Genomic DNA, 55,296 nt, shown 5'->3' on the forward strand with positions numbered 1-55,296 from the left:
AGTGCGGCCACCTCGGCGGCAAGGTGCTCATCCCCACCCAGCAGCACGTCCGCACCCTGAACGCGGCCCGTCTGGCCGCCGACGTCGCCGGCACCCCGTCGGTGGTCATCGCCCGTACCGACGCCGAGGCAGCCACCCTGATCACCTCCGACGTCGACGAGCGCGACCAGGAATTCATCACCGGTGAACGTACCGCTGAAGGCTTCTACAAGGTCCGCAACGGCATCGAACCCTGCATCGCCCGCGCCAAGGCCTACGCCCCGTACTCCGACCTCATCTGGATGGAAACGGGCACCCCGGACCTCGAGTTGGCCCGCAAGTTCGCCGAGGCCGTCAAGGCCGAGTTCCCTGATCAGATGCTCTCCTACAACTGCTCGCCGTCGTTCAACTGGCGCAAGCACCTGGACGACGCCACCATCGCCAAGTTCCAGCGTGAACTCGGCGCCATGGGCTTCACGTTCCAGTTCATCACCCTGGCCGGCTTCCACGCCCTGAACTACTCGATGTTCGACCTCGCCCACGGCTACGCCCGTGAAGGCATGAGCGCCTACGTCGAGCTCCAGGAGAAGGAATTCGCCTCCGAATCCCGCGGCTACACCGCAACCAAGCACCAGCGCGAAGTCGGCACCGGCTACTTCGACGACATCGCCACTGCGCTCAACCCGAACGCATCCACCCTCGCACTGGTCGGATCGACCGAAGAGGGCCAGTTCCACTAAATCTTTCCCAAGTAAGTAGCAGTAAGTGTCGTTTTGAAGGCTCAAAACGACACTTACTGCTACCCAGATGGGCCTTGCACCAGGAGACAGAAATGAACACCTTCACAGACAGCTTCACGATCAACGGAATCACACTCACTGCGCAGCCCATTTGCCGGCAGAATGAGGTTCTTACTCCGGATGCGTTGGAGTTTGTCGCAAAACTTCACCGGGCCACCGCGGCGAGGCGGCAGGAACTGCTGCAGGCACGCAGGACGCGGCGGGCGGAGATCGCTTCCGGGCAGGACCCGCGGTTCCTCCGCGAAACCGAGGAGATCCGCAACGATCCGTCCTGGCGCGTCGCTCCCCCGGCCCCGGGGCTGGAGGACCGCCGCGTGGAAATCACCGGTCCGGTGGACAAGAAGATGACCATCAACGCCCTGAACTCCGGGGCCAAGGTGTGGCTCGCTGACATGGAGGACTCCTCCACCCCTACGTGGCGGAATGTCATCAAGGGCCAGCTGAACCTCACCGATGCCCTGGAGCGGCGCATCGACTTCACCTCCCCCGAGGGCAAGGAGTACAAGCTCCGCCCCGCAGGTGACCTGCCCACCATCGTGGTCCGCCCCCGCGGCTGGCACCTGCCCGAGAAGCACATGCTGATCGACGGCGAACCGATCGCCGGCGGCATCGTGGACTTCGGCCTGTTCTTCTTCCACAACGCCCGCCGCCTCCTGGCCCAGGGCAAAGGCCCGTACTTCTACCTGCCGAAAATCGAGAACCACCTCGAAGCCCGTCTGTGGAACGACATCTTCATCCTGGCCCAGGACCTGCTCGGCATTCCGCAGGGCACCATCCGCGCCACTGTGCTGATCGAAACCATCACCGCGGCCTTCGAAATGGAGGAGATCCTCTACGAACTGCGGGACCACGCCGCCGGACTCAACGCCGGCCGCTGGGACTACATCTTCTCCCTCATCAAGAACTTCCGCACCCGCGGCCCGCGCTTCGTCCTGCCGGACCGCAGCCAGGTGACCATGACCCAGCCCTTCATGCGGGCCTACACCGAACAGCTGGTCCGTGCCTGCCACAAGCGCGGCGCCATGGCCATCGGCGGCATGGCCGCAGCTGTCCCCAACCGCAAGGACGAAGCCGCCAACACCAACGCCCTGGAGAAGGTCCGTGCGGACAAGACCCGTGAGGCCAACGACGGCTTCGACGGCTCGTGGGTGGCCCACCCGGACCTGGTGCCGGTGTGCCGCGAAGTTTTCGACAGCATCCTGGGCAGCAAGCCCAACCAGCTGGACCGCAGCCGCGAGGACGTGGTCCCGGACGACCGCGCCCTCATCAACGTTGCCGCCACCACCGGCACCATCACCGAGCAGGGCATCCGCAACAACATCGAAGTGGGCATCCGCTACATCGAATCCTGGCTCCGCGGCAACGGCGCAGTGGCCATCCACAACCTCATGGAAGACGCCGCCACCGCGGAAATCTCCCGCTCCCAGCTCTGGCAGTGGATGTTCTCCAGCGCCATCACGGACCGGGGAGAAATCGTCACCCACCACTGGATCGAGGAACTCCTGGACGAGGAATTCGCGCGGCTGGAACGCTTCGACGGCGACCGTTTCGAAGACGCCCGCGACATCTTCGAGGAGGTCACCATGGCCCAGGACTTCCCGTCCTTCCTCACCCTGCCCGCCTATGCGCGGTACCTGACCGAGGCCCGCGAGAAGGCCACGGTCGAGGAACTCGCCGCCGCATAAACCAGAATTCCGTTCGCCGGGCCGGCACGCCCTTCGCAACAGGCACCTCCGAAATCCGGAGGGCCGGCCCGGCGACGGAACATCCCCACCCCCGGACGCTCTCTCACTTAATGTAGGAAATCCCCGATCGCTCTCTCACTTTCCCCAGGAAAGTGAGAGAGCGTTTCTCGTTAAGGTGCGTTAAGTGAGAGAGCGTCCCAAGGCGGGGAAGGATGTACGACGGCGGCGCCTGGCTCAGCGGCCCTTTGGCACCCGCCGCACGGAGAGGGCAGTGCTGGCAAAGAACGTCAGCACGGATGCCAGGATCACCAGCAGTGCCGGGGTCCAGGAGCCCGAGACGTCGTGGATGTAGCCCACCAGCGGCGGGGCGGCTGCTCCGATTGCGTAGCCGGCGCCCTGCACCACGGCGGACATGCGTCCTGCCGACGCCTGGTCCCTGGCCAGCCGGATGATGGCGATGAAGATGACGGTGATGCCGCCGCCCTGGGCGATACCGCCGGCAGTGGACCACAGCCACCACGCCCCGGGAGCGAGCAGCAGCCCGGCGGGCACAGTAATCCACAGGACACCCAAGGTGACCGCCAGGGACGCCATGCTCATGTATTTGGCGGCAAACGGCACTCCAAGACCGCCCACAATGGCGAGGATCTGGAAGATGGAGGAAGCCGCCCCGGCTTCGGTTGCGGACATTCCCAGCTCGTCGTTGAGGTAACTGGGCAGCCAGGCTGTCACCCCGTAATAGGAAAACGCCTGCCCGGCGAAGCCCGCCGTCAGCCCCGCAGTGATCCAGCGCGAGCCCCGGACCGGCGCCAGGCTGGTGTCCGCCGTGCTTTCGGGCGAGACCAGGAATGCGCTTCGCGGACCCACCGCGAAAATCCAGAACGCCACCGCTGCCACCGCCAGGGCCGCCACCGATCCCAGCGCGAACCTCCACCCCGCCACGCTGGCCAGTGGTGCCGTGATCACCGACGTCAGGAACGAGCCGATGTTCAGGGCTGCCGTGTAGCTGCCCATCGCGGTCCCCTGCCGGGCCGGCGCAAAGTCACGGCGGATAATCAGGGGCACCGCAATGTTGCCCACTGTAATGGCCAGGCCGATCACCACCGTGCCGGCCATCACCAGGACCGGCCCTCCCGAGGAACGAACCAGGACGCCGGCCAGCACTCCAAGGATGGTCAGCGTCACTGCGAACTCGGCGCCGAACTTCCTGGCTGCCAATGATGCCAGGGGTGCGGCAAGGGAGAAGCAGAGGACAGGGATGCTGGTCAGCAGCCCCAACAGCACCGGCGAGAAGTTAAGCTCGGCCTGCATCAGGTCCACCACCGGGGCAACGGCTATGAACGGGCCCCGAAGATTAAGTGCCAGCAGGCCAATGCAGGCCAGCAGGATCCAGCTGTAGGGAATCCGGGCAAGGATTCGGCCGCTCACAGGGCCAGGGACCGGTCTGGGGGTGGTTTCATCACTCCCATTGCTATCACGCCCGGCGGTTCAGCGGTTCCAGGCGTCCCCGCAGGACCCGCGGGCTTACGATGAACTTCACGCCAGAGATCCGGGACGAAGGACAACGCCATGCAGCACCGCCTCGCCATCCTTGATGATTACCAGAATGTGGCCCATGGTTTTGCAGACTGGGCAGCCCTGGAAGCGGAGGGGGTAAGCGTTGTCACCTACCGTGAACCTTTCGCCTCATCCGAGTCCCTGGTGGCCGCGCTGGCGGATGCCACCATAGTGGTTGCCATGCGCGAGCGGACTGCTTTTCCACGCGAAGTGCTCGAGAAACTTCCCGGCCTCCAGCTCCTGGTGACCACCGGGATGGCGAATGCCTCCATTGATGTTGCCGCCGCTGCCGAGCAGGGCATCACCGTCTGCGGCACTCCGGGTTCGCCCACCGCCGCTCCCGAGCTGACGTGGGCACTCCTGCTGGCCATCGCCAGGAACCTGACGGCCGAGGAGAACTCCCTGCGCGCCGGCACGTGGCAGACCTCGGTGGGATTCGAGCTGGCAGGAAAAACCCTCGGTGTTGTGGGGCTTGGCAAGATCGGGCGCCGCATTGCGGCCTATGGGCAGGCGTTCGGGATGGAGGTGCTGGCCTGGAGCCAGAACCTGACGGCCGGGGCGGCGGAGGAGGCCGGCGCGCGGCTGGTGTCCAAGGAGGAGCTGTTCCGCCAGTCAGACGTCGCCACACTCCACCTTCGGCTCTCCGCACGTTCGGAAAACATCGTGGGCGAACCGGAGCTGCGCCTGCTGGGACCCGAAGGCATCCTGGTCAACACCGCCCGGGGCCCGCTGGTCAACCAGGACGCACTGCTGAAGGCCCTCAGCGAGGGCTGGATCCGGGGTGCGGCGCTGGACGTGTTCGACCAGGAACCGCTGCAGGCCGGGCATCCGCTCCTCGCCGCGCCCAATACGGTGCTCTCGCCGCACCTCGGCTACGTCACGCGGGAAAGCTACCGCCAGTTCTACGGCGGGGCATTCGAGGACGTCACCGCCTGGCTGGCCGGCGCGCCCGTCCGGACCATCGCACCGTAGCCGGTCTTCAGCCGGCCATGGCGTTTCCGGCAAGGGTTGCCTCGATAACCGCCGGAGAAAGGACATGCTGGGTCACCAGCTGGCTGGCGCCGAGGATGGCGGCCTTGTCCCCCGCGTGGGACAGCCCGATCCGGAGCTGCGATGTGGCAAGGGGCAGCGAGCGCCGGTAGACAACCTCCCGGACGCCGGCCACGAGGTGCTCACCCGAGTCTCCGATGCTTCCTCCGATCACGATGACCGACGGGTTCAGGAGGTTCACCACGGTGGCGAGCACATCGCCCACGTCCCGGCCTGCCTGGCGCAAGGCCTGGATTGCTTGCTGGTTTCCCTGGGCCACCAGGCTGACCACGTCCGCCCCCTTCGCCGCTTCCAGGCCCTCACTGCTCAAGGCTGCGGCAATGGCGGGGCCTGAGGCGAGGGCTTCGAGGCAGCCATGGTTTCCGCAGCGGCACAGGACGTCGTCCCCGCGGGGGACGCGGACGTGGCCGAGGTCTCCGGCCGTGCCGTTGGCGCCGCGCTGCAGCTCGCCGCTGCTGATGATGCCCGCGCCGATGCCGGTGGCCACTTTCACGAAGATGAAATTGTCCTGGTCCGGCCAGTGTGCGGTTCGTTCGCCCAGCGCCATGATGTTGACGTCGTTGTCCACCAGCACGGGGACTGGCAGCGAGCGCTGGACAAACCGGACCACATCGAACCCGTCCCAGCCGGGCATGATGGGCGGTTTTACGGGGCGGCCGGTATCATGCTCCACGGGTCCGGGCAGCCCGATCCCCACACCCGCCAGGTCCGCCACGCCCCGCGATGCCGACGCCAGTAATTTCGCCGCCTCGCGGACCACCAGCCCCAGGACCTTCTCCGGCCCGTCCGCCACCTGCTGGTCCACCCGCCGTTCAGCAAGCACAGATCCGCCCAGGTCCGTCACGGCGAGCGCCACGTGCGTGGCTCCGACGTCCACCGCAAGCACCACCCGGGCGGCCGGGTTGAAGGCAAAGCGCGACGGCGGCCTCCCGCCGCTGGAGGTTGCCTCACCTGCCGGGCCAACAAGTCCGGAAGAGATCAGGGCGTCAATCCGGGCGGCAACGGTTGACCTGGCCAGGCCTGTGGTGCCGGCCAGCTCGGCGCGGGTGCGGGCCCTGCCGTCCCGCAGCAGCTGGAAGATGTCGCCTGCGCGTCCCGGCAACGCCTGGGCTTCGGCGGGAGCCTGCCGGCCGGTGGTCTTGTTCATAGGACATGGATAGCAGATCTACTTATTTATGTCACGGCAGCAGCTTTTGCTTGACGTTCGGTAAAAGTACTCCTAGCTTTGCAGGTAGACCTGCATCACACTTGCCGGCACGGCCAAGCAACCAGGAGACACCTTGTCCTACTCAATTCAGCTCTACACCCTGCGCGACGCCATCCAGGCGGATCTGGAGGGAACCATCCGCAGGGTCGCGGACATCGGCTTTACCCAGGTGGAGCCCTACAACTTCGTGGCCACCGCAAAGGAACTGGGGGCCGCCCTGAAAGAGAATGGACTGACGGCACCGTCCGGCCACGCACCGCTGCTCAGCCAGGACCAGGACCAGATCTTCGCGGCGGCCAAAAGCCTGGGCATCACCACGGTGATCGACCCGTTCATCCCCGCCGACCGCTGGCAGACGGCAGAGGACATCCAGGCCACGGCAGCGGCATTGAATGAAGCCGCCAAGAAGGGTGCCGAATACGGCATCCGGGTTGGCTACCACAACCACCAATGGGAGCTGGAGTCCACCATCGAGGGCCGGACCGCCCTGGAGTACTTCGCTGGCCTGCTCGATCCGGAACTGGTCCTTGAAGTGGACACCTACTGGGTGGCTGTCGGCGGGCAGGACCCCGTGGACATCCTCGCCAAGCTCGGCGACCGGGTGAAGCTGATCCACATCAAGGACGGGCCCCTCACTACGGACACCAAGGCGCAGCAGCCTGCAGGCAAGGGCCGGGTCCCGGTCCTGGACGTGATCGCCGCCGCCACTTCCCTGGAGGTGGGCGTGGTGGAATTCGATGACTACGCCGGGGACATCTTCGAGGGCATCGCGGAGAGCCTTGCATTCCTCAATGCCGCCGCAAAGACCGAAGGAGCCCAGGCATGAGCATCCCCTCCACGGCCAAGGGCCCGGTTGGCGTCGGCGTCATCGGCGCGGGCAACATCAGCAAGCAGTACCTGGACAACCTCACCACGTTCCCTGACCTCAAGGTCCACGTCATCGCGGACCTCTTCGAGGAGGCCGCCGAGGCCCGGGCCAAGGAATACGGAATCGCCGAGTGGGGCGGGGTGGAGAAGGCACTGCACCATCCCGACGTCGAAATCATCGTCAACCTGACCATCCCCGCAGCGCACGTCGAGGTGGCCACCGCAGCCGTCAACGCCGGCAAGCACGTCTGGACGGAAAAGCCGTTCTCCCTGGACCGGGAGTCCGGGCTGGGCCTGCTCAAGACGGCGGACTCCGCAGGCATCCGCCTGGGCTGCGCCCCCGATACGTTCCTCGGCGCCGGCCTCCAGACCGCGCTGCGCCTCATCCAGCGCGGCGACATCGGCACCCCGCTGACGGCCATGACCACGTTCCAGACGCCCGGACCGGAGTCCTGGCACCCCAACCCGGCTTTCCTGTTCCAGTACGGTGCGGGCCCGCTGTTCGACATGGGCCCGTACTACCTCACCACCCTGGTGCAGGCTTTCGGCTCCATCCGCAAGGTGGCCGCCGTCGGTTCTAAATCCAAAGAAGTCCGCGTGATCGGTTCCGGCCCCAAGGCCGGCGAGGAATTCACGGTGGAAGTCCCCACCCACGTCTCAGCGATGGCCCAGTTCGAGAGCGGAGCATCCTCCCACAGCGTCTTCTCCTTCGAATCCCCCCGCCAGCGGATGGGCTTCGTGGAGATCACCGGGACGGAGGCCACCCTTTCCCTGCCAGATCCCAACAACTTCGACGGCGACGTCAGGCTCTGGCGCGCGGGCGACGAGGATTGGACCACCATCCCGGCCACGGGGCCTGCGAACGGCCGCGGCATGGGCGTCCTGGACATGGCGCGCTCGCTCCGCGCCGGCGTCCCGCACCGGGCAACCGGCGACCTGGCGTACCACGTGCTGGATGCGATGGTCTCCATCTCGGAGTCCATGGATTCAGGAACGTTCGTGGACGTGGCAAGCTCCGCTCCGGCGTCGGCACCCCTCCCCGAAGACTGGGCACCGGAAACCCTGACCCTGGGAGACTCCGCATGAGCCCGGACGCAGGCACCACCGCGCCGCTGGGCGTGGCCATGATCGGCTACGCGTTTATGGGCAAGGCACACTCCAACGCCTGGCGGAACGTGGCCAGCTACTTCGACGTCCCCGCGTTCGAGCAGAAGGTCCTGGTGGGCCGGGATGCCGAAGCCGTTGCGGAGGCCGCCGCCAAGTACGGGTGGGCAGAAACCGCCACGGACTGGCTGACTGTCCTGGACCGGGACGACATCCACATCATCGATGTCTGCGCACCCGGCTGGATGCACGCGGAAATCGCCATCGCCGCCCTGGATGCCGGCAAGCATGTGCTGCTGGAAAAGCCGCTGGCCAACACCTTGGCCGAGGCCGAAGCCATGACCGCTGCCGCCGGCGCCGCCAGGACCCGGGGCGTGCAGTCGATGGTCGGCTTCAACTACCGCAGGGTCCCGGCCCTCGCACTGGCGAAAGAACTCATCGCCGAGGGCAGGATCGGAACGGTCCGGCACGTCCGCGCCGCCTACCTGCAGGACTGGCTCGCGGATGACCAGGCGCCCATGACCTGGCGGCTGAAGAAGGAAACCGCGGGCTCCGGCGCGCTGGGCGACATCGCCTCCCACGCCATCGACCAGGTCCTGTTCCTGCTCGGTGACCACGTCACCGAAGTTTCGGGCCGGATGCACACCTTCGTGAACCGCCGCCCCGGCACGGGCGGTCCCGCAGGCGGGCTGGAGGACGTAACGGTCGACGACGCCGCCTGGGCAACGCTGTCCCTCGCCTCCGGGGCAATCGCCTCAGTGGAGGCATCCCGGGTGGCCACCGGCCGGAAGAACTCCCTCCAGCTCGAGGTTTTCGGCGACAAGGGAGCCCTCCGGTTCGACCTGGAAAACCTCAACGAACTCCAGTTCCTGGACGCCACCGCACCCGCCCGGGAGCAAGGGTTCCGTCGGATCGTTGTCACGGAGCCGGAGCACCCCTACTTGGATGCGTGGTGGCCGCAGGGCCACATCATCGGCTGGGAGCACACCTTCACGCACGAGGTCCGCGACTTCCTGCTGGCCGTCAGCTCCGGGACCGCGCCGTCGCCGTCGTTCGAGGACGGACTGGCAGTACAGCGCATCCTGGACGCGGTGGAGCAGTCCGCCGCGTCCAACAGCACCCTGGTCCAACTCTCCCCCGCCGCGACGCCGGCAGCCGGCACAGCCGGTACCACCGAAGGAGCCTGACATGCCCCGCCCGTTTACCCTGTTCACCGGCCAGTGGGCCGACCTGCCGCTCGAGGAAGTTGCCAGACTCGCCTCCGGCTGGGGCTACGACGGCCTGGAAATCGCCGTCTCCGGCGACCACCTGGACGCCTGGCGCTGGGACGAACCCGGCTACGTCGAGTCCAAGCTCGCCCTGCTGGAGAAGTACAACCTCAAAGTCGGGGCCATCTCCAACCACCTCAAGGGCCAGGCCGTCTGCGATGACCCCATCGACTTCCGCCACCAGGCCATCGTGGGGCCCAAGGTCTGGGGCGACGGCGACCCCGAAGGCGTCCGCCAGCGCGCCGCCGAGGAAATGCAGCACACCGCCCGGCTCGCCAAGGCACTCGGCGTGGACACTGTCGTCGGCTTCACCGGCTCCTCCATCTGGCAGTACGTCGCCATGTTCCCGCCCGTCCCCGAAAAGGTCATCGACGCCGGCTACCAGGACTTCGCCGACCGCTGGAACCCCATCCTGGACGTCTTCGACGAATGCGGCGTCCGGTTCGCCCACGAGGTCCACCCCTCCGAAATCGCCTACGACTACTGGACCACCGTCCGCACCCTCGAAGCGATCGGCCACCGCGAAGCGTTCGGCCTGAACTGGGACCCGTCGCACATGATGTGGCAGGGCATCGATCCCGTCTCCTTCATCTGGGACTTCAAGGACCGGATCTACCACGTGGACTGCAAGGACACCAAGGTCCGCCAGACAGGACGGAACACCGTCATGGGCTCCCACCTCCCCTGGGGCGACCCCCGCCGCGGCTGGGACTTCGTCTCCGCCGGACGCGGCGACGTCCCCTGGGAAGCGTCCTTCCGCGCGCTGTCCGCGATCGGCTACGACGGCCCCATCTCGGTCGAATGGGAAGACGCCGGCATGGACCGCCTCCACGGCGCCCCCGAAGCCCTCGCGGCGCTGAAGAAGTTCGACTTCCCGCCGTCGAACACCTCCTTCGACGCCGCCTTCAAGCAGTAATTCCAAGAGCCAGCAGGGACGTAAAATCCCTGCATGACCTCTTCCATCCGAAAGGCAGCAGCGGACGACGCCGGCGCGCTGGCTGCGCTGGCGGCTGTCACCTTTCCGCTGGCGTGCCCACCGTCGGCGTCACCTGATGACATCGCAGCGCACCTTGCGAACACGCTCAGTGAACGCCACTTTCAGGACTACCTGGCCGATCCGGACACCACCATTCTGGTGATCGACAGCGGCGGGCTGCGTGGCTACAGCCTGCTGGTGAACCGGCCGGCCGAAGACCCGGACGTCCTTTCGGCGCTGGGAATCGTTCCGTCAGTGGAGCTGAGCAAGTGCTACGTGCACCCGGAACACCACGGGCTCGGGGCCGCCGCCGAACTGATGCACGCCAGCCTCCAGGCGGCGGCGGAAGCCGGCGGCCGGGGCGTCTGGCTGGGAGTCAACAGCCAAAACGCCCGGGCCATCCGGTTTTATGAGAAGTCCGGGTTCCGCAAGGTGGGAACCAAGTCGTTCCGGCTGGGCAGCGCGGTTGAACACGACTTCGTGCTTGAGCGGGAGGTTCCCTGACTGGTCCGCACTGCTCCTCTCAGGCGCCCTGGGCCGGATAGACCTGGGGCGGGTAGGCCAGGGGCGGACGTGGCTCGGCGAGGAGTTTAAGGCCGGGCGGCAGCCCATCAATGCTGCCGCCCGTTCCGTGGGCCCTGATGGTGATTCGGGAGGTGTCCAGCAGGACGTTGGCGGCCTGGAAGTCGCCCAGGGCCTCCGGCAGGATGGGCGCGAGGTGCACCACTCCGCGGGTGAACACGGGGTCGAACCGGAGGAGCGCGCGGATCAGCTGCACCGGCGCCGCAGCAGCCCAGGCCTGCGGCGAGCATGCGGTTGGGTACGGCACAGGCGCTTGGAACTCGCCGCGGTCAAAGCCGCAGAAGAGTTCGGGCAGCCTGCCATCGAAATATTCGGCGGCGTCGAAGAGACCGGTGGCCAGCTGCCGGGCCTCCTCCACGAACCCGTACCGCATCAGCCCGGTGGCAACCAGGGCGGAATCATGGGGCCACACTGAACCGTTGTGGTAACTGACGGGGTTGTAGGCACCCATGTCGGAACCCAGGGTGCGGATCCCCCAGCCGGTAAACATCTGCGGCGACATCAGGTGCTCCACCACTGATGCCGCCTTATCCTCGTCCACGATGCCCATCCACAGGCAGTGGCCCATATTGGAAGTGCAGGCATCCACCGGGCGCTTGTCCTTATCCAAAGCCACGGCGAAATAGCCTTTGTCCGGCAGCCAGAACTTCTCGTTGAAAGCAGCCTTCAACTCCGCGGCGCGCGCCTCCCAGTGCTGTTCCAGGGCGCGGTCGCCGCTCCAGTGGGCCAGCAGGGACCGGCCCACGTAGGCGCCGTAGACGTAGGCCTGGACTTCGCAGAGGGCAATGGGCGCCTCAGCCATGGTGCCATCAGCGAAGTTGATGCCGTCCCAGGAGTCTTTCCACCCCTGGTTGACGAGCCCGTGGTCATTGGGCCGGATGTACTCCACGAACCCATCACCATCGCGGTCGCCGTAATGCTCGATCCACTCCAGTGCACGGTCCACATGGGGAAGCAATGGTTCAACGATGTCCCGTGAGAGGCCCCATCTGCTGAGTTCCCCCACGAGGGCCGCGAACAGCGGGGTTGCATCCGCGGTTCCGTAATAGGCTGTGCCCCCCAACGCCAGGCCTGCGGTGACGCCCAGCCGGACTTCGTGGGGGATGCGCCCCGGTTCCTCCTCTGAATCCTGGTCCACCTTCGTCCCCTGGAGACCGGCCAAAGTCTGCAGCGTCCCTGCCGCCAACGTGGGATCAACCATGAGGCTCATGTAGGAGGCCAGGATGGAGTCACGCCCGAACAGAGCCATGAACCAGGGTGCGCCGGCCGCCACAGCTGCACGCTCGGGGTGGTGCGGATCAAAAATGCGGAGTGAACCCAGGTCGCTCTGGCTGCGGTTCAGGACATTCTGCAGGTTGGCGTCCGCAACGGTGATCACCGGGACCTTCTGCTCCCAGTTGCGGTGCCGGCGGACGCCTTCCCGGTGGTGTGGGAGCCCGTCCTCGGAGAAGGCTCCGGCCGGAGCCTCGCCGTTGATGAGGGGAACCACGATGACGCTGGTGGCCCACTTGCCGCGGGCCGGGACAGTCACATGGAAGCGGAGCCCGTCTGTAGTTACGTCGGCACCGCGGGCGCGGACAGCCGTGCCGCGCCGCTGCCCGTTGCGGGCGCTTTCGATCACAAGCTGGCCGTCGCGGACGGTGCGGACAGAGTCCGGTTGCCGGGAGCTCCGCCCCACCTTGACATCAAAGAGGTCGGACTGGTCTGCGTCCACAAAAAGCTCGACCTCGCACTCCACAGGCTCCGCCGAGTAGTTTTCCAGCGTGATGTCATCCTGCAGGCCAGGGCCGACGTGGCGGTGCTGCCGCACCACCAGGGGGCCATCGAACTGGCGTCGGGACCCTTTTGCCCTGCCGACGAACACAGCTTCGAAGGGTTTGGGCCGCTGCGCGCCCAAAGGCTCGCGGAGGGAGCCATTGATTCTCAGGATCCAGTGGGACACAATGCGCGTGTCCTGGAAAAAGGCTCCGTAGGTACCGCTGTCAGCGCTGATGTCCCCCGTCCCGGAAGAAATGCAAAATGAGGACCCCTCCACCACCGTGACCGAACCTGACTCTGAGGCAGCGGCTTCGGTGTCGGCGTTCCATGCAGTCATGAAGGGGCTCCTTCGGTTAGGGGCGGGCTCCTGCCGGGGATCCGAAGACCGCCCGCCCCTTAAAGATTCTGGTGCAAGCCGGCGGCATGCGGAACCCCTGCGGGCATCTTGCCCCCAAGGAGATCCCCGAACAGCCGCAAGTAATCGTTCACCATGCGTTCTTCACTGAACCGTTGCTCCACCGTCCGCCGGCACAGCGCGCGGTCCAGACCTGCTGCCTTATGGACAACGCCGGCCAGCTGGTCGGTGGACCCCAGGAATCCGGTCCGCCCGTGATCGATGATTTCGGGCGCTGAGCCTGCTGGGGTGCCGATGACCGGCGTGCCGGTGGCCAGTGCCTCGATCATGACCAGGCCGAATGGTTCGGGCCACTGAATCGGGTTCAGGAACGCGATTGCCTCCCCCATCAGCCGGTACTTCGCCGCGTCATCCATTTCCCCCACAAAGTCTTCGTTCGGCCCCAGGATGGGTTCGATGACGTCGCGGAAATAGGTGACCTCATCCTGCTCGCGCACTTTGACCGCGATCCTCAGCGGTATTCCTGCCTCCCGGGCGATCCTGACGGCCTCCAACAGCCCCTTGTCCCGGGAAGCCCTCCCTACGAAGCACAGGTACCCCCCGCTGCCGGACCCTACAGGCACCGAGGCGATATCCATCCCATGATGGATCACCCGGGTCACGGGCACGTCCGGAGCGTGCGAAGCCTGGTCACGGGAAATCGCAATCACCGCGGCCTTGCGGGCAATGGCACCGTAGATGTCAGCCGCGCCGGCGTCGAGCCTGCAATGGATCGTCGTGACCACAGGGACCCCCTCTGGCCTGTGCAGGTACAAGGGTCCGGCCAGTGTGTGGTCATGGATGATGTCCACACCACCCATTCCCGCATAGGCGCGGGCTACCTGGCTGAGTTCGGAGAGTGTCCGGTTCAGCTGGTGCGGGACCGAGGTCCTCATGCCAGGGGCCAGGGGCACCGGGCAGGAGCTGTCCGACGGCGCCGCCAGCAACACCTCGTGTCCGGCAGCGGCAAAGCCCCTGGCCAGGCTGTCCACAACCCGCTCCGTTCCGCCGTACGTAGATGGTGGAACCGGTATCCAGGGTCCGGCAACGAGTCCTATCCGCATCCCTGACCTCCAGGAAAAATGACAGGCCGGGCTCCCCAGTGGGCCGGGCGCCTCCGCGGAACCTGGCCAGGCCCGCGGCGCTGTTGGAGTGCTACACCCCGAGGGCGTCTGCATAACCCACAATCTGACTATTGCCCACGAACTGTTCGGGGACAAGGCCTACTGAGAGGTATCTAACACGGGGCCAAGGAATGACCGCAGCCTCGGCGGGGTTGTTGGGACCATGAAGATTGAAATCTGGTCCGACGTCGCGTGCCCGTGGTGCTACATCGGCAAGCGCCGCTTTGAAGCCGCCCTGGCAGCGTTTCCGCACCGGGATGCGGTGGAGGTGACCTGGCGGAGCTACCAGCTCGACCCCGCCCTTCCTGGGCACTACGACGGAACTGAACTGGACTACCTCAGCACCCGCAAGGGCATGCCGCCGCAGCAGGTTTCACAGATGTTCGATCATGTAGCCCGGGAGGCCAGCGGGGAAGGGCTGAACTACCGCTTCGATTCCGTGGTTGTGGCCAACAGCTTCACGGCACACCGCCTGATCCACCTCGCTGCCGCGCACGACAAGCAGGACGCCGCCAAGGAGCGCCTGCTCAGTGACCACTTCGAGCATGGCAAGGACATCGGCAACCGCGAGTACCTGACGTCACTGGCGGTGGGCCTGGGCATCGGCCAGGCCGAGGCGGACGAGCTGTTCACCACGGACAAGTACGCGGATGACGTCCGATTCGACGTCGAAGAGGGGCGGTCCCTGGGTATCAGCGGTGTCCCGTTCTTTGTCATCGACCGGAAGTTCGGCCTCTCCGGGGCCCAGCCTACGGAAACGTTCTCGGCAGCCCTGGACCAGGCATGGCAGGACGCCAACCCGCTGGTGCTGGTCAATTCCGCGGAGGGCGGAGCCTGCGGGCCGGACGGCTGCCCCGCCTAAAAGAGCGCCCAGGAAAAGGTCAGGGCGTTTACTGACACATCGAGGTAAAGTGTCTGTATGCCCAGGATTTCAGCGGCCAGCAACGCCGAGCAGCGAGCGGACACCCAGCGCCGCATCCTCACCGCCTTCGGCGAACTCCTCTTTTCCCATGGCCTGCCCGGCCTGACCATGACGGACGTGGCCCGGCATGCGGGCGTGGGCCGGACTGCCGTGTACAACTACTACGCGGACATCGAGGAACTGCTGATCTCCTACGCCCTGGATGAGACCGAGAAGTTCCTCTCGGAACTGCGGGACTCCCTGGGCCAGCTGGACAACCCCGTGGACCGGCTCGCCCTGTACGTCCGCGCCCAGGTGGTCGACCTCAGCCGCCGCCACCTGCCGCCGGGACCCGCCATGGGAGCCGTGCTGTCGCCGTCGTCCTTTGCCAAACTCGCTGACCACGTTGGCGAGCTCAGCGTGCTGCTGCAGGGCATCCTGCGGGACGGAATGGAGCAGGGCTACCTGCCGGCGGCCGACATCAACCAGCAGGCGCAGCTCATCCTGGGCACATTGTCTTCCAGCGCGGCCAGGGGCAGCGACGAGCCAGCCGAGCTGGAAGCGCGCGTGGCAAGGACCGTCCGCTTCATCCAGCTGGGTGCCGGCGCCAGGTTCGACGACGACGGCCGCCCCATCCGGGTAAGTCCCCTCCCGGCTGTGGCCGGCTGACGTGCACGCGGAAAGTCACGGGGTGGGCGCCGCCGACGGGAAGACCGGCCATTTGTCGTCGTCCGCGATGCGGCGGCTTTCGCGCGGACAGCTGAGGCTTCCCGGCGTCTGGTCAACCAGGTCCGGCGGCGTGAGCGCCGCGTAGTCCTGGGCAAGGATCACGTCCACGCTCCCGTCCGTCCTGCTGTCCTGGAAGTAGTCCGAGCCCGGCAGGTTCCGCTGGACACTGAACGCTGCAGACTGCCCGGCCGCTCCCGAAATCACGGCAGCGGCGCCGCGGTAGCCGGCGTCAACGTTGGACACGGCGCCCACCACGAACTTCCGGGCCAGGAACTCGTCCGCCACTGAACGTGCCAGCCCGGGCCGGCTGGTGGAGTTGTACACGTTCAGGTTGATCTGGTCGTTCGGGGTGTAGTCGAACGTTGCTGCCGGGCAGGTGGAGACGGATTCTTCCGCGGGCGCCGCTGCGGGGATCTTCAGCTGCCCGTTGATGATCGCCAACGCCGTGATGATGGCCGCTGCGATGAGGCCCACAAGCAGGACCAGGACAACCCCGTGCAGCACGCGCCGGCGCACGCGGGCTGTTTCGTCGGCCTGGGCTGCCCCAAAAGTGGCACGCAGTTCCGGGCCGGTGACGACGTGGTGGCCGTGGAGGACGCTGACGTCCTGCTGCTTCTTCCTAGCCATCTATCACCAGGACACGGGCGTGGATTGCGGTGCGCTGGTGCAGGGCGGTGCGGACGGCACGGTGCAGCCCGTCCTCCAGGTAGAGGGTTCCCTGGTACTGCACCACGTGCGGGAACAGGTCACCGAAAAAGGTGGAATCTTCAGCCAGCAGCGCTTCCAGGTCAAGGGTGCGCTTGGTGGTCACCAGCTCGTCCAGCCGGACCGGACGCGGCGGGAGCGACGCCCACTCCTTGGGCGTCGTATAACCATGGTCGGGGTAAGGGCGGCCCTCGCCCACAGCTTTAAATATCACCTTGCCACACTAGGCATCCTGCGCCCCCAGCGAAAGTACCCGGCGGTTCCTCCTGCAGGTTGTGGCCAAACAGTGACCATGGGCGGTCTGCAGCCACCGCCGGTACAGGCTGCCGTGGGCGCTGCGGAAGGTTCAGCTGACAGAATGGAGGCATGACAGCCTCCGAGTCCCCTGCCGTGTCCGCACCCGGAATCCACGCGCCTGCCATGCCGCCGCTGGCACTCCTGCTCGATGTGGACGGGCCGGTGGCAAGCCCGGTGACGCGGGACGTGAAGCGGGAGATCATCGATGACCTGGTGGCCCTCGCGGCTGCGGGGATTCCCGTTGTCTTCAACACAGGGCGTTCCGACGCCTTCATCCGGGAACAGGTGATGGAGCCCATGATCGCCGCCGGAATCCCGGCAGGGACTATCATCCACGCCATCTGCGAAAAAGGCGCCGTGTGGTTCAGCTACACCGCAGCCGGACCCGGCCCCATCCACGTGGACCGGGAGCTCGCCGTGCCCGCAGCTTACGGGGACGACATCCGGCGGATGGTGGCGGAGGACTATGCCGGGCACATGTTCTTTGATGAGACCAAGCGCGCCATGGTGTCGGTGGAGCAGCACATCGAGGTACCCAACGCCGATTACCTCGCAGAGCAGAAACTCTTCGACGCCGATGCCATGGAACTGATGGCCCGGCACGGGCTTGGCGTGGTCCGGTTGGACCACCACGCCCCCAATTCCGACGACGAGGTGGACTACCGGGTGGACCCCACCATCATCTCCACGGACATCGAGTCGGTGCGGCTTGGGAAGGACCTGGGCGCCAGCCGGGCAGTGGAACTGCTCGCCGCGCAGGGCATCACCCCCGCCGCCTGGCGGACAGTGGGCGATTCGCGCACCGACTATGCCATGGCCGACTGGCTCCACCACAACGACCACGCGGTTAAGCACGTGGACGTCCGCCCGGCCGACGGCATCCCGGAGAAACCGTACCCGGTCCTGACGGCCGGGGACCTGGGGCTTGAGGCGTCCGTTATCCACGACGACGCCGGCGGGGCTTTCCTGCGCAGCTGGCGGGAGGCGCTGGGCGCCTAAGCCGGTTCCCCGGCCCCGGGAACCTGCCCGAAACCTGCTGTTTAGGCCGCCCGGCTATCATGCAGGTAGGAACGCTTACTTTGACGAGCACGGAGACGACCATTACAGAAGCACCGGTTCAAGACGAGGTCTACTACGGAGGACAGGCATCCGTAGAGGAACAATTCCACGCGGAGATCACTTCCCCCGAAGCTGAGCAGCGGCTTAACCCCCGCCCTGATGTCATCACGCATAAGGGCCGCATCGCGCTGATCAACCAGACCAGGACCCCCTACCAGGCCATGGTGGAGGACCTCCTGTTCGTGCGCAACGTGCTGGCCAACGCTGACCTTGCGTACCTGCTGGTCAGGGGCAACAACGATCGGCCGGTCATTGCCCTGGACTGGAAGGACCGGAAGAAGCTGCGGGCGGCCCTGGTGGAAGCCTGCCGGGACGAGCCGTTCTACTCCATGACGGTGGATGCCAAGAAGAAGACCTCGCTGCTGGTTGCGGACGGCGAGCTTTCCACCAACCGGCAGGCGCGCATCTTCCGCCTGTACCGGCCCCGTGTGGAACCCAACGGCGGCTTCGAGTTCGGCTCATCAGCGGGTGTGCAGATTGAGCTGTGGTCCTTCAAGGCCAATGAGATCATCCTGCCGATCGAGAACTCCCTCACGCGCAGGACCCTGCTCCGCCAGGATGCCGTCCGCGGCACCGTGGAGCGGTACGGCCACACCTGGCCCACCATCGAGAACATGTTCGCCGACCACGCCAGCGACATCAGCTTCGACATCGACCTGGTGTTCTCCTGGGTGGACGGGAGCTCCCCCGAGTACATTGCCGCCCGGCGTGCCCAGCAGAAGGACGTTGTCCTGGGCGAGGGCGACGACCACGAGGCCCGTTTCCGGCAAATCAACGAACTCAAATACGCACTCCGGTCCGTGTACATGTTCGCCCCGTGGATCCGCCGCATCTTCATCGCCACGGACTCACCGGCTCCTGAGTGGCTGGCGGACCATCCCTCGGTGACCATTGTCCGCAGTGACGAGTTCTTCTCGGACCCCTCGGTGCTTCCCACGCATAATTCGCAGGCAGTGGAGTGCCAACTCCACAACATCGAAGGACTCTCGGAGCACTTCCTGTATTCGAACGACGACATGTTCTTCGGCCGGCCGGTCAGCCCGGACCTGTTTTTCACGCCCGGCGGCATCACCAAGTTCGTCGAGGCGGAAACCCGGATCGGCCTGGGTGAGAACGCCGTTGAGCGGAGCGGGTTCGAGAACGCAGCCCGCGTTAACCGCAAGCTGCTGTGGAACCGGTTCGGGCGGATCACCACCCGCCACCTGGAGCACTGTGCGGCACCGCTGCGCCGCAGCGTGGTGTCAAAGATGGAGCGCGAGTTCCCGGAAGAGTTCCGGAAGACGGCTGCCAGCCGTTTCCGGGCGGCGGACAACATCTCCGTCACCAACTCGTTCTACCACTACTACGCACTGCTCACCGGCCGGGCGGTAACCCAGACGGCGGCGAAGGTCCGCTACATCGACACCACCATGAAATCGGGGCTGAAGTACCTGCCCAAGCTCCTGGCCAAGCGGAACATGGACTTCTTCTGCCTGAACGACGGCAGTTTCCCGGAAGTGCCGGCCGACGAGCGCGCTGCACTGGTCACCGATTTCCTGGACAAGTACTTCCCCATCAAGGCGCCCTGGGAAAAATAGGGCTTAAAACAAAGGTCCGTGCCGCTGGCGGCACGGACCTTTGTTTATGCTCCTAGCGGCTGGTGGGCTGCCCGAGCTTCGCGTTGCTCCGCTGCTTGGCGCTTTCCGGAATCCGGACCCCGGCGGCGTCCAGGCGCCGCTTTGTCTCTTCCGGGGAGACGTACTCGCCCACCGTCGTCGAACGTCCCATGGGAACCACCGAGTGCACGATTGTGTGCTCGTAGACGTGGACCAGGTTGAAGGACTGGCCGCCGTCCTGCCCCCTGGTGCCCCCGATGGGGACGTTCAGGTCCTGGGTGTAGCAGCTGGCTGAGGCCACGGATACGGGGATACCGGCAAAGCTCGCCGTCGTCGAGTAATGCAGATGGCCGGCAAGGATGGTGCGGACATCCGAGTTCCGGACCACAGCCTCCAGCGAGGCCTGGTCCCGCAGCTCCACCAGGACCGAAAGATCCAGGACTGACGGAACGGGCGGGTGGTGCAGCGCCAGGATGGTGCCGTCGGGGGCCGGAGTGTCCAGTTGCCGTGTAAGCCACTCAAGCTGGGAGGTGCTCAGTTCACCGTGGTGGTATCCGGGCACGGTGGTGTCCATTGTGATGACGCGGAGCCCGTTGATGAAGTAGCTCTTGTCCACGGGCCCGTCATCGGCGGGCTCATCCAGCAGGCCCGTCCTGAAGTTGGCACGGTTGTCGTGGTTGCCCATCGCCCAAATGACCTTGGCCCCGAGCTCCTCGCAGGCTGGGTCAACGATGGCCCGGAGCTTGACGTAGGCCTCGGGATCGCCCTTGTCGGCAAGGTCCCCCGTGAAGATGACGGCCTCGGGCCGCGCACCGGAGGCCTTGACCTCTTCGAAGAGCTGAATGAGCCGGGCTTCGCTGTCAACGACGCCGTAAAGGGGGTCCGGACCTCCCATCAAGTGGGGATCGCTCAGGTGGAGAAGGAAGTGGCGTGGCCGGGGATGTTCGGCCTCGATGTGCTCCATTGCTGCCTCTGTGGTCGGTGGGAAACGGCGCTTCCCTTGTACCCTTCAGTAAGGTTTATCCAATCAGACATTTGGCAAACTTTGGGTAAATCGCCGTGGCTGATGTGGAAAAAGTTGAAAGAACTGCGCTTTTGCGTGGCTGCGTTCGGCGCAGCGGCGCATTTTTTATCCGAGGGCGTTCTCGACGGCGTCGATCACCTCCGCCGAGTCAGGTTCCACTGTGGGCGCAAAGCGTCCCACCACGTCCCCTTCCCGGCTGACAAGGAACTTCTCGAAGTTCCACTTCACTATCCCGGGCAACAGTCCTGTCTTGAACTTGGTGAGCTCCGTGTACAGCGGGTGCTGGCCCCTGCCGCGGACGTCCGCCTTCACGGTCAGAGGGAATGTCACCCCGAAGTTCCGCTGGCAGAACTCGGCGATCTCGCTGTCACTGCCAGGTTCCTGCCCGGCGAACTGGTTGCACGGGACGCCGAGGATCTCGAACCCGCGGTCCCTGAACTTTTCGTAGAGCGTCTCCAGGCCGGCGTACTGGGGCGTGAACCCACAGTTGGAGGCTACGTTCACCACCATCACCACTTTTCCCTTGAACATGCCGAAGTCAGTGGCGGTGCCGTCGTTCAGGGTCAATGTGATCGGGTACAGGGATGTCACAGGTTGCGTCCTCGGAAAGTTGTTCATGCCTGGAATTCGTTACCGGCGAACCACTGTACTGGTCCGGGCTTGGAGTTTCCTGGGTGAACTTCCGGCTGGATCTCAGGGTTCCGGGGTCGCGTACGTGCCTGTTGGCAGCGGCTCTGGCTCTGTGGGCTCAATCGGTGCCGGAATCGGCTCGGCTGAAAAGGTCGCAGTGGGCGCCGGTGCGGGCTCAATCGGTGCAGGCTGAACCGGCGTGGGTGCGGGCTCAATCGGCGGAGGCTGAACCGGCGCGGGTGCGGGCTCAACCGGCGGAGGCTGAACCGGCGTGGGTGCGGGCTCAACCGGCGCGGGCTGAACCGGCGTGGGTGCGGGCTCAACCGGCGCAGGCGGGGGTTCAACCGGCACAGGCACCACGGGCTCCGGCTCAACCGGTGAAGGCGGTGGCTCAACCGGTGTCGGTGTTCCCGTTCCCGGATCCGTCGGGGTCGGTGTCCCCGGATCCGTCGGCGTCGGCGTACCCGTCTCCGACGGCGTCGGCGTTGGCGTACCCGTCTCCGACGGCGTCGGCGTTGGCGTACCCGTCTCCGACGGCGTTGGCGTACCCGTCTCCGACGGCGTTGGCGTACCCGTCTCCGACGGCGTCGGTGTTGGCGTACCCGTCCCAGTCTCAGTCGGGGACGGCGTCGGCGTACCCGTCCCAGTCTCAGTCGGGGACGGCGTCGGCGTGCCTGTCCCAGTCTCAGTCGCGGACGGCGTCGGCGTTCCATACCCGGCCCACGCAGTCGGCGACGGCGCTCCGGAGTCCGCGGGCCTCAGGGTCGACAGCCAGGATGCTGGCCCCGAAGGAGACCCAGCCGCCGTCGTCGGCGCCTTGACCCAGCGGGGAGCCGGAGGAGGCTCCTTGCCCTGGCCCACCGGGATGGTCCAGCGTATGGGCCCGGTGGACGGCGCGTCGGTGCCCGGCAGGTATGACCGCAGGTCAGCCGGTCCGCCGCCGAAAGCCCGGACCGGGATCAGGCGCCACTTCTGGGGGCTCACGTGGTGCCCGTCGAGGATTGTTTCGAAGTGCAGGTGGCATCCCGTCGACCATCCGGTGGAGCCCACCCGCGCAATGGCTTCCCCGGCGTTGACGGAATCACCGCTGCGGACGGCGATGGACTCCAGGTGGTTGTAGGTGGTGATAAGCCCGTTGCCGTGGTCAATCTCAACCCGGTTGCCGCCGCCCCAGGGATGCCAGCCCGCGGCGCGCACCTTTCCCGAGTCAGCCGCGTAGACCTGGGTGCCGCAGGGAGCTGCATAGTCCTGTCCAAGGTGGAAATCGCCCGCTGTTCCGGACAGCGGACTTACCCGGAGTCCGAACGGCGACGAGGGGGCCAACTGCTTGAGGGGAGCCATAAGGTACCCCGCCGGCGGCCTGCCCACCCCTGTCAGCTCCACGGCCAGGGAAGACGCGGTCTCCTCTCCGTGGCCACTTACCAGCGGACGCGGGAAGGCGATGTCAACATCTGGGTCGCTCAGGATGGCCGCGGTCAGGGGGCCGGCAACAAGGCCGTCCAACGTCGGGGCGCCCGTCTCCGCGCTGCCGTGCCGGTCTGAACTGGTGCCGGTGCTGGAGCCAGCCGGGATCCCCACGGCACCCATGCCTGCGCCGGGACGGATAACGGAGGCCGCAACGGTTCCTGCTTCAGGTGCGGGACCGGAAGGGTTCACGGCCCAGACGGCCATGGCCAGCACCCCGCTGGCCGCCACAGCTCGCACAGCGGGCAGGCACAACCCTTTGGGGCTTGTGGCGTCCTTCCCGGATACCGCGTGATTGCCCATGAGACTGACTCCAGGACGTGACTGGCCGCCCCTGTCTTGACGGTATCTCCCATGGGAACATACGGGCCGGGACCCTGGGAACCCTGCAGCGGGACACTGCGGTTTTTTTGTGGATGACCGCTGTCGGGTTGCTGCCACAGGGTAGTCCGATCACGAACCTGGACAGCCCAGGTTGTGCTTACGATTAGCCCAAGAGCGGGGTTTGCCGCAGGAGGGCGTGCGTAATGAAGAACATCCTAAGTCCCATCAAGAAACGCCTTGTCCACACGTTCAGCAACGGCTCCGAGGGCGTTCCGCAGTGGCAGCTGGATCTCGCGAAGGGGGACGACCTTGGCTACCACCTGCCCGGTTCCGCGGTGTGGGCGGTGCATGGTTCCATGTCGCCCATCGTCGCCGGGATCCGCACACTGCTGATGCAGTCCCTCCACCCCGGAGCTCTTGCCGGCGTCCACGAACATTCAAACTTCCGCGAGGATCCGCTGGGCAGGCTGGCAAACACTATCCGCTGGATCTTCACGGTGACATACGGTTCCACCGAAGCCGCTGAGAACGCCTCACGCCGGGTGCGACGCCTGCACGAGGCAGTCCAGGGCAGTTACAGCGACAACCTCGGAACGCAGCGCGGCTACAGTGCCAATGACCCGGAACTGGCCAGCTGGATCCACCTTGCTTTCACGGACGCGTTCCTGACAGCCCACAAAATCTGGGGCGGCGCCATACCCGGCGGCCCCGACGCCTATGTCCGCGAGTGGGCCCAGGCGGGCCGACTGATGGGAGTGGAGGACCCGCCGCTGAGCGAGGCCGAGATGCACAGGCAACTGGACCGCTGGTACCAGAGCGGTGAGCTCCGCGTCGACAGCCGGGTAGCGGAGACGGTGGAGTTCATCCGCAACCCGCCTTTGAACCGGGTGCTCCGGCCGGGCTACCGGATCCTGTTTGCCGGTGCGGTGTACAGCCTGGAGCCAAGGTACCGCCAGATGCTCGGACTAACTGTTCCACGGCTGGGTCCCGTGACGCTGCCGGTGAGGCTCGCAACCAAGCTGGTTCTCGGCGTCGTACGCCTGGCGTTGGGGCGGAGGGGCCCCAGCGAACTGGCCGCCAGGGAGCGCCTTCGCCGGCTGGGCGTGCCGGGCGCTGACGCGTGACCGGCGTCCGCGCCTCCGCCACAAAACTGACAAACGAAAGAACCCGGCTCCGGCGGATGCCGAAGCCGGGTTCTTAACCGGCGGAGAATGGGGGATTTGAACCCCCGAGGGCGTTAACCCAACACGCGTTCCAGGCGTGCGCCATAGGCCGCTAGGCGAATTCTCCAGCTGCTTCTGAATCAAAAGCAGATACTAGATTACCTGATCTTTTCCGCATCGCCCAATTGGCCCCAGGGTGCGCGGCCGGAGGTACAGCCGAAGGCGCTGCCGGCCGGGCGGCTTCACGCCTGCGCGGATGCTCTTTAACCACGAAATGGACGCCCCCAACGCGTCCATTCCCCGGACACCGTTGAGCTGCCGGGTCCGGCCCCGTTCAGCCAGGCCACACAGCTCACAACCTTGAGATTGCCCCAATCGGTGTATATATCCATGATCAAGGGCGCCGGCGGGATAAGCAACGGTTTTCGTCCACCACCCCCCGCCCGGTTCCGGCAGGATAAAGCCATGAACGAGCTCCACGCACTGGTGATCTACGTCCCCCGTACTCACACTGAGGCGCTCCTCGCAGCAATCGGCGATGCCGGAGCAGGCAGGATCGGCAAGTACTCGCACTGTTCCTTCGTCACGGCGGGGACAGGCCGCTTTACTCCCCTGGAGGGCGCGGAGCCGTACCTGGGACGGGTTGGCATGCCGGAAGAAGCCGCCGAGGACAGGATCGAATGCGTGGTTGAAGAGCCTATGCTGCAAGGCGTCATCGACGCCGTGCGGGCAACGCATCCGTATGAGGAGCCTGCCTTCATGAGCTGGCCGGTGGAAGGCTGGCGCCGGACGGGCGGCCGATTCGAGTCGGGCAGCAAGTTCGGGTAAAGTGTCTGACGGCCCCTCATGTGGCGTCATCCTGTTGAACTCCCCCAGGACCGGAAGGTAGCAAGGGTAAATGGGCTCTGGCGGGTGCATGGGGGGTCTTTACTATTCCCCCACAGGGCGGCAGGATGTCGGCCCGGATTGGTAGGGTTTTCTCTGTGACAGTTACTACCGCCCTCTACCGCAGGTACCGTCCGGACTCCTTTGCAGACGTTATCGGGCAGGAACACGTCACCGAGCCGTTGATGACCGCTTTACGGAAAAACCGGGTCAACCACGCCTATCTTTTCTCGGGGCCAAGGGGCTGCGGCAAAACCACCTCCGCACGGATCCTGGCGCGCTGCCTCAACTGCGCCCAGGGCCCCACTGACACCCCTTGCGGGACGTGCCCCAGCTGCGTTGAGCTTGCCCGCGGCGGCTCAGGCTCCCTGGATGTCATCGAGATCGACGCCGCAAGCCACGGTGGCGTGGACGATGCCCGGGACCTCCGCGAGCGCGCTACCTACGCCCCGGTGCGCGACCGCTACAAGATCTTCATCATTGACGAGGCCCACATGGTCACGTCAGCCGGCTTCAACGCCCTGCTGAAGATCGTTGAAGAACCACCGGAACACATCAAGTTCATCTTTGCCACCACGGAACCGGACAAGGTCATCGGGACCATCCGCTCCCGCACCCACCACTACCCTTTCCGGCTGGTGCCGCCGGAGCCGCTGATGGCCTACCTTGAGCTGCTGTGCAACCAGGAGAACGTTCCGGTGGCCCCGGGCGTCCTGTCACTGGTGATCCGCGCCGGCGGCGGTTCCGTCCGCGACTCGCTTTCTGTCCTGGACCAGCTGATGGCCGGTGCAGGCCCGAACGGCCTGGACTACGAACTTGCCGTCGCCCTCCTGGGCTACACCCACGCTTCGCTGCTCGATGACGTGGTTGAAGCCGTGGCCGCATCCGATGCCGCCACCGTTTTCCGGGCCGTGGACCGGGTCATCCAAACCGGCCACGATCCCCGCCGCTTCGTGGAGGACCTGCTGGAGCGGTTCCGGGACCTCATCATTGTCCAGGCCATGCCGGAAAGCGCCCAGACCATACTTCGCGGCATGCCCGCGGACCAGATTGCCCGGCTGAAGAACCAGGCCCACAACCTGGGTGCCGCCGAGCTGTCGCGGGCCGCAGACGTCACCAACACGGCACTGACCGAGATGACCGGTGCCACCTCCCCGCGGCTGCACCTCGAGCTGCTGTGCGCCAGGATCCTGCTGCCCAGCTCCGAGCAGAACGAGCGCGGCATGGCCGCACGGATAGACCGTGTGGAACGCCGGCTGAACTACGCCGGGAACGACGTCGGTGCTCCCGCCGCCCCAGGTTCGCCCCGCACCGCGGCGGACGATTCCCCCACGCCTCAAGCGGGGGCACTTCCGGCCCCCGCCCAGGCAGCAGTACCCGTTTCTCCTGCCGGTCCGGCAGCGGCTGGGGGTTCTGGTGGCGGACAAGCTTCTCCGGCAGCGGATGGGGCTTCTGGCGCGCCTGCTGCCCCGCAATCGCCTTCAGTGTCCGCCGCTTCGAGCACGCCTGCGGGCACGTCGGCGGCTTCGCCCTCGACGCCGGTTCCTGCTTCGGCGTCGGCCACTCCGCCAGTTTCGGCAGCATCAGCCGCTCCGGCAACGCATGCTGCCGGCCCGGCAGAGGATGCCTCCTCCCCCGCTGGCGCACTCCGCGGCCCGCTGACCGCACCGCGTGTCAGCACCGATGACTGGCCCGTAGAGGATCCGGCGCGGAACATTTCATCATCCACCCCTCCGGCTGGCCGCGGCGCCGATGTGCCCCGCGCCAGCACGTCGCAGCAACCGTCCGCTGCGCCCGGTCAGGCACAGGGCGGCAATCCCGGGGCAGCCCCGGGCCCGGTCCAGGGTGCACTGCAGGAGCCTGCGGCCCGGCCGGCGCCGGTTTCCGGGCCACAGCCCTCCCCTGCCCCTGCCCCGCAGGATAGGCCTGCCCCGGTGGCTGCCGCAGCGGCTGGGCCCATGGGCGATGTGGAGGTCTTGCGCCGTGCCTGGCCGGATGTCCTGCAAACGCTGTCCAAAATCAAGCGCAGCACGTGGGCGCTCGTCGAACCCAACGCCCAGGTTGCCGCGTTCGACGGCCACCTCCTGACCCTGGCCTTCACCACGCCCGGGCTTGCCGGCGCCTTCGGCCGGGCAGACCATTCAGAGAATTTGCGGCAGGCCATCCACAAAACCGTGGGCATCGACTGCCAGATCACTGCGTCGGCCGGCGGCGGCGCGCAGGCGAGCTCTGACCCAAACCCAAAAGTGCCCGCCACCCGGGTGGCCCAGGCAACGTCGGCTGACGTCGCCTGGGGCCTGGCCCCTGCGCCCGCATCGTCACCCGACGACTCAGTCCGGCAGCCGGAGACCCCAGGCCGCCCCAGTGCTGTGAGCCCGCGGGGCGGTTCGCCAGGTCCGGATGGCGCGAACAGCGCGGCCCCGCAGACCCCTCTGCGGAACGCGCAACAAGAGCCCACGGGCGGCGCGGCTGCGGGGGACAACGCCGGCAGCACCGGCGGAGCCGCACCGGAGCCCGCTGCGGCTCAGGCGGCCGTCCCGGCGAACCCTGTCAACCAGGTTGCGGAGAGCGGAACCGCGCAGTCCGCCCCCCGGCAGGCGCCCGGACACGTCCCCGCGCCCGCAAACGCCTCCCCCGTTCCGGTTCCTGCCGCCCCGGCAGGCGACTACTCCTACTCTGACGACGACTGGGGACCAGCCAGGGACGAGGACGCTCCCCCGCTGGACGAAGAACCTCCCATGGACTGGGACCCTTCCGCCCAGTCCCGGCCGCTGGCGCCATCCGCCGGCACCGGTTCGAGCAGCACCAGTTCAAGCAGCATCAGTTCAAGTAATGCGGTCTCAGGCAATTCAGGAACGGGTGGCGCTTCAAGCAGGGCCGGTTCCTCACTGATCGGCTCTGCTCCGGTCGGCTCCGCCGCCGGTACCACCGCCCACAGCGACGGCCAGCCTGGCGCTGACCCGGCGTCGGCCGCCGGAAGTCCCCACGATCCTTGGACCCGCGCAGTCGAACAGGCACCCGGAGTCTGGGTGGTCGGCGAGGAAAGCAACGTGGGCAAGAGTGCCTCCGCGGAAGGACCCCAAGAGGCACCAGAGCCGCCTGCTCCAACGCCGCACTACGAACCTGCTGCCGCCCAGGTGCCGCCCTCCATCCCGGTCACCAAGGCCGGCTCCAGCCCAGGACCGGACTGGGGCCTGGCGCCTGCTGCCCCTTCTCCCGGCAACGGACAGCACGGAACCGACGAATACGCACAGGCGCCTTCATCACCGGAGCATGTGCGCGCGCCCGAGTACGCCATGGCATCAGCCGCCTCCGCTGCCGAACCCCCCTCCGCGCACGCTGCTCAAGCCCCCACGGCACCATCTCCAGCAGTACCGTCTCTACCGGCGTCCTCCCCGGCGCCAGCGTCCCCGGCGGCTTCGGTGACCACTGCTGCTGCTGCGCCGGCTGCTCCTGCGAAGGCGGCCCCGGCAAACTCTCCGCAGGCTTCTTCTGCTGCCGCAGCAGAAGCACGGCAGAGCCTGTACCAGCGCTTGTCCAACAGCCCCGAAGCAGAGGCCGGGCGTGCCAAGGCCCCAGCCAGGGCGGTTGCAGCTGCTGCCACCTACGTCCAGGACATCCCCAGCGCCGACGATGAGACGATCGAAGAGTCCGGAGTGTTCGGACGCGCCGCCGTGGAGCGTATTCTGGGCGGGAAGCTAATTGAGGAGCGTTCCCCGGACGGAAGCCCCATCGCGCCGCGGTACTGACCGCGGCCTCGGCGAGCCGGGGCGCATCTGCAAGTCATTGCTTTACCCGCAAACCACACCAAGCTGAAGAGGGAAACGTGTACGAAGGTGCTGTCCAGGAGCTGATCGACGAGCTCGGACGCCTTCCGGGGGTGGGCCCCAAGTCCGCCCAACGGCTCGCGTTCCACATCCTTGAGGCGGACCCGCAGGACATGAAGCGGCTGGTTGAGGCGATCACCACCGTCAAGGAACGGGTCAAGTTCTGCTCGGTGTGCGGCAACGTCACCGAGCAGGAACTCTGCAATATTTGCCGGGATCCCCGCCGGGATCCGGCCGTGATCTGCGTGGTGGAGGAATCAAAGGATGTGCTGGCCGTGGAGCGGACACGGTCGTTCCGGGGCCGCTACCACGTGCTGGGCGGCGCCATCAATCCCATCGCAGGTGTCGGACCCGAGCAGCTCCGGATCCGCGAGCTGCTGACCCGGCTTAACGACGGCGCCATCCAGGAAGTCATCATCGCCACGGACCCCAATCTTGAGGGCGAGGCCACCGCCACGTACCTGGCACGCATGTTGAAGACGATCGGGATCACGGTGACCCGCCTCGCCTCCGGGCTCCCGGTGGGCGGAGACCTGGAATACGCGGACGAGGTCACTCTGGGACGCGCCTTCGAGGGCCGCCGCAACGCCCTGACCTGACCGGGCGCCACCTGACACGGCGCATCCCGGGCCTGAAAATGGTCACAATTCAACCCCGGGCTGCGGGCGGCGATAAACTGGAGGAAGAAGTCGCGCCATCGATGGCGTTAGTTCCCAGCGTCAGGGCCAGCACAGCGTTACGGCTGTCTGGCCGGACTCCAATTTATCCAGTGAAGGTACGCGCATGAGTACGCCCACTACCGAAGTGCACAACGCAACGCAGCAGCAGGAGCCGCCCGCCGGCCGTGCGGTGACAAAGCAGCTCATCGTGCAGAAGTTCGGCGGATCCTCCGTGGCGGATGCGGACGGTATTAAGCGGGTTGCCAAGCGCGTGGTGGACGCACAGATTGCGGGCAACGAAGTTGTGGTGGTCGTCTCGGCCATGGGTGATACCACTGACGAGCTCCTGGACCTTGCCGGGCAGGTGACGGATTCCGCGCCAGCCCGCGAGATGGACATGTTGCTGTCCGCGGGCGAGCGTATTTCCATGGCACTCCTGGCCATGGCCATCAACAAGCTGGGCGCCTCAGCCCAGTCCTTCACCGGTTCCCAGGCCGGCATGATCACCGATGGTATCCACGGCAAGGCCCGGATCATCGACGTCGACCCCCACCGGATCCGCACCGCCCTGGACAAGGGCAATATCGCTATCGTGGCCGGCTTCCAGGGAATGAGCCGGGCCACCAACGAGATCACCACCCTGGGCCGGGGCGGTTCAGACACCACTGCCGTAGCCCTGGCCGCTGCGCTGGAAGCGGACGTCTGCGAGATCTACACGGACGTGGACGGCATTTACACGGCGGATCCCCGTGTTGTTCCCTCCGCCCAGAAGATCGAGCGGATCTCCAGCGAGGAGATGCTCGAGCTCGCGGCATCCGGAGCCAAGATCCTGCACCTGCGCTGCGTGGAGTACGCCCGCAGGTTCGGCGTCCCCCTGCACGTCCGTTCCTCATTCAGCCAGCACGAAGGCACGTGGGTCATCCCCAGCGCCGAAGACAAGATCACCACACAAGAGGGAGTTGCCTTGGAGCAGCCAATCATCTCCGGCGTTGCGCACGACCGTTCCGAAGCCAAGGTCACCGTTGTTGGCGTTCCGGATATCCCCGGCAAGGCCGCAGCGATCTTCCAGGTCATCGCCGACGCCCACTCGAACATCGACATGATCGTGCAGAACGTCTCCACCCACGGCACGGGGCGGACGGACATTTCCTTCACGCTTCCCATCGTGGAGGGCGCCGACGCGCTGGGAGCCCTTCATGCTGCGCAGGACCAGATCGGGTTCGAGAGCATCGAGTACAACGAGCAGATCGGCAAGCTGTCCCTGATCGGCGCGGGCATGCGCTCCCACCCGGGCGTGTCAGCAACGTTCTTCAAAGCACTGTCCGACGCCGGCATCAACATCAACATGATCTCCACCTCGGAGATCCGCATCTCCGTGGTGACCCACGCGGACCTGCTGGATGAGGCTGTCCGTGTAATCCACAAGGCCTTTGACCTGGACAGCGAAAGCGAAGCCACCGTATACGGTGGCACCGGCCGCTAGCCGGCAACGAAAAGCCGGGCCCCTTTTCCGTCCACTCGGAGAGGGGCCCGGCTTTTTATGTCCTGCTGTCGGGGTGGCCCGAGCGGCCGGGACCGGTTCAGCCCTGCTTCTCGAGGTCTTCGCGGCGTACGGCGTAGTGATGGCCGGCAGCATCGGTCTCCACAACAAAGTGCGACAGTTCCTCTTCCGAGGCCTGTTCGAAAGCGTCGTGCCTGTGCATTACCGGCGTATCGGGGTCCAGCCGCGCGGCTGGTCCAAAGAAGAACCGGAGCCTGTCGGTCAGGCCCATGAACCTGTTGACTACATGTGCCACTGTTTCCACCCCCTTCCCGACTATCCGGGGGAAAGAGTTCCTGCCTCCTGCTGGAGCCAGTGCCCTTATTTTATGCCTGCGGACAGGAAAAGGCTCCCGCCCATACCCCACTTTGGCAGGCTCAGCGGAGCGACTTGTCTTCCGGGTTCCTGGGTACAACGTAGGTGCTGCCATCGGGCCGGGTAACGGTCTCCCACTGCTGGGTCTCCGCCTCACGCTGGGCCAGCAGCCTGCGGTTTTCCTCCGTCATGTCATGGACAAGTGATGAGCGGTTGGCCGGACCAAAGATGGCCCGCAGCCTTCCTGTGGCCCGCATGAAACGCTGCGAAGCGTTTTCCTTGCCTTCAAAGTTGCCCTTGCCCATGAACCCGGCTCCTTACCTGACATGATTACTACTCGAAGTGTACGCTAATAGTTAGGGCGCTAACAATTGGAGGGGCTATGGAGACGGCAACAGGCATCGAGCCGGGGCAGGACGAGGACCTGCTCCTGGAGCACCAGTTGTGCTTCGCGCTGACAGTGGCTGCGCGCAGCGTTGTGGGTGCCTACAAGCCCGTCCTCGAGAGACTGAACCTTACCCACCCGCAGTACCTGGTGATGCTGTGCCTGTGGGAAGCGAGTCCGCGCACGGTCCGGAACATCAGCGATGCCCTTGCCCAGGAACCTGCCACCATCTCACCGCTGCTCCGCCGGCTTGAGGCGGCGGGACTGATCACGCGACGGCGGGTGGACGGCAACGAGCGTGCCCTCGCCGTTGAACTGACCCCAGAAGGCGCCGCGCTGCGCAAGGAGGCCCTCAAGGTCCCGGGAACCATGATGGAACGCCTGGGATTAACCCGCGCCGAGGTCACGGAACTGCACACATCCATGATGGGGCTGATTGCGGCCACCTCCGGCCAGGAGACAGAACCGGAACCGGCAGTAGAATGATGGAATGACGGACAGTCCACGGTCCATGAGGAAGACGGCGCTCGCCCTGCTGCTGGCGGCAACGCTGCTCCCGGCGTGTTCCCCGGACCAGGGCGGAGGCAGCCCCTCCGGCGAACCTTCCGCAACTCCCACAGCCTCCGCCACCGCGTCGGACAGCCCATCCGCCAGCCCGTCCGCCGACACCGAAACCTCCGTCCCCGCCCCGGCCCCGGAACCGTCAGCGGCACCCTCCGGACCCGGGCAGGGCAATGCCGAACTGTCCATCATCGTGACCACCGCAGAGGGAGAACCCGAGACCAGCTACACCCTGGTGTGCACAGACGGAGTCCCCGCTGCCGAGAGCGTGCATCCCGCCGCGGATGCAGCCTGCTCCGCCTTGAAAGAAAACGCGGGCCTGCTGAGCCCCAGCATCCCCGGAACCGCGCAGGCCTGCACGCAGCAGTGGGGCGGTCCCCAGGAAGCCACCGTGACGGGAGTTGTGGACGGTGTCCCCGTAGACGCTGCCTTCTCGCGCACCAACGGCTGTGAGATCGGCAGCTGGGATGCTGCAAGGGATGTTCTTGGTGTTGCCGGTGGAGCCTAGGCTCCTCGCGGCGGACGAATGGCAGGAGCTGGAGAAGGCACACCAACTGCGCGTCAGCCGCTACGCGGACCCCTACCTGGCCCGCAGGTCGGCAGGCAAAAAGCATCCGGTGGAAGACTTCCTCTTCACCTACTACACCCAGAAACCTGGCCAGCTGCGCCGGTGGCACCCCGGTGCAGGGAACGTCCTGCTGGGCCGGGAAGCGGCTGTGCGCCTTGGCTGGAAGCACTACCGGCGGCTCGACGACGGCGAGCTTGCCTTCCTGGGGCTGCCGGAAGGCAGCACCGCGGTCACCTTTGACCGGGACGCCTTTCTTGCCGACCGCAGCGAGGCAATCGCCTTTGCGGGCATCATCCTGCGCGGAACTGCAGCACGCCCCGCCCAGTTTGGCTGCTTCGGGCTGCACGAATGGGCCATGGTGTACCACCAGGACAGGTTCGACATGCGCCACGAGTACCTGCAGCTGCGGTTGGGGCCGGCCGGCACGGACAAGGTGGTGGAGGACAACCGCATCCGCTGCACCCACTTCGACGCGTTCCGCTTCTACACTCCGGATGCCGTTCCGCTGAATGAGCTGGCGCCGAGCCGCGATACCCAGCGGCACCTCGAACAGCCCGGCTGCCTCCACGCCAACATGGATCTGTACAAGTGGGCGTACAAGCTGCTGCCGGCCCTGCCCAGCGAGCTGGTGATGGACTGTTTTGAGTTGTCCTGGCGGATCCGCGCCATGGACATGCAGGCTTCCCCTTACGATCTGGCGGAGTGGGGCTACCCCGCAATTCCCATCGAGACGCCGCAGGGCAAGGCCGAGTATGTGGAGCACCAGCGCTCCTTTGCCGCGGAAGCGGCTGCACTCCGGGAGAAGCTGGCCGTGGAACTGGATGCACTGTCCAGGACGGTTCCGGCGTGATCGACCTGACCGTCAGGCTCCGGGAAGATCCTGCCGCCGTCGAACATGTCTTCCGGCTGGTGGCCGACGGCGGCCGCGCCCAGCCGGCCACCACCCTGCCCGACCCTGATGCGGCCCTGGCCGCGGTGGAAATGTACGGCGAGGGCATCTTCTTTCCCAAGCCCGGCCCACCCCGGTTGTGCACCCAGCAGTACGGCGGGCCCCAGGTAGCCGTGGTCACGGGCATCTTTCATGGGCGCACCGTTGATTCTGTGTTCACACGCACGGATGGCTGCGAAATCTCGCGCTGGAATGCCATGGCGGCTTTGCTTGGGAGCGGGGGCGGAGCCTAAGGATGCTCGTAAGGCCGGTTAGACAAATGACAGGACCCCGGGCGGTTGAAACGCCCGGGGTCCTGTCCTCTTCTATAGCGTCAGGCTGCTACGCCGCTGGTACGGCGTCTGCGAACGCCACCTGCGGAGCCCCGGCAGGGGCAGCAGGCGCAGCGCCCACCTGGACGTTGACCCAGGTCCTGACGCCGTTGCCGCCCAGGCTGAGGCGGGACAGGTAGGCGCCCTCCGAGAGGCCCGTCCAGGACACCGTGGCCGAGGTGGCCGTTCCGTTGGGAGCCACGATCGGGTTCGGTTCCACAGTCAGGTTGCCGGCGTCACCCGCGAAGGTCACGGCCTGGACGGAGGCACTGGCCGGTCCGTTGTCCGGAGTGGAGTACAGGTTGACTGCGAGGTAGTACGTTCCCGCGCGCGGAGACTCCAGGTTCAGGAACTCACTGGCGGAAGCCGTCGCCACCTGGGTGGCTGTGAGTCCACCCGAGCCATTGGGTGCGTAGACCACCATGTCCCAGTCGACGTCGTCCGATTGCGCCTGGACACCCAGCCGGGCGAAGGATGCTCCTTGCGGAACCGTCACCTGGAGGAGTGCGTTGTGGTCATCGTTCCGGGGAGCGTACTCACCGGGTGTCTTGGTGATGGCGGTCTGGCTCAGCGGTGCCAGGCCTTCCACGCCCACATTGATGGGGTTGGCCGAACCTGACACCAGTTCCATCGTGCCGCTCCCGCTGCCCGTGGCTGAGCTAAAGGAGAAGGACGGAGCGATCTGTGCATCAACGGGCCGGATGGCGATGGGCGAGCTGACCGTACGGGGGCCCTTCCAGGTGAGGGTGCCCGTGCTGAACTTGCCTACCGGAGCGCTGGCGTTCCGGATGGTCAGGGTGACCTCGCGGGTCTGTCCTGCCTTGGCGAAGTTCAGCGCTTTCGGCTCCACCTGGATGTTGAAGCCGGGCATGTTGACCTCCGGCCGGTACATGCCCGGAACCAGCGCGGTCAGCTGGCGCTTGACCTGCACTTCTCCCACCAGGCTGCCGAGCGCAATGGACGGCAGGTTCAGGTCGCGGGCAGCGATGGTGCCGGCCTGCGGTGCGCCGGTGTCCACGCCCTGCCCGTTAAGGAAGCCGAGCCAATCCTTGATGCCCGAGTTGTAGACCAGGCCCGGATCCAGGACGCGGGTTGAGTCGATGTGCCCCGCGCCGCCCTGGAAGGGATCGGCATTGGGCGAACCATCGGCGTTGACCAGCGGGTAGGCGGTGGTCATCATGGCCGACTTGACCGTGGCGGGAGACCAGGTGGGCTGCTTGCTGAGCACCAGCGCGCCAAACCCTGCGATGTGCGGGGCAGCCATGGAGGTGCCTGACATGAAGCCGAACTGGTCGCCGTCGTTACCGATGGTGGAGACGCCCGCCAGGACGTTCACGCCCGGAGCCGCAATGTCCGGCTTCAGCAGGTCGCCGCCGGCGGCGAGGGTGGGTCCGCGGGAGGAGAAACCGGCGATCTGGGGCGCAGGCGCCGGCGGCAGGCCCGTGAGGTCGCCCTTGACCAGGCTGACTGTCAACGCGGGGTTTGCCTCCAGCTTTGATTTCAGTTCAAGGCTCTTGGGCGCGTTGACGTGGACGGTGGGCAGCACGTGGTTATCGGCATCTTCGGAGCTGCTGGTGAGGTTCACCAGGATCATGCCCACGCCCCCCTTGTCCTGCACCTCCTGGCTCTTGGCGGTCCTGTCCACCACGCCGCGGTCGCAGAGAACAACCTTGCCTGCCACCTTGGCCGCATCCAGGCTGCCGGGGCCGCAAAGGTTGGCGTTGGCCACCCCGGCCGCTGCCGCTGACGCCGCAACAACCACGGGCTTGTCAGCCACTTCCGACTTCATGATGGAGGCTCCGCGGTACAGCGATCCGTCCGAGACCTTGACGGTGCCCAGCAGGTCGCTGGGGAACGTCGACGCGGCAACCGTGGTCAGCCACGGCGAGGCGTGGTTGACGGTGGACACCGTGGGACCGGAGTTGCCGGCTGAAGCGGAGACGAAGACTCCTGCGGCGGCGGCGTTGAGGAACGCCAGGGCCACGGGGTCGGCGGTGTTGCTGTTATTGCCCGAAATGGAGTAGTTCAGCACGTCCACGCCGTCCTTGATGGCGGCTTCCACTGCCTCGACGGAAGCGGAGGAGTAGCAGCCGCCGGTGTCCGGATTGGTGTCTTCCCAGCAGACTTTGTACACCGAGACCTTGGCTGCGGGGGCAACGCCGGAGCTCTTGCCGAAGCTTGCGCCGTCGATCACCTGCTCCACGTTGGCGTTGCCGGCCGCGGTGGTGGCGGTGTGGGTTCCGTGGCTTCCGACGTCGACAGGCGAGATGAGTTCCTCGGGTGCCCGGTTCTCCGGGGCCACGTACTGCATGAAGGTATCGGCGAAGTACCTGGCCCCGATGACCTTGGAGTTGCACAGGGAGCCGTCGAAGGAGGCCCCCGTACCCTGGCCTTTCTGGCATTCTCCTTCGAAGGTGGTGCCGTCAGCCTTGAGCATGGCGATCCGGCCCTCAGCGGTGCGGTAGGGAACGCCCACCTGGGCAGGACCGGTCAGCGGCCGGACCGGTTCGCCCTGCAGGAACGGGTTGTCCGGGGCATAGCCGGAGTCGATGACTCCCACAACCACACCCTTGCCGGCGTTCGCTTCGCCGCCGAACTGGGTTGCCCAGACCCCATCGGGGCCGGTCAGCTTAAGGAAGTCGGTGGTGGTGTAATCCGGGGCGTTCTCCACGTCCGGGGCCACAACCAGCACGCGGTCGTCTTTGGACAGCTCCATGGCCTGGGCGGCGGTCAGTTCTGCCGTGAAGCCATTGAGGGCAGCGGTGTACTGCTTTCCCGGGGTTACCCCCTGGCTGGCAGCGACCTCCCGCTGCTGCTTGCGGAGATGTGCGTCGTAGGCCCTGTAGTTGGCGCCGCCTGCGTCCAGCTTCCGCCCCTTCTCGGGCTTGGTTGCGCCAAGTCCGGGCGTCTCCCCCTCATAGGCGGCCGCTGCAGCACCCGCCAGGACAACGATGTAGCGTCCATCCTTGAAGTCGGCGGGTGCATTCTCCTTGGCTGTCACTGCCTTGTCCTGCCCGGCCGGCGCCGCGGTGGCGGGAGTGATGGCCATCGAGGTGAGGAGTAGCGGCAAGCCCACGGCAAGCGCCGCTGCCTTCCGGAATCCCCCGCCCCGCATGGGGCTCTTTCCAGTAGATCTCACGTGCAAACCTTTCACGATGTACCGGCCCATCCACGGTTGGGGGCCCGAAAAGACATGGCATGGCACGCGAAGTTACAGATCTTGTCATTTCGTGAGACCAGCCGATCACAGAGTACAGACTGATAGCTGAATATGACATAGGACACAAAACGGAAAATTCCGCCAGTCATACGCCGGCAAGCCGGGGACCTGCCCCAGCAGGAAAGGGCACGAAAAAAGGGCGCCCTGAAGGACGCCCTTGAAAGCAGGGGGATACGCTCCGCCGCTACTGGCGCGGCGTACGGACCACGTCGCTGATCCACTGCCGGGTCTTCTCATCTACCGGCCCCGCCACCCTGTTCTCCCGGGCGAAACGGTCGGCCTTAATCTTTTGGAACACCATCCGGCCCAGTCCTGCGAACACTGCTGCGGCGACCACGGGCAACAGCACGGATTTCGAATTTTCAGCCATCCAACAATCCTAGTGATGCCGCCCGTCCAACTCCACAGCACCAGGCCGGAAACCGCTGCCACCACCCGTCCGGCAAGCGGGCTACCCGCGGCCGTCCTGCCCGAACCGGCCGAATACAAGCTGTGGCCCTTCGGCCGGTAGAATGGACGAGCAAGCTCGCGGAGCGCCCGTCCTCATTGTCTGAACTCACGGCCTGACGTCACTGTCTAACACAACGTGCCCCGGACCCGGAACGGCGTGAGACGGCACCACTCCGCTGCGCCCTTACCCAAGCTCACGCACAGGAGTTACCGGATGCCCCGGATCGTTGTTGACGTCATGCCCAAGCCCGAGATTCTGGACCCGCAGGGGAAGGCGATCGTCGGCGCTCTCCCCCGCCTGGGCTTCACCAGCTTCAGCTCTGTCCGCCAGGGCAAGCGCTTCGAACTGACGGTCGACGGCGAGGTGACCGAGGAAATCCTGGCGCAGGCCCGCGACGCCGCGGAAACCCTCCTGTCCAACCCCGTAATCGAGGACGTCGTCAACGTCGAGGTCGTCGAGGCCTGACATGACTGAACTCCCCCTGATCGGCGAAGCACCCGCCGACGCCTCGGGCGCCCGCAGGCTCGCCGGCGCCCGGATCGGCGTCGTCACGTTCCCCGGCACCCTTGATGACCGCGACGCCGCCCGCGCCGTCCGCCTCGCCGGCGGCACCGCCGTCGAACTCTGGCACGCCGACACCGAACTCGGTGACGTGGACGCCGTCGTGATTCCCGGCGGGTTCTCCTACGGTGACTACCTCCGCGCCGGCGCCATCGCACGCTTCGCCCCGCTGATGACCAAAATCATCGACGCCGCCAACTCGGACGCCAAGCTGCCGGTGCTCGGTATCTGCAACGGCTTCCAGATCCTCACCGAGTCGCACCTGCTGCCCGGGTCCATGATCAAGAACGACCACCTGAAGTTCATGTGCCGCGACCAGGTCCTGCGCGTCGAGAACAGCAACACCGCCTGGACCTTGGATTACGAGGCCGGGCAGGAAATCACGATTCCGCTCAAGAACCAGGACGGCCAGTACATCGCCGACGACAAGACCCTGGACGCCCTTGAGGCCGAGGGCCGCGTGGTGTTCCGCTACGTTGGCTTCAACCCGAACGGCTCCCGCCGGGACATTGCGGGCATTTCGAACGCAGCCGGCAACGTGGTGGGCCTCATGCCCCACCCCGAGCACGCGGTGGAAGTTGGCTTCGGCCCAGAATCCCTCGACGGGATCGGCGGGTCCGACACCGACGGACTCGGATTCTTCACCTCCGTCCTGAACAAGATTGTGGGAGGCGCCAAGTGACCACGGAAACCACCAAGAAGTTCAACATCGACACCGTCGAAAACGCCGCCAAGACCCCGGACGTCGAACTCCCCTGGGCCGAGCTGGGCCTGAAGCAGAACGAGTTCGACGAGGTCGTCAAGGTCCTGGGCCGCCGCCCCACCGGCGCCGAGCTGGCCATGTACTCCGTGATGTGGAGCGAGCACTGCTCCTACAAGTCCTCCAAGAACCACCTGCGCCAGTTCGGCCAGAAGGTCACCGAGGAAATGAAGAAGGACATGCTGGTGGGCATCGGCGAAAACGCCGGCGTGACCAACCTTGGAGACGGCTGGGCCGTGACCTTCAAGATCGAGTCGCACAACTCGCCGTCGTTCGTTGAGCCCTACCAGGGCGCCGCTACCGGCATCGGCGGCATTGTCCGCGACATCATCTCCATGGGCGCCCGCCCCGTTGCCGTGATGGACCCGCTGCGCTTCGGCGCCATCGACCACCCGGACACCGCACGCGTCATGCACGGCGCGGTCGCAGGCATCGGCGGGTACGGCAACTCCCTGGGCCTGCCCAACATCGGCGGCGAAATGGTGTTCGACTCCGTGTACCAGGGCAACCCGCTGGTGAACGCGCTGGCTGTCGGCGTCATGCGGCACGAGGACATCCGCCTGGCCAACGCATCCGGCAAGGGCAACAAGGTGGTGCTGTTCGGTGCCCGCACCGGCGGCGACGGCATCGGCGGCGCCTCCGTGCTCGCCTCCGAGTCCTTCGACGACACCAAACCGTCCAAGCGCCCCGCGGTGCAGGTGGGCGACCCCTTCGCCGAAAAGGTCCTCATCGAGTGCTGCCTTGAACTGTTCAAGGGTTCCCTCGTCGAAGGCATCCAGGACCTCGGCGCCGCGGGTATTTCCTGCGCCACGTCCGAACTGGCCTCCAACGGCGACGGCGGCATGCAGGTTGAGCTGACCTCGGTCCTGCTCCGCGACCCCACACTGACCCCGGGCGAGATCCTGATGTCCGAGTCGCAGGAACGCATGATGGCCGTGGTGACCCCGGAGAACGTGGAAGCGTTCGAGGCTGTTATGGACAAATGGGCCGTGGAGTACTCATGGCTCGGCGAAGTGACCGACACCGGCCGCCTTATCATTACCTGGGAAGGCGAGGTGATCGTCGACGTCGATCCCCGCACCGTGGCACACGACGGACCGGTCTACGACCGCCCGTACGCCCGCCCCGAGTGGCAGGACAGCGTGCAGGCTGACACCTTCACCGGATCAGTGCAGGACGCGGGCCGGCCCGCTGCCCCGGCCGAACTGGCCAAGGCCGTGACCGAGCTGGTGGCCTCGCCGAACATGTGCTCCAAGGACTGGATTACCAACCAGTACGACCGCTACGTGGGCGGCAACACCGCCATGGCCTTCCCCGATGACGCCGGCGTGGTCCGCGTCGACGAGGAAACCGGCCTGGGCGTGGCCCTGGCCACCGACGCCAACGGCCGCTACACCTACCTCGATCCGTACCACGGCGCGCAGCTGGCCCTGGCCGAGGCGTACCGCAACGTGGCCACCGCGGGTGCCGTCCCCATGGCCGTCAGCGACTGCCTGAACTTCGGTTCCCCCGAGGACCCGGACGTCATGTGGCAGCTCGCCGAGGCCATCCGCGGCCTGTCCGACGCCTGCATGGTGCTGGGCATCCCGGTCACCGGCGGCAACGTCTCCCTGTATAACCAGACGGGCACCACGCCCATCCACCCCTCCCCCGTGGTGGCGGTCCTGGGCAAGCTCGACGACGTTGCCCGCCGTACGCCGTCGGGCTGGCGTGAAGACGGCCAGGCCATTTACCTGCTGGGCACCACGGGCGCCGAGCTGGACGGCTCCGAGTGGGCGAACATGCGCGGCCACCTGGGCGGGCAGCCGCCCAAGGTTGACCTTGAGGCCGAACGCGCGCTGGGCGAGATCCTGATCAACGCATCACGCGACGGCATGATCGACTCGGCCCACGACCTGTCCGAAGGCGGCCTTGCGGCAGCCCTGGTGGAGTCCTCGCTGCGCTACGGCGTAGGTGCCCGGATTGCCCTGCAGGACGTCCTGGACCGGGACGGCGTGGACCTGTTCACGGCGCTCTTCTCCGAATCCCAGGGACGCGCCATTGTTGGGGTTCCCCGTTCGGAGGAAGTCCGCTTCACAGACATGTGCACCGCCCGCGGCTTCGCCCACACGCGCATCGGCGTGGTGGATGCGGCCAGTGGCACCCTGGAGATCAACGGAGTTGAGTCCCTGCCCCTGGACGCCCTCCGCGAAGCCCACGAGGCGACCCTGCCGAAGTACTTCGGCTAGGCCACCCCACCCATCGATTGCTCCGTACCTGTCGTTTTGAACCCTCATAACGACTGGTGCGGGGGCCCACACCGGCGAGGGACCCGGCCTGAGCTTGCGAAGGCCGGGAGCCGGTGGGGAGCAATCGATTTTTAACCACCCCGCCGCCAGCCGGCCTGGACCAGCGCACTGCGCACCTTCATGACAGCAGACTTGGCGTCGTTGAGCATGTGGCGTTTGGATATCCGGACTTCGGTCCAGCCCTGCCCGGACCAAGGCCAGCCGCAGCAGGTTTTCCTAGGGCGAATCCGAGCCCACCCGGATGAGCTTCGATGAAGGGCCGCAGCCGGACACTTAAGGGGAGTGCCGCCGTCGCGCTTTCCATCCGGATGCCCCGGCCGAAGCGCTCCATGGAACTGTGCCGCCAGCGGCGTGAGGACACTCCGGCCAGCGAGGCATCGACGAGGGTGAATGGGCGGCCGCGGAGCTCCTCCGGCAGGGGGCGTGGGGTCTTCATCGGACCATGACACCAGAATGGGCCAGACCACGCAGAAGTTATGCACATGCCCCATCGATTGCTGAGCAGGTGTCGTTTTGGCGCCTGAAAACGACAATTATCCAGCTATCGATGGGTGGGAGCGGGGATCAGTCCTCGCTGTGGTGGTCACGCTGCCGCGCACTGAGCAGTTCGAACTCCGGCCGGGCCGCCACAAAGCGTTCGACGGCGTCCAGCACCTCAATGAGGTGGGCGCGGTCGGCCGCGACCAGCCCGGCGCCCACCTGCGAGCGCCGGTATTGCTCGTGGTCCCCCACCTCGGCAACGGAGACGTCGAAGCGCCGCCTGATCTCTGCGAGCAGCGGCCTGATGACCGAGCGCTTTTCCTTGAGGCTTTGGACGTCGCCCAGGAGGATGTCGAATTCGATCCAGCCGATCCACATACCTTCATGCTATCGACTGCTTTCTAACTGCCGTTTAGGAGGGCCAAAACGGCAGGTACGGAGCAATCGATGGGCTCAGATGGTGAGTTCGCCCATCCGGTCCCAGCCTTCGCCGTCGAGCTGGCGGCTGATGATCCTGGGGGTTTCGGCCAGGGCCTGCGGCATGTCTGCCATGGCCTGCTTGAAGTGGGGGCTGTTGACGTGGTCGCCGGCGGCGTCGTCCTTGAAGGCTTCCACCAGGACGAACTCGTTGGGGTCGTCCACGCTGCGGGACCAGTCGAACCACAGGTTTCCCGGTTCCTGCCGCGTGGCCCGGGTAAAGTCGGACACCAGGTCGAGCCAGCGCTCCGACCAGTCGGGCTTGACCTTGAACTTAACGACAATGAAGATCACGGGGGCATTCCTTCCGAGGCGAGAGTGCGTGCCCCTTCAATGTACCGGGACGTCACGTGGCGCTGTGCAGCGCGGGTGACCAGTCCGCCGGCAGCGTAGAACCAGTTGGCTGGTTTGCTGAAAGCCCGGATCCGCAGGAACACCTCTCCACGCCCGTTGATCTCCACTTCGAAGGATTCCTCGCCCCGCGCGGGATGCCCGGGCAACGTTCCGTAGCCAAAGCCAGCTGATTGCGGAATCCGCTCCTGCCCAGGTTCCCGAACCCACACCACCTGGCACGGAGCGTTCAGCCGGAAAGGCCCGGCACCGAAGCCGCTGACCACCCGCACCCCCGGTGCCGCCACGGGTGAATCGGCACGGACGCGGAGCCCCGCCCGCCGCTGCAGTTCCCAGCCCAGGATGCCGGCGGCAACCCGCTGGTACACCGCCATGCCACAGCCCAGGAAGGCTTCCTCCAGGACACCCGGGTAACCCGCAGGGACGGTGCCGCGCTGGGTGCTGCCAATCCCGGGATAGTTGAGCCCACCCCCGGCCAGCCTTTTCTCAGCCACGTTCCGTACCCGCCGATCCGCTCAACCGGGCCCATCCCAGCTGCTCCTGCTGCTTCCTGCTCAGGCCTGCCACCACGAGATCGTAGGAGTCCTCCACCATGTCCCTGACCATGTCGTCAGGAAGCGTTCCATCAAGCCGCACACCGTTCCAGTGGGTCTTGTTCATGTGCCAGGCCCCGGTAATTTCAGGGTGCGCGGCGCGGAGCTGTACCGCCAGACCCGGCTCGCACTTGAGGTTCACGTATCCGTCCGTGCTCATCGACGACAAGGCAAAGACCTTGCCCTGTGTGGGGGAACCGCCGGCACTGGAGGCGCGCACCTTGAAGACAGCGGTCTCCGGCCCGAAGGGGTAATCCTCGTAGGCTCCGGGGAATGAGAGGCAAACTTTCCGCAGTGCGTCGGGGTCCATCCAGGAAGCCTATAAAGCCAACGCTTCCGGTGCTAGTCTGCGAGGATGGCACGCGATCAGGGGCTGATACCTGTTCTGGACCTGGCCACGGCACGGCAGGCCCACGGGTCCTTCAGCCCGGATTTCATCGGGCAGCTGCGGTACGCCACCCACAATGTGGGCTTCTTCCAGATCACCGGCTACGGCGCGGCCCCCGGCCAACCGGAACAGCTTCTGGACACCATCAGGCGCTTCTTCAGCCTTCCGCTCGAGGAGCGCCTGAAGCTGGACAACCGGCTATCTCCACACTTCCGCGGCTACACCCGGATGGGCACCGAGGTCACCCAGGGAAGGGCAGACGCGCGGGAGCAGATCGACTACTCGCCGGAGCGGCAGCCTGTTACGGACTATCCGGAGGACCAGCCGTTCTGGCTGCTGCAGGGCCCCAACCTCTGGCCTGATGAATCGTTCCCCGAACTTCGCCCCGTGGCCATGGCCTGGGCTGAACTGATGTCCGCAGTGGGGATGGAGCTGCTCAGGGGGATCGCCGTTTCCCTCCAGCTTCCGGAGGACTATTTCGACGAACCGTTCCAAGGGTCACCGGCATGGATGGGCAAGCTGGTGCACTACGTGGGCGGCGTGGTGGAGGCCGCTGGAGACCAGGGCGTGGGATCGCACGCAGACTACGGATTCGTCACGCTGCTGCTCCAGGACGACGTGGGCGGGCTGGAAGTCCTGCCGCCAGGTGCGGCAGCGTGGGTTCCGGTGGAACCCCTCCCGGGGGCGCTGGTGGTGAACCTCGGCGAAATGCTTGAGGTGGCTACGGAAGGCTACCTGGCGGCCACCATCCACCGGGTACAGGCACCGCCGCCGGGGGTGGACCGGTACTCCGTTCCGTTTTTCTGGTCTCCGCGGCTCGACGCGGTCATCCAGCCGGTGCCGCTGCCGCCGGAGTTGAAGGCTGCAGCGAGGGGAATCACGGATGATCCGGCGAACCCCCTGCTGGCCTCGTTTGGAATGAACATGCTGAAAGGCAGGATGCGGGCGCACCCGGATGTCACGGAGCGGCACTATCCGGAGCTGCTGAAGAGCTAAAGCTGAAGGCCTCTCAGAGATTGAACTTCCACGCCTGCTGCGCGGGACAGCTGTCCATCACCACGTCCAGCCCCGCGTCCTTGGCCCGTTTGGCTGCCGCCTCATCGACGACGCCCAGCTGCATCCACACCGCTTTCGCGCCCACCGCAATCGCCTGGTCCACGACAGCCCCAACTTTCTGGGAATTCACAAAGCAGTCCACGACGTCGATGGGCTGCTTGGCGGCCGGGACGTCCAGGAGGCTGCGGTACCCGGGTTCGCCGTGGACGGGGTCGCCGGGCAGGTTGACGGGGATGATTTCCATGCCCAGCCGGTCGCGGATGAACAGCGAGGTATCAAACGCGGCCCGCCATTCGTTGGTGCTCAGGCCGACAATGGCCCAGCGTCCTTTGGTGCGCATCAGGCGTTCTATGACTGCAGGATCGTTCGTGTGGCCCATGGGTTCAGCCTACGCGGAGGCAGCGGCGGCAAGCGTGCACCCCGCTGCGCAGCGTCCCCAGCCTCTCAGGTCAATACAGCTAGCGGACGAACTTTTCCCGCCACGTGGCCCCGGGCACGGGTTTCTCTCCGTCGGCTGCCTCAGTTCCCCGCCCTGACGGTCCCTGTCCGGCTTTTCCCGGCACACCGGGAGCATCGACCGGCAGTTGCCCTGACGTGTCCGGGGCGTTCCCGTTGCTGTCCCCGGCATCCGGCCCACCGGTTTGCTCCGGCCCTGCTGCTGCATTGTCTTCTGCTGCGTGGCCGTTCTTTTCCGGTTCCTTCGTCCCGTCCTGTCCGCCAGCCGCGGGAACTTCGCCGGGTTCCTCCCAGCCCTGGCCGGGCAGCAGGAAGGCTGTGGCTTGCCAGGACTCCTCCGAGGGCTGCGGCGCCACCGGCGGTTCCCCGTCAGGGGTGGTGCCGCCAGCCAGTCCGCCGTCATCCTGCGCAGCGTCGTCGCTGCCCTCCTGGAGTGGTCCGGGTGCGGCTGCCTGGGGTGTACGGATAGTCCAGGACGGTGACCAGTCCTCGAGCAGCTGCTGCACGGAGGGGCTTCCGGAATGGGCCGGGCCCGGGGAGCTGGCGGCCACGGTGCCAACTCCCATTCCCATGCCTGCCAGCAGCGCCAGCCCGACGACGGTGGGCCGGTGCGCACGCAGCAGGCGGTGCCGCCCGAGTTCGTCGCCCGGGGTTCCCTGGGCCGTATCGCTGCTCTGGGCGTCCTTCCCGGCTGCATCGCAGGTACCGGTGGCCAGCAGGGCAGCCAGCTGTCCCGTGGGAGCCGGCACGGGCAGGTCCGCCAACGAACCTACGGCCAGGAGGGCCCGGCGAAGGTCCGCGTCCTGCGCAAGGCCCGCGTCGAGGAGTATCTCCTCCACAGCGTCCGCTGTGTGGTGCGCTTGTGGTGTCATGGCTTCAGGTATTCCTTAACGTCCGCAAGTTCCCGGAGCTTCAGGAGCGCCCGGCGCTGTAGCTGCTTTACTGCGCCCTCGCTCTTGCCCATGGCTTCCGCGGACTGCTCCACGGTAAGCCCGGCCACGAGGCGGAGGGCCAGTACCTCGCGCTGGTCCTGCGGCAGCGCGTCCAGCAGGCCAAGGACCTCCTGCGGTGCTATCCGCTTCAGCGCTTCTGTTTCTGCCGACGAATCCTCGCGCAGGTCCAGCTCAGGTTCAAACGGGAGCTTGGCGGGAGTACGGCTCTGGCGCCGGTGGTCGTCCACCATGCGGGCATGGGCCACCGAAAAGATGAACGTCCGCAGCCCGGCGGCTCCCCCGTGCACCGAGCCGAGACGCGGCAGGACGGAGAGGAACACTTCCTGCATGGCTGCCTCCGGATCCTCGACTCCCCGGGCCGTCAGATAGCCCAGGACCTGTGATGCATACGTCCGGTAGACAACGCTGAACACTGCTGTCCCGGCGGGGCCGTCCAGGGCCTCGTCTGTCAGGGCATCAGTCACGGACGTGGAGCTTTCGGTCAAAGATGGGGTTGGGTGCGCGGAGAGGCCGCCCGGCTTGCGGAACGCCTTTTCCCCGCCTCACTTTACCGCCCAGTAACCACCGCCCGGGACCGCCACGCGTCTGCTGCCCGTCTGACAAGGCAGCTGCCCCTGCCGTCGGAAAGTGAAAGAGCCGGCCTGGAACGTGATGGGGGACAAGTTCCAGGCCGGCGCTACATAGGGGTAATCGCTGCAGGCACGCAAAGGGTTACGCGCTCACGGAAAAACTTTGAAAACTTTTTGCAGGTCAGCGGGCCGCGGCAGTCCAGCGGGGCCGGGTGCCCTGCCGCCGCATGCCCTTGGCGAAAACGAAGGTGTGCCCTCCGGCGGGGACGCGCTGGTCGTCGCACTCTGTCCGGGGTGCAGCAATGACCGGTTCCTCCGCCGGAGCAGGGACGCGGGCCTGGCGGGTTGCGGCCCCGGCGGAACAAAGATCTGTGACCAGTCCGGTACCGGCGCACTCCCGGACGGCGGCGATGCCGGCAGCAAGGGCGGCCTTGTCCTGGTAAGGGCCGGACACGGCCATCACTGCACCGTCAGGAGCCAGGAGCCGGAACCTGAAAGACGAATCAGAGTCAACAAATGCCTCGAATTTCCCGGCCATGGCAAGTCCTTCCTCGGAGTCACAGGGTGTACAAACGAGTCTCGCGGGCTTCCCGGCAGCCTCACAAGACCAACCACGTTAACCCTGTGTAAATTGCCGCAGGACCTTCCCGCCCGGGCAGACACAAGCGGCGGGACACCTTTTTAAAGGTGCCCCACCGCCGTCGTCCCCACCCGCTCCCTAGCCTCGCAAGCTCGGCCAGGGACCCTGCGGGCGTGGGCCCAAGTATCAGTCGTTGATGAGGTCGTTCACCACGATGGTCTGGTCCCGGTCCGGGCCCACGCCGATCGCGGAGAAGCGCGTCCCGGACAGCTTCTCGAGCGCCAGGACGTAGTTGCGCGCGTTCTCCGGGAGGTCCGCGAGGGTGCGGGCGCCGGTGATGTCCTCGGTCCAGCCTTCGAAGTACTCGAAAATCGGTACGGCATGGTGGAACTCGGTCTGCGTCATGGGCATTTCGTCGTGCCGGACGCCGTCGACGTCGTAGGCCACGCAGACAGGGATCTGCTCGATGCCGGTGAGGACGTCCAGCTTGGTAACGAAGTAGTCCGTGAAGCCGTTGACCCGCGAAGCGTGGCGCGCCAGGACGGCGTCGTACCAGCCGCAGCGGCGGGGGCGTCCGGTGTTGACGCCGAACTCACCGCCGGTCTTCTGGAGGTACATGCCCATCTCGTCAAAGAGTTCCGTGGGAAACGGCCCGGCACCAACGCGGGTGGTGTAGGCCTTGATGATGCCGATGGAGCGTGAAATGCGCGTGGGCCCGATGCCCGACCCAACGGACGCGCCGCCGGCCGTGGGGTTGGAGGAGGTCACGAAGGGGTAGGTGCCGTGGTCCACGTCCAGGAACGTTGCCTGGCCGCCCTCCATCAGCACCACCTTGCCCTCGTCCAGCGCGGTGTTCAGGACCAGCGTGCTGTCGATGACCAGCGGGCGGAGCCGTTCAGCGAAGGACAGGAAGTAATCCACGATTTCATCCACCACGACGCTGCGGCGGTTGTAGACCTTGACCAGGAGTTCGTTCTTCTGGCGGAGGGAGCCTTCAACCTTCTGCCGGAGGATGGACTCGTCAAAGACGTCCTGCACGCGGATGCCGAGCCTGGCCACTTTGTCCATGTAGGCCGGACCGATGCCGCGGCCGGTGGTGCCGATGGCGCGGCTGCCGAGGAAGCGCTCGGTGACCTTGTCCAGGACCTGGTGGTACGGGGCCACCAGGTGGGCGTTGGCGGAGACGCGGAGCTTTGAGGTGTCGGCGCCGCGGGCCTGCAGGCCGTCGATTTCCTGGAAGAGGGCCTCAAGGTTGACCACGCAGCCGTTGCCGATAATAGGGACCGCGTTGGGGCTGAGAATGCCTGCCGGCAGCAGCTTGAGTTCGTACTTTTCACCGCCTACGACGACGGTGTGCCCGGCGTTGTTGCCGCCGTTCGGCTTGACGACGTAGTCAACACGGCCGCCGAGCAGGTCGGTGGCCTTGCCTTTTCCTTCGTCGCCCCACTGGGCTCCTACGATCACGATTGCTGGCATGGGATCCTCCCCCATTCGTTCGGGCTGCCCGGTTCCGTCCACACTGTGGCGGTCCTGCGCAGCGCCGTTCATGAGAATGCCCCGAATGTACCGGCTGTCACTGGTCCGATGGCGGCACAGCGACGCAAGAGTTCCGGGGCCCTTACCACCCAAGTTTAGCCGATGGGCGACTTTGTCCACTCGTTGGTCCGCCGCGGCCCTTCCCGCAGCGCAGGGGCTGCTGCAGGAAGGGACCGCGGCGGAGCATCAGCAGGTGCTGCTACTCGTCGTCGGCCTCCTCGCCGGGCCGGGAGGTCTGGGTGGCCAGGCTGTCCCAGAAGGAGGTGTCGGCATCGGCGATTGAACCGTCAGCGATCGCAGCGGCAGTGGCGGTCAGCGTGGTGACTGTCTGCTTGATCAGGTAGCCGTTGCTCCGCAACCCCAGGGCGTAGCCGTCGAGGTAGTGGTCGGACATGCCGCGCATCTCGAAGAGCAGCGTCGCGATGCCGTACTCCACGGCGATGCCGTTGCGGCTGATGGTCTCGGCGCTGCCGCCCACGTACTTGCCCAGGTGGCCCCAGCCGGTGGAGTCGACATTGTCAAAGACCACCGCGCCCAGCTGCTTGGACTTCTCCACCACTGCAGGATCGGCGTTGGGCGTGGTGGGGTACAGGATCGAGCCGGAGACCAGCTTTCCGTCGCGTTCACTGCGGGTGCCCTGGTGGTGGAGGTCGATCATGTAGTCCACCTGGTACTTGCGCATCACGTTGTTGTGCAGCGCCTGCGTTTCAGGCTGGACCTTGGCCACGTGGTCCCGGTTGAGGTCCACTTCATTGGCGTTGTAGCGGGTCATGTTGCGGTCGCCCTTGGCGATGTAGTCCTCCAAGGAGAAATTCACGTCACCCATGGCGCCGTCAGCATTAAGCATGGGAACAACGAGGATGTTCACGCCGTCAAGGATGTCCCCTGACTTGGCGGTGCCCAGGTGCTTGACGAATTCCAGGGCACCCTCGGTGGTGAGCTGTTCGTTGCCGTGCTGCTGCGTCAGGTAGAGGATGGTGGGTTTGGCGGGGTCCGAAATGTATTTGACCAGGTGGATGTCCCGGCCCTTGACCGTTTGGCCGATGACTTCCAGTTCCATGGCGGGCTGGCGGGCGTCCTGGTCTTTGAGGAACGCAACCATCTGGTCATAGGTGGCAAGCTTCGATGTGGTGATCTGGCCGTTGCCGTCATAGTTGGGGCCTTCGCCGACGGCGAGGGCCGGTGCCGGGACGGTCACTGCCGCCAGTGCCAGGGCTCCCGTTAGTGCCAGGGTCCTGAAGGTTGCCAGGGTTTTTCTCACGGTGCGGTACCTCTTTCGAGTGCATAGGGTGTGTCCAGCCAGCGGTGATCCCCCATATGCGGGCTGTGACAAAAGCCAACCAACCTGGACGAATACTGTCAATGGACGTGACAGGAATCTGCAGTCAGTTATTACGTTGCGAAACCCTGTGCCCCGCGTTTATTGGTTGCCCTGGACCGGCGTTTCGTTTCGCGGGGCTTGCTAAACTGGGAAAGGCCGACCAGGAATCGGCCCACCCCAACTAACCGCCGTTGATGAGCTGTGCCATCGTGCGCCCATTTTCGCCGGCGGAAGCAACAACAATCCCCGCAGGAGATCAAGCACTACATGACAGCCCTGGCACCCGAATCTTTCCATGAGCAACTCCTGAGCCGCCGCTACGAACCCAACGTCGCGGCCGTCAATGAACTGTGCGATTCCCTGCAGGACGCCAAGCCCGGCACCGTGGTGCCCTACGTCGACCCCATGCACGACGTGGACGAGTGCCGCATCATCAGCCTGTATTCGAACATCGGCGAGGCCGACAAGTCCGGGTTCATCACCCCCGGGGACCACGATGCCGTGACCCGGATGCTCGGCATCCAGTGGAAGCTGGGCCTTCGCCCCGAATTCGTGATGCCGTGGAACGTCCACCCGTGGCACGTCCCGGGAGAGCCCAACGGAAAGTTCACCCCGGACCAGATCTCCGCCGGCCTCAAACCGCTCCTGAAGTTCCTGGCGCTGGTTCCCCGCGCATCGGTGATCGTGGCGCACGGCACCGAGGCCAACCGCCTCGCCAACCTGCTGCTGAAGACCGAAGTTCCGCTGCTGTGGCGCCGCGGACTGAAGACCTACAAGGTGCGTTCCCTCAGCGGCCGCGCGTTCGCCGGTTCGCCGGCCCGCCAGGAGGAGTACCTCGAGGACATGCGCGTCGCCTACACCGATGCCATGGCACGCACCGGCCTGCAAAAGGCCTCCTCCGCCCCCTGACCTCGCAGGTCCGCGCCGGCTCCCTGCGGACACGGGCCCATGCCACGAGAATCACCGCTTACGACGGCGGCAGGTCACCTTTTCTCCAAAAGGTGACCTGCCGCCGTCGCGCTGTATTCAGTGCTTGTTATTTCGCCTCGATGGCAGCCTTCGCCGACGGGTCGGAGTCATTGAGGAACTTCTCGATCCGCTCAGGCTCCTCCGCCTCGCCGATGGCGGCGGAAGCCCGGCCCAGCGAGTACAGGGCCCGCAGGAAGCCCCGGTTGGGCTCATGCTCCCACGGGATGGGCCCCACACCGCGCCAGCCGTTGCGGCGCAGCGAGTCCAGTCCCCGGTGGTAGCCCACCCGGGAGTAGGCATAGGAATCGATGGTGCGCCCCTCCGCCCAGGCCTCCTCGGCCAGCACGGCCCACAACAGTGACGAGGTGGGGTGCTTGGCCACGAGGTCCAGGGCCTCCTGGCCCGCGTCCAGCTGCTCGTAGACCTCGGTCTCGGCAGGCAGGAGCGTGGGTTCCGGGCCCATCAAATTCCGGCGGAACTCGTCCGACATCTAGAAGGTCTTTCCGGCCGAACCGAGCTGCTTGGTGGCTTCCACCACGCGGGCTGCCAGGCCGGCTTCGGCGGAGGCGCCCCAGACGCGCGGATCGTAGGTCTTCTTGTTGCCAACCTCGCCGTCGACCTTCAGGACGCCGTCGTAGTTCTTGAACATGTGGTCCGCAACCGGACGCGTGTAGGCGTACTGGGTGTCGGTGTCGATGTTCATCTTGATGGTGCCGTAGGAGACTGCGTCGGCGATTTCCTGGTCCGAAGAGCCGGAGCCGCCGTGGAAGACGAGGTCGAACGGGCTGTCCTTGCCGATCTTCGCACCCACCTGGGCCTGGATGTCCTTCAGGATCTCCGGACGGAGCTTGACGCCGCCGGGCTTGTAGACGCCGTGGACGTTGCCGAAGGTGAGGGCCGTGATGTAGCGGCCGTTCTCGCCGGCGCCCAGTGCCTCGATGGTGGCCAGGGCGTCTTCCACCGTGGTGTAGAGCTTCTCGTTGATCTCGTTCTCAACGCCGTCTTCCTCGCCGCCCACGGTGCCGATCTCGACCTCGAGGATCATCTTGGCGGCAGCGGTGCGCTCCAGCAGTTCACGGGCGATGCGCAGGTTTTCCTGCAGGGTCTCGGCGGAGCCGTCCCACATGTGCGAGTTGAAGATCGGGTTGCGGCCGGCCTTGACCTCAGCCTCGGAGGCGGCGAGCAGCGGCAGGACAAAGCCGTCCAGCTTGTCCTTGGGGCAGTGGTCCGTGTGCAGGGCGATGTTGACGCCGTAGTTCTTGGCGACTTCGCGGGCGAACGCCGCGAAGCCCAGGGACCCGGCAACCATGTCCTTGGTGGAGGCGCCGGACCAGTAGGCCGCACCGCCGGTGGAGACCTGGACGATGCCGTCGGACTCGGCTTCGGCGAAGCCGCGCAGGGCTGCGTTCAGCGTCTGTGAGGATGTCACGTTCACGGCCGGGAATGCGAAGCCGCCCGCCTTTGCGCGGTCGATCATCTCGGAGTAGATCTCTGGGGTTGCAATGGGCATGCTGACTCCTATGCTGAGGTTCGTCTGTGGGCTGGTAACCCTGGAGTACCGCTTACGGCTAGCACCATCCTAGTCATTTACGCCCGAAGAGTGTTCCGGATTACGCCCCACGTGCTGGTGGAACACGTGCCGGCGCACCCAGGCGTGCATGGCGATGGCCGCGGCGGACGCCGCGTTGATGGACCGGGTGGAGCCGAACTGCTCGATGGACAGGGTGGCCACGGCGGCCTCATGGACCTCCGGCGTCAGCCCGGGTCCTTCCTGGCCGAATACCAGGACGCAGTCCTTGGGCAGTTCGTAGGTTTCCAGCGGAACCGAATCGGGGAAGATGTCGATCCCGATGATCGCCAGGCCCTCCCCCTCGGCCCAAGCCACGAAGTCCTCCACCGTGGGGTGGTGGCGGACGTGCTGGTAGCGGTCGGTGACCATGGCGCCCCGCCGGTTCCACCGGCGTCGTCCGATGATGTGCACTTCCTTCGCTAGGAACGCGTTGGCGGTGCGCACCACCGTGCCGATGTTCAGGTCGTGCTGCCAGTTCTCGATGGCGACATGGAAGTTGTGGCGCCGCGAGTCGAGTTCCGCCACGATCGCCTCGTGCTTCCAGTACCGGTACTTGTCCAGCACGTTGCGGCGGTCCCCGTCGGCAAGGAGATCGGGGTCCCAGTGGTCCCCTTCCGGGAGTTCACCCTCCCAGGGCCCGACGCCGACCTCCGCCGTGTGCGGGCGGGCCTCCTCAGGTTGGGGGTTGGGTTCGTCTGGGAGGCCGGGCGCTTGGTTCACCCCTCAACACTAGACTGGAGCACTGGAGCATTCATCACCCGTGGAGGTAGACGTGGCAGAAGCAGACCAGGTAGCAGGAAACCCGGCGGTATACCGCAGCGGCCAGGAGATCGAGTGCTGGCTTACGGACATGGACGGTGTCCTGGTGCACGAGAACCAGGCAGTCCCAGGCGCCGCCGAGCTCATCCAGCGCTGGGTGGACACGTCCAAGCGCTTCCTGGTGCTCACCAACAACTCCATCTTCACCCCGCGCGACCTTGCTGCCAGGCTGCGCGCGTCCGGCCTGGAGGTCCCCGAAGAGAACATCTGGACCTCGGCCCTGGCCACCGCCCAGTTCCTGAAGAACCAGGTGGAAGGTTCCGGATCAGGTAACCGCGCCTACACCATCGGTGAGGCAGGACTTACGACGGCGCTGCACGAGGCAGGCTTCATCCTCACCGACCAGGACCCGGACTTCGTCGTGCTCGGCGAAACCCGCACGTATTCCTTCGAGGCGATCACCATGGCCATCCGCCTCATCCTGGCCGGCGCCCGCTTCATCGCTACCAACCCGGACGCCACCGGGCCGTCCAAGGACGGCCCCATGCCGGCCACCGGGGCCATCGCAGCACTTATCACCAAGGCAACCGGGCGGGAGCCCTACATTGTGGGCAAGCCCAATCCGATGATGTTCCGCTCGGCCATGAACCAGATCGATGCCCATTCTGAGACCACGGCGATGATCGGGGACCGGATGGACACGGACATCATCGCTGGCATGGAAGCCGGCCTGCACACCGTCCTGGTCCTGACGGGCATCACCCAGCGCGACGAGATCGGTTCATACCCGTTCCGGCCCAACCAGGTCCTGAACTCCGTGGCCGATCTTAAGAACCAGATTTAGCAGGGGCGCTAGAAGACTGTCACCCGGGATCCGCCGCGGGGCAGCGGGAAGTGCTCGTCCAGCAGCTGTTCAAGGACCGGCCGGTACACGTTGGGGTTCCATCCGGGGCTTGCGTGGGCAGGCCTGGCGCCTTCGGTGTGCAGGCTGCTCGAGACCATGTTCGCCTTGAATGCCACGGCCCAGGCCTCCACCGCCGTCTGGTAGCGGACCGTGCGGTCCCGGGGGTTGCCGATGTAGGCCATCTTGGCGCCACCCAGCTTGCCGGCGAACCTGCTGCCGTCAAAGTAGTAGATGTAGGCCGATTCGGACTGGATCAGCAGGCTCGAGGGAGCAATCGGGGACAGCTGTTCGAGGGTCTGGTCAAGGATCTGGCGCCAGCTCCGCTCGTCCTTGTGGATGACCCGCTCACCAAGCTCGTACCCTCCGCGAAGGGTGGACGGGAACCGGAAGCCCCGCTCGTACAGGAACACCACGCCGTCGAACCAGCTCTGGTCCAGGACATCGTGCTTGCTGTAGGGGCTTGAGTCCAGCACGATGAACTGAACCTCCACACCGTGGATTTCCAGGAGCCGTGCAGCAACCTGGGTGGCCACCATTCCGCCGAAACTGTGGCCGTAGAAGAACAGCTTTGTGAGCTTCTGGGCCCGGACATGCTCGATGACGGCAATGACGATGTCGTCTATATCCAGGCCCTGGTTGGAGTACCCCACGGCGGCCAGCCGCGCCCGCTTGTTCAGGGCCCCGCGGAGCGAGTTGAGGATCCACTGCGACTCCTCCCAGCTGGTCTTGTATCCGGGGAACAGGAACCAGCT

55 protein-coding genes, 1 tRNA gene and 1 other RNA gene (2 of these 57 running past the window's edge) are annotated in these 55,296 nt (G+C 66.0%); 29 read left to right on the forward strand and 28 right to left on the reverse strand.

All coding sequences use genetic code 11. The annotated features are described in order from the left end of the window. Together aceA and aceB are read left to right on the forward strand one after the other, a co-directional pair. A protein-coding gene (aceA, locus tag IEX33_RS15975; RefSeq protein WP_188731847.1) for an isocitrate lyase crosses the window boundary here: on the forward strand, positions 1-719 show its 3' portion. Its footprint begins 598 nt before the window's first position; 719 of the gene's 1,317 nt are visible here — the last part of the coding sequence; its start codon lies beyond the left edge, outside the window; the stop codon is at positions 717-719. A 92-nt stretch (positions 720-811) separates the two neighbouring features. Then, complete coding sequence (gene aceB, locus IEX33_RS15980; protein WP_188731849.1) at positions 812-2,464, forward strand: malate synthase A; 1,653 nt, start codon at positions 812-814, stop codon at positions 2,462-2,464. 234 nt (positions 2,465-2,698) lie between these two features. On the opposite strand, the gene IEX33_RS15985 is transcribed toward aceB, so the two are convergent. After that, positions 2,699-3,892 carry an MFS transporter gene (locus tag IEX33_RS15985; protein ID WP_188731850.1) on the reverse strand — a complete coding sequence of 398 codons (1,194 nt, stop codon included), beginning with the start codon at positions 3,890-3,892 and terminating at the stop codon, positions 2,699-2,701. A 141-nt stretch (positions 3,893-4,033) separates the two neighbouring features. Between IEX33_RS15985 and IEX33_RS15990 the strand changes: the two genes are divergently transcribed. Further along, entirely contained in the window at positions 4,034-4,993 is a 960-nt protein-coding gene (locus tag IEX33_RS15990) for a D-2-hydroxyacid dehydrogenase family protein (protein WP_188731853.1), read from the forward strand. Positions 4,994-5,000: 7 nt separating this feature from the next. Here IEX33_RS15990 and IEX33_RS15995 read toward each other — a convergent pair whose 3' ends face one another. Next, entirely contained in the window at positions 5,001-6,218 is a 1,218-nt protein-coding gene (locus IEX33_RS15995) for an ROK family transcriptional regulator (RefSeq protein ID WP_188731855.1), read from the reverse strand. Between the two features lie 133 nt (positions 6,219-6,351). On the opposite strand from IEX33_RS15995, the gene IEX33_RS16000 reads away from it, so the two are divergent. Genes IEX33_RS16000 through IEX33_RS16020 form a run of 5 tightly spaced genes read left to right on the forward strand, consistent with a single transcriptional unit; the run spans position 6,352 to position 10,997 of the window. Beyond that, entirely contained in the window at positions 6,352-7,104 is a 753-nt protein-coding gene (locus IEX33_RS16000) for a sugar phosphate isomerase/epimerase family protein (RefSeq protein ID WP_188731856.1), read from the forward strand. Further along, positions 7,101-8,231 (forward strand): Gfo/Idh/MocA family protein, encoded by a 1,131-nt coding sequence (locus IEX33_RS16005; RefSeq protein WP_188731858.1) that lies wholly within the window; start codon positions 7,101-7,103, stop codon positions 8,229-8,231. Before IEX33_RS16000 ends, IEX33_RS16005 begins: the two co-directional genes overlap by 4 nt. Then, positions 8,228-9,436, forward strand: coding sequence for a Gfo/Idh/MocA family protein (locus IEX33_RS16010; protein WP_188731860.1), 1,209 nt, complete (start codon positions 8,228-8,230; stop codon positions 9,434-9,436). Before IEX33_RS16005 ends, IEX33_RS16010 begins: the two co-directional genes overlap by 4 nt. A gap of 1 nt (position 9,437) precedes the next feature. Then, entirely contained in the window at positions 9,438-10,433 is a 996-nt protein-coding gene (locus IEX33_RS16015; protein ID WP_188731861.1) for a sugar phosphate isomerase/epimerase family protein, read from the forward strand. Between the two features lie 33 nt (positions 10,434-10,466). Then, the gene (locus IEX33_RS16020) at positions 10,467-10,997 is read left to right on the forward strand and encodes a GNAT family N-acetyltransferase (RefSeq protein WP_188731864.1); all 531 of its coding nucleotides are present in this window, start codon (positions 10,467-10,469) and stop codon (positions 10,995-10,997) included. 19 nt (positions 10,998-11,016) lie between these two features. Here the strand turns inward: IEX33_RS16020 and IEX33_RS16025 are convergent, their stop codons facing one another. Further along, the gene (locus IEX33_RS16025) at positions 11,017-13,170 is read right to left on the reverse strand and encodes an amylo-alpha-1,6-glucosidase (RefSeq protein ID WP_188731865.1); all 2,154 of its coding nucleotides are present in this window, start codon (positions 13,168-13,170) and stop codon (positions 11,017-11,019) included. A gap of 59 nt (positions 13,171-13,229) precedes the next feature. After that, a complete protein-coding gene (locus tag IEX33_RS16030) occupies positions 13,230-14,291 on the reverse strand; it encodes a glycosyltransferase family 4 protein (protein WP_188731867.1) in 1,062 nt (353 codons plus the stop codon). 223 nt (positions 14,292-14,514) lie between these two features. On the opposite strand from IEX33_RS16030, the gene IEX33_RS16035 reads away from it, so the two are divergent. Together IEX33_RS16035 and IEX33_RS16040 are read left to right on the forward strand one after the other, a co-directional pair. Continuing rightward, positions 14,515-15,213, forward strand: coding sequence for a DsbA family oxidoreductase (locus IEX33_RS16035; protein ID WP_188731869.1), 699 nt, complete (start codon positions 14,515-14,517; stop codon positions 15,211-15,213). A gap of 57 nt (positions 15,214-15,270) precedes the next feature. After that, positions 15,271-15,921 carry a TetR/AcrR family transcriptional regulator gene (locus IEX33_RS16040; protein WP_188731871.1) on the forward strand — a complete coding sequence of 217 codons (651 nt, stop codon included), beginning with the start codon at positions 15,271-15,273 and terminating at the stop codon, positions 15,919-15,921. Positions 15,922-15,936: 15 nt separating this feature from the next. Here IEX33_RS16040 and IEX33_RS16045 read toward each other — a convergent pair whose 3' ends face one another. Together IEX33_RS16045 and IEX33_RS16050 are read right to left on the reverse strand one after the other, a co-directional pair. After that, positions 15,937-16,608 (reverse strand): LytR C-terminal domain-containing protein, encoded by a 672-nt coding sequence (locus IEX33_RS16045; RefSeq protein ID WP_188731873.1) that lies wholly within the window; start codon positions 16,606-16,608, stop codon positions 15,937-15,939. Continuing rightward, entirely contained in the window at positions 16,601-16,900 is a 300-nt protein-coding gene (locus IEX33_RS16050; protein ID WP_102976783.1) for a type II toxin-antitoxin system VapB family antitoxin, read from the reverse strand. Before IEX33_RS16050 ends, IEX33_RS16045 begins: the two co-directional genes overlap by 8 nt. Positions 16,901-17,052: 152 nt before the next feature. Between IEX33_RS16050 and IEX33_RS16055 the strand changes: the two genes are divergently transcribed. After that, positions 17,053-17,982, forward strand: coding sequence for a Cof-type HAD-IIB family hydrolase (locus tag IEX33_RS16055; RefSeq protein ID WP_188731875.1), 930 nt, complete (start codon positions 17,053-17,055; stop codon positions 17,980-17,982). Positions 17,983-18,041: 59 nt separating this feature from the next. Then, positions 18,042-19,679, forward strand: a complete 1,638-nt coding sequence (locus IEX33_RS16060; RefSeq protein ID WP_188731877.1) for a stealth family protein — start codon at positions 18,042-18,044, stop codon at positions 19,677-19,679. A 52-nt stretch (positions 19,680-19,731) separates the two neighbouring features. Here the strand turns inward: IEX33_RS16060 and IEX33_RS16065 are convergent, their stop codons facing one another. The 3 genes from IEX33_RS16065 to IEX33_RS19450 form a co-directional block, all read right to left on the reverse strand. Next, positions 19,732-20,661 carry a phosphodiesterase gene (locus IEX33_RS16065; RefSeq protein ID WP_188731879.1) on the reverse strand — a complete coding sequence of 310 codons (930 nt, stop codon included), beginning with the start codon at positions 20,659-20,661 and terminating at the stop codon, positions 19,732-19,734. Positions 20,662-20,826: 165 nt separating this feature from the next. Then, the gene (locus tag IEX33_RS16070; protein WP_268238421.1) at positions 20,827-21,312 is read right to left on the reverse strand and encodes a glutathione peroxidase; all 486 of its coding nucleotides are present in this window, start codon (positions 21,310-21,312) and stop codon (positions 20,827-20,829) included. A gap of 102 nt (positions 21,313-21,414) precedes the next feature. Continuing rightward, positions 21,415-23,118, reverse strand: coding sequence for a M23 family metallopeptidase (locus IEX33_RS19450; protein ID WP_268238422.1), 1,704 nt, complete (start codon positions 23,116-23,118; stop codon positions 21,415-21,417). A 224-nt stretch (positions 23,119-23,342) separates the two neighbouring features. On the opposite strand from IEX33_RS19450, the gene IEX33_RS16080 reads away from it, so the two are divergent. After that, positions 23,343-24,263, forward strand: coding sequence for an oxygenase MpaB family protein (locus IEX33_RS16080; RefSeq protein ID WP_188731884.1), 921 nt, complete (start codon positions 23,343-23,345; stop codon positions 24,261-24,263). Positions 24,264-24,344: 81 nt separating this feature from the next. On the opposite strand, the gene IEX33_RS16085 is transcribed toward IEX33_RS16080, so the two are convergent. Further along, positions 24,345-24,429: transfer RNA gene (locus tag IEX33_RS16085), tRNA-Ser, on the reverse strand. Positions 24,430-24,767: 338 nt separating this feature from the next. Here IEX33_RS16085 and IEX33_RS16090 point away from each other — a divergent pair. The 5 genes from IEX33_RS16090 to IEX33_RS16110 all read left to right on the forward strand — a co-directional run bounded on the left by IEX33_RS16090 (position 24,768) and on the right by IEX33_RS16110 (position 31,156). Then, positions 24,768-25,130, forward strand: coding sequence for a hypothetical protein (locus IEX33_RS16090; protein WP_188731885.1), 363 nt, complete (start codon positions 24,768-24,770; stop codon positions 25,128-25,130). A gap of 7 nt (positions 25,131-25,137) precedes the next feature. Next, positions 25,138-25,234, forward strand: an RNA gene (gene ffs, locus IEX33_RS16095) — signal recognition particle sRNA small type. Between the two features lie 21 nt (positions 25,235-25,255). Beyond that, positions 25,256-28,936, forward strand: a complete 3,681-nt coding sequence (locus tag IEX33_RS16100) for a DNA polymerase III subunit gamma and tau (RefSeq protein WP_188731887.1) — start codon at positions 25,256-25,258, stop codon at positions 28,934-28,936. Between the two features lie 77 nt (positions 28,937-29,013). After that, positions 29,014-29,613, forward strand: coding sequence for a recombination mediator RecR (gene recR / locus IEX33_RS16105; protein ID WP_066273645.1), 600 nt, complete (start codon positions 29,014-29,016; stop codon positions 29,611-29,613). 184 nt (positions 29,614-29,797) lie between these two features. Beyond that, the gene (locus IEX33_RS16110; protein ID WP_188731889.1) at positions 29,798-31,156 is read left to right on the forward strand and encodes an aspartate kinase; all 1,359 of its coding nucleotides are present in this window, start codon (positions 29,798-29,800) and stop codon (positions 31,154-31,156) included. Positions 31,157-31,253: 97 nt separating this feature from the next. Here the strand turns inward: IEX33_RS16110 and IEX33_RS16115 are convergent, their stop codons facing one another. Next, complete coding sequence (locus IEX33_RS16115) at positions 31,254-31,469, reverse strand: hypothetical protein (protein ID WP_104188410.1); 216 nt, start codon at positions 31,467-31,469, stop codon at positions 31,254-31,256. 121 nt (positions 31,470-31,590) lie between these two features. Next, a complete protein-coding gene (locus IEX33_RS16120) occupies positions 31,591-31,833 on the reverse strand; it encodes a hypothetical protein (protein WP_104188230.1) in 243 nt (80 codons plus the stop codon). A 77-nt stretch (positions 31,834-31,910) separates the two neighbouring features. Between IEX33_RS16120 and IEX33_RS16125 the strand changes: the two genes are divergently transcribed. Genes IEX33_RS16125 through IEX33_RS16140 form a run of 4 tightly spaced genes read left to right on the forward strand, consistent with a single transcriptional unit; the run spans position 31,911 to position 34,224 of the window. Continuing rightward, positions 31,911-32,399, forward strand: a complete 489-nt coding sequence (locus tag IEX33_RS16125; protein WP_104188228.1) for a MarR family winged helix-turn-helix transcriptional regulator — start codon at positions 31,911-31,913, stop codon at positions 32,397-32,399. 4 nt (positions 32,400-32,403) lie between these two features. Next, a complete protein-coding gene (locus tag IEX33_RS16130; RefSeq protein ID WP_229675427.1) occupies positions 32,404-32,982 on the forward strand; it encodes an SSI family serine proteinase inhibitor in 579 nt (192 codons plus the stop codon). Beyond that, the gene (locus tag IEX33_RS16135) at positions 32,954-33,892 is read left to right on the forward strand and encodes a 3-methyladenine DNA glycosylase (protein ID WP_188731891.1); all 939 of its coding nucleotides are present in this window, start codon (positions 32,954-32,956) and stop codon (positions 33,890-33,892) included. Before IEX33_RS16130 ends, IEX33_RS16135 begins: the two co-directional genes overlap by 29 nt. Continuing rightward, positions 33,889-34,224, forward strand: coding sequence for a serine protease inhibitor (locus tag IEX33_RS16140; protein ID WP_188731893.1), 336 nt, complete (start codon positions 33,889-33,891; stop codon positions 34,222-34,224). The genes IEX33_RS16135 and IEX33_RS16140 overlap by 4 nt, the downstream gene beginning before the upstream one ends. A gap of 88 nt (positions 34,225-34,312) precedes the next feature. Here IEX33_RS16140 and IEX33_RS16145 read toward each other — a convergent pair whose 3' ends face one another. Both IEX33_RS16145 and IEX33_RS16150 read right to left on the reverse strand, forming a co-directional pair. Continuing rightward, complete coding sequence (locus IEX33_RS16145; protein ID WP_188732025.1) at positions 34,313-37,417, reverse strand: S8 family serine peptidase; 3,105 nt, start codon at positions 37,415-37,417, stop codon at positions 34,313-34,315. 289 nt (positions 37,418-37,706) lie between these two features. Continuing rightward, positions 37,707-37,892, reverse strand: a complete 186-nt coding sequence (locus tag IEX33_RS16150; protein WP_174180966.1) for a hypothetical protein — start codon at positions 37,890-37,892, stop codon at positions 37,707-37,709. Positions 37,893-37,907: 15 nt separating this feature from the next. Here IEX33_RS16150 and IEX33_RS19455 point away from each other — a divergent pair, with 15 nt between their 5' ends. The 4 genes from IEX33_RS19455 to purL all read left to right on the forward strand — a co-directional run bounded on the left by IEX33_RS19455 (position 37,908) and on the right by purL (position 41,522). Beyond that, positions 37,908-38,033 carry a hypothetical protein gene (locus IEX33_RS19455; RefSeq protein ID WP_268238423.1) on the forward strand — a complete coding sequence of 42 codons (126 nt, stop codon included), beginning with the start codon at positions 37,908-37,910 and terminating at the stop codon, positions 38,031-38,033. Between the two features lie 153 nt (positions 38,034-38,186). After that, a complete protein-coding gene (gene purS, locus IEX33_RS16155; RefSeq protein WP_015935902.1) occupies positions 38,187-38,438 on the forward strand; it encodes a phosphoribosylformylglycinamidine synthase subunit PurS in 252 nt (83 codons plus the stop codon). 1 nt (position 38,439) lies between these two features. Then, positions 38,440-39,216: a phosphoribosylformylglycinamidine synthase subunit PurQ gene (gene purQ / locus IEX33_RS16160; protein ID WP_066273631.1), complete on the forward strand. Its 777-nt coding sequence runs from the start codon at positions 38,440-38,442 to the stop codon at positions 39,214-39,216. Next, positions 39,213-41,522 carry a phosphoribosylformylglycinamidine synthase subunit PurL gene (gene purL, locus IEX33_RS16165; protein ID WP_188731895.1) on the forward strand — a complete coding sequence of 770 codons (2,310 nt, stop codon included), beginning with the start codon at positions 39,213-39,215 and terminating at the stop codon, positions 41,520-41,522. The genes purQ and purL overlap by 4 nt, the downstream gene beginning before the upstream one ends. 624 nt (positions 41,523-42,146) lie before the next feature. On the opposite strand, the gene IEX33_RS16170 is transcribed toward purL, so the two are convergent. The 4 genes from IEX33_RS16170 to IEX33_RS16185 all read right to left on the reverse strand — a co-directional run bounded on the left by IEX33_RS16170 (position 42,147) and on the right by IEX33_RS16185 (position 43,793). Next, a complete protein-coding gene (locus IEX33_RS16170) occupies positions 42,147-42,440 on the reverse strand; it encodes a DUF503 domain-containing protein (RefSeq protein ID WP_104188210.1) in 294 nt (97 codons plus the stop codon). Positions 42,441-42,515: 75 nt separating this feature from the next. After that, on the reverse strand, positions 42,516-42,833 hold the full coding sequence (locus IEX33_RS16175; RefSeq protein ID WP_188731896.1) for a putative quinol monooxygenase: 318 nt from the start codon (positions 42,831-42,833) through the stop codon (positions 42,516-42,518). Beyond that, positions 42,830-43,384 (reverse strand): DUF1990 family protein, encoded by a 555-nt coding sequence (locus IEX33_RS16180; RefSeq protein WP_188731898.1) that lies wholly within the window; start codon positions 43,382-43,384, stop codon positions 42,830-42,832. Before IEX33_RS16180 ends, IEX33_RS16175 begins: the two co-directional genes overlap by 4 nt. Beyond that, positions 43,377-43,793: an MmcQ/YjbR family DNA-binding protein gene (locus IEX33_RS16185; RefSeq protein ID WP_188731901.1), complete on the reverse strand. Its 417-nt coding sequence runs from the start codon at positions 43,791-43,793 to the stop codon at positions 43,377-43,379. The genes IEX33_RS16180 and IEX33_RS16185 overlap by 8 nt, the downstream gene beginning before the upstream one ends. Before the next feature lie 45 nt (positions 43,794-43,838). Between IEX33_RS16185 and IEX33_RS16190 the strand changes: the two genes are divergently transcribed. Beyond that, positions 43,839-44,867, forward strand: coding sequence for an isopenicillin N synthase family dioxygenase (locus IEX33_RS16190; protein ID WP_188731903.1), 1,029 nt, complete (start codon positions 43,839-43,841; stop codon positions 44,865-44,867). Positions 44,868-44,880: 13 nt separating this feature from the next. Here the strand turns inward: IEX33_RS16190 and IEX33_RS16195 are convergent, their stop codons facing one another. The 6 genes from IEX33_RS16195 to IEX33_RS16220 form a co-directional block, all read right to left on the reverse strand. Further along, positions 44,881-45,306 (reverse strand): CoA-binding protein, encoded by a 426-nt coding sequence (locus tag IEX33_RS16195; RefSeq protein ID WP_188731904.1) that lies wholly within the window; start codon positions 45,304-45,306, stop codon positions 44,881-44,883. A 79-nt stretch (positions 45,307-45,385) separates the two neighbouring features. Continuing rightward, positions 45,386-46,255: a hypothetical protein gene (locus tag IEX33_RS16200; protein WP_188731907.1), complete on the reverse strand. Its 870-nt coding sequence runs from the start codon at positions 46,253-46,255 to the stop codon at positions 45,386-45,388. After that, on the reverse strand, positions 46,252-46,800 hold the full coding sequence (locus IEX33_RS16205) for an RNA polymerase sigma factor (RefSeq protein ID WP_104188194.1): 549 nt from the start codon (positions 46,798-46,800) through the stop codon (positions 46,252-46,254). Before IEX33_RS16205 ends, IEX33_RS16200 begins: the two co-directional genes overlap by 4 nt. Positions 46,801-47,086: 286 nt before the next feature. After that, the gene (locus IEX33_RS16210; protein ID WP_188731909.1) at positions 47,087-47,443 is read right to left on the reverse strand and encodes a YegP family protein; all 357 of its coding nucleotides are present in this window, start codon (positions 47,441-47,443) and stop codon (positions 47,087-47,089) included. Between the two features lie 228 nt (positions 47,444-47,671). Next, positions 47,672-48,961: an adenylosuccinate synthase gene (locus IEX33_RS16215; RefSeq protein WP_104188403.1), complete on the reverse strand. Its 1,290-nt coding sequence runs from the start codon at positions 48,959-48,961 to the stop codon at positions 47,672-47,674. Positions 48,962-49,220: 259 nt separating this feature from the next. Beyond that, entirely contained in the window at positions 49,221-50,282 is a 1,062-nt protein-coding gene (locus IEX33_RS16220) for a M14 family zinc carboxypeptidase (RefSeq protein ID WP_188731911.1), read from the reverse strand. Between the two features lie 327 nt (positions 50,283-50,609). Between IEX33_RS16220 and IEX33_RS16225 the strand changes: the two genes are divergently transcribed. Beyond that, positions 50,610-51,251, forward strand: coding sequence for a uracil-DNA glycosylase family protein (locus IEX33_RS16225; protein ID WP_188731913.1), 642 nt, complete (start codon positions 50,610-50,612; stop codon positions 51,249-51,251). A 127-nt stretch (positions 51,252-51,378) separates the two neighbouring features. On the opposite strand, the gene IEX33_RS16230 is transcribed toward IEX33_RS16225, so the two are convergent. The 3 genes from IEX33_RS16230 to IEX33_RS16240 all read right to left on the reverse strand — a co-directional run bounded on the left by IEX33_RS16230 (position 51,379) and on the right by IEX33_RS16240 (position 53,601). Next, positions 51,379-51,801, reverse strand: coding sequence for a DUF3151 domain-containing protein (locus IEX33_RS16230; RefSeq protein WP_104188186.1), 423 nt, complete (start codon positions 51,799-51,801; stop codon positions 51,379-51,381). Continuing rightward, positions 51,802-52,821, reverse strand: a complete 1,020-nt coding sequence (gene fbaA / locus IEX33_RS16235) for a class II fructose-bisphosphate aldolase (RefSeq protein ID WP_028272257.1) — start codon at positions 52,819-52,821, stop codon at positions 51,802-51,804. It lies immediately after the preceding gene. A 69-nt stretch (positions 52,822-52,890) separates the two neighbouring features. Then, a complete protein-coding gene (locus tag IEX33_RS16240; protein ID WP_188731915.1) occupies positions 52,891-53,601 on the reverse strand; it encodes a TrmH family RNA methyltransferase in 711 nt (236 codons plus the stop codon). Between the two features lie 52 nt (positions 53,602-53,653). Between IEX33_RS16240 and IEX33_RS16245 the strand changes: the two genes are divergently transcribed. Beyond that, complete coding sequence (locus IEX33_RS16245; protein WP_229675429.1) at positions 53,654-54,484, forward strand: HAD-IIA family hydrolase; 831 nt, start codon at positions 53,654-53,656, stop codon at positions 54,482-54,484. 8 nt (positions 54,485-54,492) lie between these two features. Here the strand turns inward: IEX33_RS16245 and IEX33_RS16250 are convergent, their stop codons facing one another. Further along, positions 54,493-55,296: the 3' portion of an alpha/beta fold hydrolase gene (locus IEX33_RS16250; RefSeq protein ID WP_188731919.1), read on the reverse strand. It continues 237 nt past the right edge of the window; 804 of the gene's 1,041 nt are visible here — the last part of the coding sequence; its start codon lies beyond the right edge, outside the window; its stop codon occupies positions 54,493-54,495.

The organism is Pseudarthrobacter scleromae (assembly GCF_014644515.1).
GTDB classification, from domain to species: domain Bacteria; phylum Actinomycetota; class Actinomycetes; order Actinomycetales; family Micrococcaceae; genus Arthrobacter; species Arthrobacter scleromae.

Excerpts from the sequence above, each read along its gene's own strand:
- IEX33_RS15990 (WP_188731853.1), top strand. The coding sequence starts at position 4,034 with ATGCAGCACCGCCTCGCCATCCTTGATGATTACCAGAATGTGGCCCAT.
- IEX33_RS16020 (WP_188731864.1), top strand. The coding sequence starts at position 10,467 with ATGACCTCTTCCATCCGAAAGGCAGCAGCGGACGACGCCGGCGCGCTG.
- IEX33_RS16035 (WP_188731869.1), top strand. The coding sequence starts at position 14,515 with ATGAAGATTGAAATCTGGTCCGACGTCGCGTGCCCGTGGTGCTACATC.
- IEX33_RS16010 (WP_188731860.1), top strand. The coding sequence starts at position 8,228 with ATGAGCCCGGACGCAGGCACCACCGCGCCGCTGGGCGTGGCCATGATC.
- fbaA (WP_028272257.1), bottom strand. The coding sequence starts at position 52,821 with ATGCCCATTGCAACCCCAGAGATCTACTCCGAGATGATCGACCGCGCA.
- IEX33_RS16225 (WP_188731913.1), top strand. The coding sequence starts at position 50,610 with ATGACAGCCCTGGCACCCGAATCTTTCCATGAGCAACTCCTGAGCCGC.
- IEX33_RS16145 (WP_188732025.1), bottom strand. The coding sequence starts at position 37,417 with ATGCGGGGCGGGGGATTCCGGAAGGCAGCGGCGCTTGCCGTGGGCTTG.
- IEX33_RS19455 (WP_268238423.1), top strand. The coding sequence starts at position 37,908 with ATGCCGCCCGTCCAACTCCACAGCACCAGGCCGGAAACCGCTGCCACC.
- IEX33_RS16030 (WP_188731867.1), bottom strand. The coding sequence starts at position 14,291 with ATGCGGATAGGACTCGTTGCCGGACCCTGGATACCGGTTCCACCATCT.
- IEX33_RS16185 (WP_188731901.1), bottom strand. The coding sequence starts at position 43,793 with ATGGACCCCGACGCACTGCGGAAAGTTTGCCTCTCATTCCCCGGAGCC.
- IEX33_RS16045 (WP_188731873.1), bottom strand. The coding sequence starts at position 16,608 with ATGGCTAGGAAGAAGCAGCAGGACGTCAGCGTCCTCCACGGCCACCAC.
- IEX33_RS15995 (WP_188731855.1), bottom strand. The coding sequence starts at position 6,218 with ATGAACAAGACCACCGGCCGGCAGGCTCCCGCCGAAGCCCAGGCGTTG.
- IEX33_RS16215 (WP_104188403.1), bottom strand. The coding sequence starts at position 48,961 with ATGCCAGCAATCGTGATCGTAGGAGCCCAGTGGGGCGACGAAGGAAAA.
- IEX33_RS16125 (WP_104188228.1), top strand. The coding sequence starts at position 31,911 with ATGGAGACGGCAACAGGCATCGAGCCGGGGCAGGACGAGGACCTGCTC.
- IEX33_RS16065 (WP_188731879.1), bottom strand. The coding sequence starts at position 20,661 with ATGGAGCACATCGAGGCCGAACATCCCCGGCCACGCCACTTCCTTCTC.
- IEX33_RS19450 (WP_268238422.1), bottom strand. The coding sequence starts at position 23,118 with ATGGGCAATCACGCGGTATCCGGGAAGGACGCCACAAGCCCCAAAGGG.
- purS (WP_015935902.1), top strand. The coding sequence starts at position 38,187 with ATGCCCCGGATCGTTGTTGACGTCATGCCCAAGCCCGAGATTCTGGAC.
- IEX33_RS16195 (WP_188731904.1), bottom strand. The coding sequence starts at position 45,306 with ATGGGCCACACGAACGATCCTGCAGTCATAGAACGCCTGATGCGCACC.
- IEX33_RS16060 (WP_188731877.1), top strand. The coding sequence starts at position 18,042 with ATGCAGGTAGGAACGCTTACTTTGACGAGCACGGAGACGACCATTACA.
- IEX33_RS16055 (WP_188731875.1), top strand. The coding sequence starts at position 17,053 with ATGACAGCCTCCGAGTCCCCTGCCGTGTCCGCACCCGGAATCCACGCG.
- IEX33_RS16170 (WP_104188210.1), bottom strand. The coding sequence starts at position 42,440 with ATGTGGATCGGCTGGATCGAATTCGACATCCTCCTGGGCGACGTCCAA.
- IEX33_RS16080 (WP_188731884.1), top strand. The coding sequence starts at position 23,343 with ATGAAGAACATCCTAAGTCCCATCAAGAAACGCCTTGTCCACACGTTC.
- IEX33_RS16090 (WP_188731885.1), top strand. The coding sequence starts at position 24,768 with ATGAACGAGCTCCACGCACTGGTGATCTACGTCCCCCGTACTCACACT.
- IEX33_RS16025 (WP_188731865.1), bottom strand. The coding sequence starts at position 13,170 with ATGACTGCATGGAACGCCGACACCGAAGCCGCTGCCTCAGAGTCAGGT.
- IEX33_RS16210 (WP_188731909.1), bottom strand. The coding sequence starts at position 47,443 with ATGGCCGGGAAATTCGAGGCATTTGTTGACTCTGATTCGTCTTTCAGG.
- IEX33_RS16200 (WP_188731907.1), bottom strand. The coding sequence starts at position 46,255 with ATGACACCACAAGCGCACCACACAGCGGACGCTGTGGAGGAGATACTC.
- IEX33_RS16005 (WP_188731858.1), top strand. The coding sequence starts at position 7,101 with ATGAGCATCCCCTCCACGGCCAAGGGCCCGGTTGGCGTCGGCGTCATC.
- IEX33_RS16040 (WP_188731871.1), top strand. The coding sequence starts at position 15,271 with ATGCCCAGGATTTCAGCGGCCAGCAACGCCGAGCAGCGAGCGGACACC.
- IEX33_RS16015 (WP_188731861.1), top strand. The coding sequence starts at position 9,438 with ATGCCCCGCCCGTTTACCCTGTTCACCGGCCAGTGGGCCGACCTGCCG.
- IEX33_RS16100 (WP_188731887.1), top strand. The coding sequence starts at position 25,256 with ATGTCGGCCCGGATTGGTAGGGTTTTCTCTGTGACAGTTACTACCGCC.
- IEX33_RS16135 (WP_188731891.1), top strand. The coding sequence starts at position 32,954 with ATGTTCTTGGTGTTGCCGGTGGAGCCTAGGCTCCTCGCGGCGGACGAA.
- IEX33_RS16150 (WP_174180966.1), bottom strand. The coding sequence starts at position 37,892 with ATGGCTGAAAATTCGAAATCCGTGCTGTTGCCCGTGGTCGCCGCAGCA.
- IEX33_RS16120 (WP_104188230.1), bottom strand. The coding sequence starts at position 31,833 with ATGGGCAAGGGCAACTTTGAAGGCAAGGAAAACGCTTCGCAGCGTTTC.
- IEX33_RS16130 (WP_229675427.1), top strand. The coding sequence starts at position 32,404 with ATGACGGACAGTCCACGGTCCATGAGGAAGACGGCGCTCGCCCTGCTG.
- IEX33_RS16190 (WP_188731903.1), top strand. The coding sequence starts at position 43,839 with ATGGCACGCGATCAGGGGCTGATACCTGTTCTGGACCTGGCCACGGCA.
- aceB (WP_188731849.1), top strand. The coding sequence starts at position 812 with ATGAACACCTTCACAGACAGCTTCACGATCAACGGAATCACACTCACT.
- purQ (WP_066273631.1), top strand. The coding sequence starts at position 38,440 with ATGACTGAACTCCCCCTGATCGGCGAAGCACCCGCCGACGCCTCGGGC.
- IEX33_RS16110 (WP_188731889.1), top strand. The coding sequence starts at position 29,798 with ATGAGTACGCCCACTACCGAAGTGCACAACGCAACGCAGCAGCAGGAG.
- IEX33_RS16230 (WP_104188186.1), bottom strand. The coding sequence starts at position 51,801 with ATGTCGGACGAGTTCCGCCGGAATTTGATGGGCCCGGAACCCACGCTC.